The sequence below is a fragment of the Massilia atriviolacea genome (genome assembly GCF_003953935.1).
Lineage (GTDB): Bacteria > Pseudomonadota > Gammaproteobacteria > Burkholderiales > Burkholderiaceae_D > Telluria_A > Telluria_A atriviolacea.
The window spans coordinates 172,707-230,377 of the sequence record NZ_RXLQ01000011.1 but is presented as its reverse complement, the minus strand read 5'-3'; the positions used below and the strand labels follow the sequence as shown (position 1 = coordinate 230,377).

The 57,671-nt window shown below is 66.7% G+C and carries 49 protein-coding genes and 1 riboswitch (2 of these 50 cut by a window edge); of the genes, 32 read left to right on the top strand and 17 right to left on the bottom strand.

What is annotated here, in order from left to right; translation table 11 throughout:
- The 3 genes in view from EJB06_RS21075 to EJB06_RS21065 are tightly spaced (at most 6 nt apart) and all read right to left on the bottom strand, a layout consistent with a single transcriptional unit that may run on beyond the window.
- On the bottom strand, positions 1-1,741 hold the 5' portion of the coding sequence (locus EJB06_RS21075) for a transglutaminase TgpA family protein (protein ID WP_126075982.1). 293 nt of this gene lie to the left of the window's left edge; the window shows 1,741 of its 2,034 coding nt (coding positions 1-1,741); it begins with the start codon at positions 1,739-1,741; the stop codon falls past the left edge of the window.
- Positions 1,738-2,754: a DUF58 domain-containing protein gene (locus EJB06_RS21070; protein WP_126075981.1), complete on the bottom strand. Its 1,017-nt coding sequence runs from the start codon at positions 2,752-2,754 to the stop codon at positions 1,738-1,740. Before EJB06_RS21070 ends, EJB06_RS21075 begins: the two co-directional genes overlap by 4 nt.
- 6 nt (positions 2,755-2,760) lie before the next feature.
- Positions 2,761-3,681 (bottom strand): AAA family ATPase, encoded by a 921-nt coding sequence (locus EJB06_RS21065; protein WP_126075980.1) that lies wholly within the window; start codon positions 3,679-3,681, stop codon positions 2,761-2,763.
- Between the two features lie 177 nt (positions 3,682-3,858).
- Here EJB06_RS21065 and EJB06_RS21060 point away from each other — a divergent pair, with 177 nt between their 5' ends.
- Both EJB06_RS21060 and ylqF read left to right on the top strand, forming a co-directional pair.
- Positions 3,859-4,791 (top strand): histone deacetylase family protein, encoded by a 933-nt coding sequence (locus tag EJB06_RS21060; protein WP_126075979.1) that lies wholly within the window; start codon positions 3,859-3,861, stop codon positions 4,789-4,791.
- A 79-nt stretch (positions 4,792-4,870) separates the two neighbouring features.
- Positions 4,871-5,818 carry a ribosome biogenesis GTPase YlqF gene (gene ylqF, locus EJB06_RS21055; protein WP_126075978.1) on the top strand — a complete coding sequence of 316 codons (948 nt, stop codon included), beginning with the start codon at positions 4,871-4,873 and terminating at the stop codon, positions 5,816-5,818.
- A 41-nt stretch (positions 5,819-5,859) separates the two neighbouring features.
- Here ylqF and EJB06_RS21050 read toward each other — a convergent pair whose 3' ends face one another.
- On the bottom strand, positions 5,860-6,630 hold the full coding sequence (locus tag EJB06_RS21050) for a hypothetical protein (protein ID WP_126075977.1): 771 nt from the start codon (positions 6,628-6,630) through the stop codon (positions 5,860-5,862).
- Between the two features lie 173 nt (positions 6,631-6,803).
- On the opposite strand from EJB06_RS21050, the gene EJB06_RS21045 reads away from it, so the two are divergent.
- Positions 6,804-7,355 (top strand): hypothetical protein, encoded by a 552-nt coding sequence (locus EJB06_RS21045; protein ID WP_126075976.1) that lies wholly within the window; start codon positions 6,804-6,806, stop codon positions 7,353-7,355.
- A 185-nt stretch (positions 7,356-7,540) separates the two neighbouring features.
- On the top strand, positions 7,541-8,629 hold the full coding sequence (locus EJB06_RS21040; protein WP_164557983.1) for an expansin EXLX1 family cellulose-binding protein: 1,089 nt from the start codon (positions 7,541-7,543) through the stop codon (positions 8,627-8,629).
- Positions 8,630-8,646: 17 nt separating this feature from the next.
- Here EJB06_RS21040 and EJB06_RS21035 read toward each other — a convergent pair whose 3' ends face one another.
- From EJB06_RS21035 to EJB06_RS21025, 3 genes are read right to left on the bottom strand one after another with little or no spacing between them, the layout of a single operon-like run.
- Complete coding sequence (locus EJB06_RS21035) at positions 8,647-9,465, bottom strand: DODA-type extradiol aromatic ring-opening family dioxygenase (protein ID WP_126075975.1); 819 nt, start codon at positions 9,463-9,465, stop codon at positions 8,647-8,649.
- Positions 9,466-9,521: 56 nt separating this feature from the next.
- Positions 9,522-10,394 (bottom strand): hypothetical protein, encoded by an 873-nt coding sequence (locus tag EJB06_RS21030; RefSeq protein WP_126075974.1) that lies wholly within the window; start codon positions 10,392-10,394, stop codon positions 9,522-9,524.
- Positions 10,394-12,469: a M1 family metallopeptidase gene (locus tag EJB06_RS21025; RefSeq protein WP_126075973.1), complete on the bottom strand. Its 2,076-nt coding sequence runs from the start codon at positions 12,467-12,469 to the stop codon at positions 10,394-10,396. The genes EJB06_RS21030 and EJB06_RS21025 overlap by 1 nt, the downstream gene beginning before the upstream one ends.
- A 130-nt stretch (positions 12,470-12,599) precedes the next feature.
- Positions 12,600-12,745: riboswitch (cobalamin riboswitch) on the top strand.
- 78 nt (positions 12,746-12,823) lie between these two features.
- Here EJB06_RS21025 and EJB06_RS21020 point away from each other — a divergent pair.
- The 4 genes from EJB06_RS21020 (at position 12,824) to EJB06_RS21005 (ending at position 16,911) form a co-directional block, all read left to right on the top strand.
- On the top strand, positions 12,824-14,809 hold the full coding sequence (locus EJB06_RS21020) for a TonB-dependent receptor (protein WP_126075972.1): 1,986 nt from the start codon (positions 12,824-12,826) through the stop codon (positions 14,807-14,809).
- Positions 14,809-15,747, top strand: a complete 939-nt coding sequence (locus EJB06_RS21015; RefSeq protein WP_126075971.1) for a cobalamin-binding protein — start codon at positions 14,809-14,811, stop codon at positions 15,745-15,747. The genes EJB06_RS21020 and EJB06_RS21015 overlap by 1 nt, the downstream gene beginning before the upstream one ends.
- A 142-nt stretch (positions 15,748-15,889) precedes the next feature.
- Positions 15,890-16,600, top strand: coding sequence for a thiol:disulfide interchange protein DsbA/DsbL (locus EJB06_RS21010; protein ID WP_126075970.1), 711 nt, complete (start codon positions 15,890-15,892; stop codon positions 16,598-16,600).
- The gene (locus EJB06_RS21005; RefSeq protein ID WP_126075969.1) at positions 16,597-16,911 is read left to right on the top strand and encodes a hypothetical protein; all 315 of its coding nucleotides are present in this window, start codon (positions 16,597-16,599) and stop codon (positions 16,909-16,911) included. Before EJB06_RS21010 ends, EJB06_RS21005 begins: the two co-directional genes overlap by 4 nt.
- A 39-nt stretch (positions 16,912-16,950) precedes the next feature.
- Here the strand turns inward: EJB06_RS21005 and EJB06_RS21000 are convergent, their stop codons facing one another.
- Positions 16,951-18,249: an ATP-binding protein gene (locus EJB06_RS21000; protein ID WP_126075968.1), complete on the bottom strand. Its 1,299-nt coding sequence runs from the start codon at positions 18,247-18,249 to the stop codon at positions 16,951-16,953.
- 232 nt (positions 18,250-18,481) lie between these two features.
- On the opposite strand from EJB06_RS21000, the gene EJB06_RS32250 reads away from it, so the two are divergent.
- From EJB06_RS32250 to EJB06_RS20970, 5 genes are all read left to right on the top strand, one after another.
- A complete protein-coding gene (locus EJB06_RS32250; RefSeq protein WP_198420881.1) occupies positions 18,482-19,792 on the top strand; it encodes a hypothetical protein in 1,311 nt (436 codons plus the stop codon).
- 56 nt (positions 19,793-19,848) lie between these two features.
- On the top strand, positions 19,849-20,736 hold the full coding sequence (locus tag EJB06_RS20985) for a MipA/OmpV family protein (RefSeq protein WP_126075965.1): 888 nt from the start codon (positions 19,849-19,851) through the stop codon (positions 20,734-20,736).
- A 2-nt stretch (positions 20,737-20,738) separates the two neighbouring features.
- Complete coding sequence (locus EJB06_RS20980; RefSeq protein ID WP_229427189.1) at positions 20,739-21,428, top strand: hypothetical protein; 690 nt, start codon at positions 20,739-20,741, stop codon at positions 21,426-21,428.
- Between the two features lie 335 nt (positions 21,429-21,763).
- The gene (locus EJB06_RS20975) at positions 21,764-22,666 is read left to right on the top strand and encodes a MipA/OmpV family protein (protein WP_126075964.1); all 903 of its coding nucleotides are present in this window, start codon (positions 21,764-21,766) and stop codon (positions 22,664-22,666) included.
- 2 nt (positions 22,667-22,668) lie between these two features.
- The gene (locus EJB06_RS20970) at positions 22,669-23,370 is read left to right on the top strand and encodes a hypothetical protein (protein ID WP_229427188.1); all 702 of its coding nucleotides are present in this window, start codon (positions 22,669-22,671) and stop codon (positions 23,368-23,370) included.
- 176 nt (positions 23,371-23,546) lie between these two features.
- On the opposite strand, the gene EJB06_RS32245 is transcribed toward EJB06_RS20970, so the two are convergent.
- Positions 23,547-23,759, bottom strand: a complete 213-nt coding sequence (locus EJB06_RS32245) for a hypothetical protein (RefSeq protein ID WP_198420880.1) — start codon at positions 23,757-23,759, stop codon at positions 23,547-23,549.
- A gap of 4 nt (positions 23,760-23,763) precedes the next feature.
- On the opposite strand from EJB06_RS32245, the gene EJB06_RS20960 reads away from it, so the two are divergent.
- Complete coding sequence (locus tag EJB06_RS20960; protein WP_126075962.1) at positions 23,764-24,828, top strand: hypothetical protein; 1,065 nt, start codon at positions 23,764-23,766, stop codon at positions 24,826-24,828.
- 191 nt (positions 24,829-25,019) lie between these two features.
- Positions 25,020-26,231, top strand: a complete 1,212-nt coding sequence (locus EJB06_RS20955) for a hypothetical protein (RefSeq protein ID WP_126075961.1) — start codon at positions 25,020-25,022, stop codon at positions 26,229-26,231.
- Between the two features lie 48 nt (positions 26,232-26,279).
- Here the strand turns inward: EJB06_RS20955 and EJB06_RS20950 are convergent, their stop codons facing one another.
- The 4 genes from EJB06_RS20950 to xseA form a co-directional block, all read right to left on the bottom strand.
- Positions 26,280-26,966, bottom strand: a complete 687-nt coding sequence (locus EJB06_RS20950) for a response regulator (RefSeq protein ID WP_126075960.1) — start codon at positions 26,964-26,966, stop codon at positions 26,280-26,282.
- 111 nt (positions 26,967-27,077) lie between these two features.
- Positions 27,078-27,587 carry a hypothetical protein gene (locus EJB06_RS20945; protein ID WP_126075959.1) on the bottom strand — a complete coding sequence of 170 codons (510 nt, stop codon included), beginning with the start codon at positions 27,585-27,587 and terminating at the stop codon, positions 27,078-27,080.
- A gap of 686 nt (positions 27,588-28,273) precedes the next feature.
- Positions 28,274-28,852 (bottom strand): superoxide dismutase [Fe], encoded by a 579-nt coding sequence (sodB, locus tag EJB06_RS20940; RefSeq protein WP_126075958.1) that lies wholly within the window; start codon positions 28,850-28,852, stop codon positions 28,274-28,276.
- A 114-nt stretch (positions 28,853-28,966) separates the two neighbouring features.
- Positions 28,967-30,328, bottom strand: coding sequence for an exodeoxyribonuclease VII large subunit (xseA, locus tag EJB06_RS20935; protein ID WP_126075957.1), 1,362 nt, complete (start codon positions 30,326-30,328; stop codon positions 28,967-28,969).
- A gap of 1,017 nt (positions 30,329-31,345) precedes the next feature.
- Between xseA and EJB06_RS20930 the strand changes: the two genes are divergently transcribed.
- From EJB06_RS20930 to EJB06_RS20890, 9 genes are all read left to right on the top strand, one after another.
- A complete protein-coding gene (locus tag EJB06_RS20930) occupies positions 31,346-31,951 on the top strand; it encodes a MotA/TolQ/ExbB proton channel family protein (RefSeq protein WP_126075956.1) in 606 nt (201 codons plus the stop codon).
- Positions 31,951-32,400, top strand: a complete 450-nt coding sequence (locus tag EJB06_RS20925) for an ExbD/TolR family protein (RefSeq protein ID WP_126076009.1) — start codon at positions 31,951-31,953, stop codon at positions 32,398-32,400. Before EJB06_RS20930 ends, EJB06_RS20925 begins: the two co-directional genes overlap by 1 nt.
- A gap of 34 nt (positions 32,401-32,434) precedes the next feature.
- Positions 32,435-33,469: a tetraacyldisaccharide 4'-kinase gene (gene lpxK, locus EJB06_RS20920; RefSeq protein WP_126075955.1), complete on the top strand. Its 1,035-nt coding sequence runs from the start codon at positions 32,435-32,437 to the stop codon at positions 33,467-33,469.
- Positions 33,450-33,620 (top strand): Trm112 family protein, encoded by a 171-nt coding sequence (locus EJB06_RS20915; protein ID WP_126075954.1) that lies wholly within the window; start codon positions 33,450-33,452, stop codon positions 33,618-33,620. The genes lpxK and EJB06_RS20915 overlap by 20 nt, the downstream gene beginning before the upstream one ends.
- Positions 33,621-33,623: 3 nt before the next feature.
- Entirely contained in the window at positions 33,624-34,376 is a 753-nt protein-coding gene (gene kdsB, locus EJB06_RS20910) for a 3-deoxy-manno-octulosonate cytidylyltransferase (protein ID WP_126075953.1), read from the top strand.
- A gap of 186 nt (positions 34,377-34,562) precedes the next feature.
- Entirely contained in the window at positions 34,563-35,219 is a 657-nt protein-coding gene (gene adk / locus EJB06_RS20905) for an adenylate kinase (RefSeq protein ID WP_126075952.1), read from the top strand.
- Between the two features lie 311 nt (positions 35,220-35,530).
- The gene (locus tag EJB06_RS20900) at positions 35,531-37,675 is read left to right on the top strand and encodes a sodium-translocating pyrophosphatase (RefSeq protein WP_229427187.1); all 2,145 of its coding nucleotides are present in this window, start codon (positions 35,531-35,533) and stop codon (positions 37,673-37,675) included.
- A 115-nt stretch (positions 37,676-37,790) separates the two neighbouring features.
- Positions 37,791-39,143 carry a hypothetical protein gene (locus EJB06_RS20895; protein WP_126075951.1) on the top strand — a complete coding sequence of 451 codons (1,353 nt, stop codon included), beginning with the start codon at positions 37,791-37,793 and terminating at the stop codon, positions 39,141-39,143.
- Positions 39,144-39,376: 233 nt separating this feature from the next.
- Positions 39,377-40,123, top strand: a complete 747-nt coding sequence (locus EJB06_RS20890) for a PEP-CTERM sorting domain-containing protein (protein WP_126075950.1) — start codon at positions 39,377-39,379, stop codon at positions 40,121-40,123.
- Between the two features lie 136 nt (positions 40,124-40,259).
- Here EJB06_RS20890 and EJB06_RS20885 read toward each other — a convergent pair whose 3' ends face one another.
- The 4 genes from EJB06_RS20885 to EJB06_RS20870 form a co-directional block, all read right to left on the bottom strand.
- The gene (locus EJB06_RS20885; protein WP_126075949.1) at positions 40,260-41,558 is read right to left on the bottom strand and encodes an acetyl-CoA hydrolase/transferase family protein; all 1,299 of its coding nucleotides are present in this window, start codon (positions 41,556-41,558) and stop codon (positions 40,260-40,262) included.
- Positions 41,559-41,642: 84 nt separating this feature from the next.
- Entirely contained in the window at positions 41,643-42,338 is a 696-nt protein-coding gene (locus EJB06_RS20880; protein ID WP_126075948.1) for a DUF1266 domain-containing protein, read from the bottom strand.
- Positions 42,335-43,429, bottom strand: coding sequence for a hypothetical protein (locus EJB06_RS20875; RefSeq protein ID WP_126075947.1), 1,095 nt, complete (start codon positions 43,427-43,429; stop codon positions 42,335-42,337). Before EJB06_RS20875 ends, EJB06_RS20880 begins: the two co-directional genes overlap by 4 nt.
- Positions 43,429-45,687, bottom strand: coding sequence for a hypothetical protein (locus tag EJB06_RS20870; protein ID WP_126075946.1), 2,259 nt, complete (start codon positions 45,685-45,687; stop codon positions 43,429-43,431). Before EJB06_RS20870 ends, EJB06_RS20875 begins: the two co-directional genes overlap by 1 nt.
- 195 nt (positions 45,688-45,882) lie before the next feature.
- Between EJB06_RS20870 and EJB06_RS20865 the strand changes: the two genes are divergently transcribed.
- The 8 genes from EJB06_RS20865 to EJB06_RS20830 all read left to right on the top strand — a co-directional run.
- Positions 45,883-46,308, top strand: a complete 426-nt coding sequence (locus EJB06_RS20865; protein ID WP_126075945.1) for a hypothetical protein — start codon at positions 45,883-45,885, stop codon at positions 46,306-46,308.
- Positions 46,309-46,407: 99 nt separating this feature from the next.
- A complete protein-coding gene (locus tag EJB06_RS20860) occupies positions 46,408-47,166 on the top strand; it encodes a 3-hydroxyacyl-CoA dehydrogenase (RefSeq protein WP_126075944.1) in 759 nt (252 codons plus the stop codon).
- A 75-nt stretch (positions 47,167-47,241) separates the two neighbouring features.
- Positions 47,242-49,017 (top strand): gamma-glutamyltransferase, encoded by a 1,776-nt coding sequence (gene ggt, locus EJB06_RS20855; protein WP_126075943.1) that lies wholly within the window; start codon positions 47,242-47,244, stop codon positions 49,015-49,017.
- 84 nt (positions 49,018-49,101) lie between these two features.
- Positions 49,102-50,271 carry a patatin-like phospholipase family protein gene (locus EJB06_RS20850; protein ID WP_126075942.1) on the top strand — a complete coding sequence of 390 codons (1,170 nt, stop codon included), beginning with the start codon at positions 49,102-49,104 and terminating at the stop codon, positions 50,269-50,271.
- A 35-nt stretch (positions 50,272-50,306) separates the two neighbouring features.
- Entirely contained in the window at positions 50,307-51,029 is a 723-nt protein-coding gene (locus EJB06_RS20845; protein ID WP_164557982.1) for a response regulator, read from the top strand.
- 23 nt (positions 51,030-51,052) lie between these two features.
- Positions 51,053-55,975, top strand: coding sequence for a two-component regulator propeller domain-containing protein (locus tag EJB06_RS20840; protein WP_229427186.1), 4,923 nt, complete (start codon positions 51,053-51,055; stop codon positions 55,973-55,975).
- Between the two features lie 94 nt (positions 55,976-56,069).
- Positions 56,070-56,789, top strand: a complete 720-nt coding sequence (locus EJB06_RS20835) for a response regulator (RefSeq protein ID WP_126075939.1) — start codon at positions 56,070-56,072, stop codon at positions 56,787-56,789.
- An 87-nt stretch (positions 56,790-56,876) separates the two neighbouring features.
- Positions 56,877-57,671, top strand: partial view of an AMP-binding protein gene (locus EJB06_RS20830; protein WP_126075938.1) — the start only. 834 nt of this gene lie beyond the right edge of the window; 795 of the gene's 1,629 nt are visible here — the first part of the coding sequence; its start codon is at positions 56,877-56,879; its stop codon lies off the right edge, out of view.

The window sequence follows — 57,671 nt, the reverse complement described above, 5'->3', positions numbered from 1 at the left end:
CGGCCAGGATGGCCAGGGTGCGCCAGTGCGCCAGGTTGAGCTTGAGGCTGTCCAGGAAGCCGCTCTGGCGCTCCGGCGTGTAGTTCAGCACCCACTGGTTCCAGCCGTGGTTGATGGCGGCCATGCGAAAGCGGAACTGTTCGAGCAATGCATTGCGTTCGCCGCTGAAGTTGAGCAGCCCGCCCAGGCCGCCCAGGGCCGGCGCGTTCCTGTTCAGTGCGCTCGACAGGCCGCGCTGCACCCGTTCCGGGGCCACGGCGGCGGTCGGATCGACCCGCACCCAGCCGCGTCCGGCGATCCAGACTTCGGTCCAGGCGTGCGCTTCGGCCTGGGTCACCGCCAGGAAGCCGCCGACCGGATTGAATTCGCCGCCCTGGTAGCCGGTGACCACGCGCGCCGGCAGCCCGGCGGCGCGCATCAGCACCACGAAGGCGCTCGCGTAATGCTCGCAGAAACCGGCGCGCGTCGCGAACAGGAATTCATCGACCGAATCGCGCCCCAGCAGCGGCGGCTGCAGGGTGTAGGAAAACGGTTCCCTGGTGAACCTGTTCAGCACTTCCCGCACCAGCAGTTCGGGATCGTCGAACGCCTGGCGCAGGCGGGCGCCGGCCTCGATCGTCCTCGGGTTGAAGCCGGGCGGCAGGGCCAGCCAGCGCGCGCGTCCCGGCAGTTCGGGACGGTTGTCGAGTTCGTAGTCGATGTGTGAGCTCATGTCGTAGCGCACGCGCTTGCCGAGCGCTGCGCTGGCCGTCATTTCCAGTTCGGCCGACATCTGCGCCCGCTGCTCGTCCAGGCGCACCAGGCGGTCCGGCAGGTCGAGCGTGAACAGCCAGTTGTTCGACGACGGCTCCAGCGTCACTTCGTAGCGGATCGCCGGCCCGCGCACCGTCAGGGCGATCTGGGCCGCCGGGCGGCGCCGCATCGGGGTCCAGGTGCGCCCGTCGAATTCGCCCAGCACCACGCCGCGCCAGTACAGTTGCGGCTTGCTCGGCGGCGGGTCGACGAAGCGCACCTGGAACACCGGCTCGTCCGATTGCGCCAGGTTCGCCATATTCCCCGGCGCCATGCTGTTCGACAAACCCATGCGCGCGCCCTGGGCGTCGCTCGGCATGCCCCACAGCGGTCCCTGGACCCGCGGGAACAGGAAAAACACCACCACCGCCAGCGGCGCCGCCAGCAGGAATACGCGCGCCGCCATCCACAGGCGCCGTCCCAGCGGCGGCACCGCGCCGGTGAACTGGAACGACAGCTGCGCCGTCAACAGCGTCACCACCGAGGCGACCATCATCAAGGCCGTGAAGATGCTCTGCGAATAAAAGAAGTTGGTCAGCACCAGGAAGATCGACAGGAAGATCACCACGAACAGGTCGCGCCGCGCGTGCATCTCCAGCATCTTGAAGGCCACCAGCAGCACCAGCATGGCTACCCCGGCATCGCGCCCGAACAGGGTGCGGTAGCTCATGAAGACGCCCGCCATGGCCGCCAGCGACAGCGGCAGCAGCAGCAGGGCGGACGGCATGCGCGTGCCGCGCAGGGTGGCCGTGGCGCGCCACAGCAGGGTCAGGCCGCACAGGGCGGAGACCCACGGCGGCAGGTGGGCGGCGTGCGGCGCCAGCACCATCAGGGCCGCAACCAGCAGCAGCAGGGTGTCGGCCTTGTCGCGCGGCAGTTGCGCCAGCAGGCGTCCCAGGCGCGGGCGGGGGGCGGATGCGGCTCGGGCGCCGCCTTTGGCCAGGCTCATGCCGTTTTCTCCAGGCCGTACAGGGCCAGCGCGCGCAGGCAGGCCGCCTGGTGCGCCTCGCCGCAGGAGGCTTCGACATCGAGGGCGCCGATGCGGAAGGCGTAGGGCAGGGCGCGCTGTTCGGCGTCCAGCACCCAGCGCGTCATGCGCGAGAGCCGCAGTTCCAGGTTCATGAAGGAGGGCAGGGCGTGGAAGTCGAGCACCAGTTCGTCGATCGCGCCGCCTTCGAAATGCTTGGTCACCAGCTGGCCGCCGTCGGCCGGATCGAGCCGCGCGATCTGGCGCCAGGCCATGTGGCGCAGCGGGTCGCCCGGCTGGTAGCTGCGGATGCCGGCAAAGTCGTCATGCCCGGCGTGGCCGTGGCCGTCGGCGCTCTCGACGCCCGATATCGGCAGCGCCGGCCCGTTCTCTTCGGGGAAGGGATAGACCAGGGCCGACAGGTCCGGCTGCCAGTAGCTCCAGGCGCGCAGCAAGCCGAGCGGAAAACGCGTGGACAGGCGAATCCGCGGCGCCGCCAGCCAGCCGCGTTCCAGGCTGGGCGCCGACAGCACCACCGCGCCGCTGCCGCCGGCGGCCACGTCGAGCGCGTGGCGCGCCTCGCCGGCTTCGATGAAGTCGATCCACAGCGCGTAGCGGTCGAGCCGGGTGCGGTTGACCACGTGCAGTTCGAACTGCGCCACCTCGCCGGCAAACACCGCTTGCGCGCGGCCCGGGCGCAGGGTCAGGTGCGCCATGTTCTTGTAGGTCATGACGATGTCGACGATGGCGCAGGTGCCCATGGTGAAGGTCAGCGCAAAGCCGAGCCCGAGCGAGTAGTTGATCGAGCCGATCAGCAGGATCAGGATCAGCAGCGCGAAGCCCATGCCGGCCCCGGTGGGCAGGATGAACACGCGGCGCTGGGCCAGGTAGGTTTCGCCGGGATCGACCCCGCGCTTCTGGAACAGCCAGTTGTCGGCCCTGGCGCGGAGCGCGGCGGGAATCAGGCGGCCGATCAGGGAGGCGGAGGCGGCCATGCTGCCTTACACCGGCACGGATTTTTGCAGTTGCAGGACCAGGTCGCGGCTGGCCAGCGCCACGCCGTGCGCCGATTTCAGGGGGCGCAGGCGGTGCGCGCAGACCGGCACCAGCACCGCCTGGATATCTTCCGGCACCACGTGGTCGCGTCCTTCCATGGCGGCCCAGGCGCGCGCGGCCTGCAGCAGCGCGATCGAGGCGCGCGGCGACAGGCCCTCGGCGAACATGCCGTTCTGGCGCGAGGCCTGCGCCAGCGCCTGCACGTAATCGATCAGCGAGGCCGAGGCGTGGATCTCGCGCAGCGCCTTTTGCGCCACCGCCAGTTCGGCCGGCTGCATGGCCGCCGGCAGCGTCTTGAGCATGCTGCGCCGGTCTTCGCCCATCAGCAGCGCGCGTTCGGCGGCGGCGTCGGGATAGCCCAGCGACAGGCACATCAAAAAGCGGTCGAGCTGCGACTCGGGCAAGGCGAAGGTGCCCACCTGGTGCAGCGGATTTTGCGTGGCGATGACGAAAAACGGCGCGGGCAGGGCGCGCGTGACGCCGTCGGCGGTCACCTGGCGCTCTTCCATCGCTTCCAGCAGGCCCGACTGGGTCTTGGGCGTGGCGCGGTTGATTTCGTCGGCCAGCAGCACCTGGGTGAAGATCGGCCCCGGATGGAACACGAAGCCATTCTTTTCGCGCTCGTACACCGAGATCCCGGCCACGTCGGCCGGCAGCAGGTCGCTGGTGAACTGGACGCGGTTGAACTTCAGGCCCAGCGAGATCGCCAGCGCGTGCGCCAGCGTGGTCTTGCCGACGCCGGGCACGTCTTCGATCAGCAGGTGGCCGTTGGCGAGCAGGCAGGTCAGGGCCTGGCGCACCTGCAAATCCTTGCCGACGACGATCTGGGTGACCTGGCGGGCGACGGCGTGCATCTTTTTGAACATGGTGTCGGTCTTTACAATGTGCTGTGGGGTGGTCGCGCGCACCGGCGTGGGGCACGGCATGGTAGATTAGCGCCTTCGGCACCAACTACTGCGTCATCACGACCCGTTTCTCAGGATTCTATGCGAGAACGGCGTTTCCGGTGCAACATTGATGACGCCGCTACTGAAATCACGCACATGAGCACAGCCATTTACAGTCACCCCGATTGCCGCCGCCACGACATGGGCGAATGGCATCCGGAGTCGCCGGCGCGCCTGCAGGCCATCGAGGACCAGCTGATCCTGGCCCGCATCGATGGCCTGGTAGAGCGGCGCGAGGCGCCGCTGGCCGAAATTCCCGCCATCGGCCGCAACCACACGCGCGAAGCGATTGCGCTGGTGCGCGACAATACCCCCACGCAGGAGGGCGATGTGTATCCGCTCGACGGCGACACCTCGCTCTGTTCGCACAGCTACCAGGCCGCGCTGCGCGCCGCCGGCGCCGCGCTGGCCGCCACCGACGCCGTCATCGCCGGCAGCATCGACAACGCCTTCTGCGCGATCCGCCCGCCCGGCCACCATGCGCTGCCGACCGAGCCGATGGGCTTCTGCCTGTTTAACAACGTCGCCATCGCGGCGCGCCACGCGCTCGACTCGCACGGCCTGGAACGGGTGGCGATCATCGACTTCGACGTCCATCACGGCAACGGCACCGCCGTCTCCTTCCACGACGATCCGCGCGTGCTGATGGCCAGCTTTTACCAGCATCCGTTTTATCCTTACTGCGATCCGGAGCCGCAGACCGCCACCAGCGTGAACATCCCGGTGCCCGCGCGCAGCGGCGGCGACGTGGTGCGCAAGCTCATTACCGAGCACTGGCTGCCGGCCCTGCACGACTTCAAGCCCGAGATGATCTTCATTTCGGCCGGCTTCGACGCCCACCGCGAGGACGACGTCGGCGGCATGGGCCTGGTCGAAGCCGATTACGCCTGGATCACGCGCGAAGTGATGACCGTGGCGCGCCTGTACGCGCAGGGGCGCATCGTCAGCTGCCTGGAAGGCGGCTACAACCTGTCGGCGCTGGGGCGCAGCGTGGCGGCGCACGTCAAGGTATTGGCCGATCTGGCGTAGCCGGCAATTCGCGCAATTAGGGTGCGCCGGGCCGGGGCCGGTAAAATAGCGCCTTAAACGAGAATTCCGAAAGCACAGCATGTCGATACAATGGTACCCGGGCCACATGAACGCCGCCCGCAAGAAGGCGGCCGAACAGATGGAGAACACCGATCTGGTGATCGAGGTGCTCGACGCGCGCCTGCCCGAGGCGAGCTGCAACCCCATGGTCGAGGAACTGCGCCTGTTCCGCCAGCGCCCCTGCCTCAAGATCCTCAACAAGGTCGACCTGGCCGATCCGGCCGCCACCGCCGCCTGGAGCGCCTACTACAACGCCCAGGAAGGCGTGAGCGCCTACGCCATGACCACCAAGAAGCCGGGCGACGTCGCCAGGATCCCGGACCTGTGCCAGTCGCTGGCGCCGCATCGCGGCGTGCCGACCAAGCCGCTGCGCATCATGATCATGGGAATTCCCAACGTCGGCAAATCGACCCTCATGAACGCGCTGCTGAAAAAGAAAGTGGCCAAGGTGGGCGACGAGCCGGCCGTCACCAAGATGCAGCAGAAGCTTTACCTCGGCAAGAACACCATCCTGGTCGACACCCCCGGCATGCTGTGGCCGAAGATCGCCCTGGCCAGCGACGGCCTGATGCTCGCCGCCAGCCACGCGATCGGCTCGAACGCGCTGATCGAAGACGAGGTGGCGGTGTTCCTGGCCGAAGAACTGCTGGCGCGCTATCCGGCGCTGCTGACGGCGCGCTACGGCTTCAAGACCGAGGGCATGGACGGCATCGCCGTGGTCGAAGGCGTGGCGGCGCGGCGCGGCTACCGCCAGAAGGGCGGCGACCTCGACTTCGAAAAAGCCTCGCACATCTTCCTGCAGGACTACCGCACCGGCGCGCTCGGGCGCATCAGCCTGGAAACGCCCGAAACGCGCGCCGTGCGCCTGGCCCGGCATCAGGCCGAGATGGCGGAAAAGGCGGCCAGGGCAGCGGCAATCGCCGCCGAAAAAGCCGCCAATGCGGCGCGCGGCAAGCGCGGGAGCTGAGGCCGTCCACGGCGCGGCTGGCGCCGGGTTGAAGATCGCGCTTAAGGGATGGGATATTTTGCCTGCTCGACAGGAACCAGACTCTTCACATCGAAGACGACGGCGCGGCCGTTTGCGCTTGTTCCGATGTTATCGCCACGATCCAGGTCGTTGAGGAACAGTCCGTGTTCGGAGAGGTCGGTCAATATCGCGCGCGCAGCGATCGTATGATCGCCGTTTGGCGCGGAGGTGCTGGCCAAGGTCTCGGCCCTGGCTGTACGTGTTTCATCATCCCAGTCATGTTGAGCGACAAAATTGTCCATGTTTGCCCCACTTGTCTCGAGCTGTGTATAAGACGCTTTTTCTTTTTCGTATATTCCCGACCGATATAATTTCAGGATTTCGGTGGCTCCGGCTGCCATCACGTTTATTTTCCCATCGCCCGACGCCGAAAGTTCTCCATCGAATTGCCGGACATATGACTCTAATTTGTCATATTTCTTCTGTTCTATTGGATCCGGTATCTCTGCGCGCGTAATCGTTTTAATTTTCTCATCTACCGAGTCGAATAACATATGGTCATAGGCCAGCGTGGATAGTCTGGCGCTCGCGGCCTGGTGGGCCGCTTCTGTCGCTGCCGCTGTCGCTGCCGCTGTCGCTGCGGCATGCTGCCGTCTGACCAGTGTTTGTGCCGTGGAGTTTCCCGCACGCGCGTGGGTCGGCGACGAAGGACGCGCGCTGCTCGTTTCAGCCGGCGGCCGCGGTACTGGCGGGTTGCCGGGCTCAGGTGGCGGCGTTACGGAAGCGGCATTGCGTGTGGACTGGATGTGCATATTGTTTCCTTGGATTTTGTCGTTGTTCCGATAAGTGACAATCGAGGCCCCTCGGTTCCATCCATTCCCGCGGCGTCGATTATGTAAAGACAGACCGATTATTGGCGCGATGCCGATGAATACTTGCTATTCATTAAACTGTTATACTTCGTGCCATTTTTAATGGAGCTTATATGAATCAGTCGCGTCCTCCGATTGCCTATACCGATACGAAGTCTTTTGGCTACTGGGCCATCGGGCTGGGCGCCGCAGTCGGTGTCATCGGCGTTTTTTCTTTCGTCAAGCAGATGAGTATCGGGCTCGGTGCCGTCATGGTCTTCTGCGCGCTGTATATGTTCGCCGCGGCGTATTTTCATTTCACGATGAACGGCAAGCGCACCACCCTGACCGTCAGCGATGAGGGCGTCGCTTTTGAAGACGGCTTGTTCGTTCCATTCAGCCAGGTCGATAAAATCTGGGCTGGCGATCCTTTTCCGACCCTGCCCGGCGATATTCTCAACATCGTGCTGCACCTGAAACCCGACGCGCCGGTAAAACAGGCCGGACGCGGATGGAAAGCCTTCTTTTTCCTGACCTATTTCGGCGGCAATATCAGCATGATCGGGAAAAAGAAAATGATCAGCTTCATGACGCCCGGTATTCGCCCGGTGGATGGTCGAAAAGTGGACCAGGACGATATCGTGGAAGACCTGCTCGAGCGTTTCGACGACTTCCAGAACCGCTGAGCCGAACGCATCGGATTGACTTTTGTTCAACTATCAAGCCTAATGCATGGGTCGTGCAAACGATTTCAGCAGCGGCTGATGGTTCACCGAGCCGGTCCCGACTTGCGGACTCCCGCTTCACGAACGCGTCGCTTGCCCGCGCCAGCCCTGGCGGAAACCGATTAGTTAACCGAAATGGAGTCCGAATGCGATTCGCGCTGCGTCCCACCTTCATCTGTCGAACCATCGCCGCCAGCCTGGTCGCCGGCGCCGCCCAGGCGGCAACGCCGGTATCGCTGTCCTACGTCGTCAACAATCCATGGACAGGCGGTTACTGCGCCATCGTCAAGGTGTCCAATCCGAATGCGGAGGCGGTGCAGTGGAGCGGCACCATGCCGGTGCGCGGCACGGTGACGTCGCTGTGGAATGCGGTGGGCAAGCAGTCCGGCGGGGCGATCGTCTTCACGGGCGGACTCGATTGGAACAAGACCATCGCCGGCAAGTCGACGATGGAGGCGGCAGGCTTTTGCGCGACCGATGCGCTGATCCCAACGCCGACGCCGACGCCAACCCCGACGCCGACGCCAACCCCGACGCCAACGCCGACGCCAACCCCGACGCCCACCCCGACGCCAACCCCGACGCCGACGCCGACGCCGACGCCGACGCCGACGCCGACGCCAACGCCGACGCCGGGAGCGCTATCGCCCACCTACAACGGCGAAGGCACGTTCTACGGCGCGACAGGCGAGGGCAATTGCAGCTACGACGCCAGTCCCGGCAACCTGATGGTCGCCGCCATGAACCAGAAGGATTACGCCAACAGCGCCGCCTGCGGCCAGTACGTGCTTGTCACCGGCCCCAAAGGCAAGGTCACGGTGAAGATCACCGACCGCTGCCCCGAATGCAAACCGGGCGACATCGACCTGAGCGAGCAAGCTTTCGTCAAGGTGGCCGACAAGATCGCGGGCAGGGTGCCGATCAGCTGGTACGTGGTGGCCGGCGACACCACCGGCACGGTCAGCTACCGCTACAAGGAAGGCAGCACCATCTACTGGCAGGGCATCCAGGTGCTCAACCACCGCCTTCCGGTCACGAAGCTGGAGATCCGCCCGAACGGCAGCGCCAACTGGATCGACGTCAAGCGCGAGCAATACAATTACTTCGTCTACCCGAGCGCGATCGCACCCGGCCCGATGCAGGTTCGCATCACCGGCCTTGGCGGCGCAACGCTGATGCAGACGCTCCCCGAGCCGCAGGGCGGCCTGGTCGTCAAAGGCAGCAACCAGTTCTGACGCGGGCGGTGGCGCCGTTACGGCGCCACCGGCTCTCCGAAGCGGAAACTCGATACGGCCAGGTGGCCGAAAAATGCATCTTCGTGGTACACGCAGGCCGCATCTTCCGATTCGGCCGCGCCCAGCGCCACCATCAGCGGCAGCAGGTGTTCTTCGCGCGGATGGGCGTTGCGCGCATACGGCGCCTGGCCCCAGTGCAGCAGCGCCGTGGTGCGTTCCGACGGCGGCAGCTTGAGGACCATCTGCAGCCAGTCGTCGAACTGGTGCGACGCCAGCCTGCCTTCGGGGCCGAACTGGCGCAGGTTATGGTAGCTCAGGCCGCTGCCGATAATCAGCACGCCCTCGTCGCGCAGCGGCGCCAGCGCGCGCCCGATCTTCACGTGCGTGAGCGGATCGAAGCCGTGTTGCAGCGATAGCTGCACCACCGGCACATCGGCCTGCGGATAGACCGGATACAGCATCGAAAACGTGCCGTGGTCGTAGCCGCGCTGCGGGTCGAGCGACACCGCATGGCCGGCGGCAGAGAGCAGGCCGGCGGCGCGCTGCGCCAGTTGCGGCGAACCGGGCGCGGGGTACTTGACCTGGTAGGTATGCGCCGGAAAGCCGCCGTAATCGTAGATCATGGGCGGCTGCGCGCTCGACGAGAGCATCAGCCCCTTTTCTTCCCAGTGGCCGGAAATGACCAGCACCGCAGCCGGCTTGACGTCGCCGATCTGGCGCCGGATATCGACCAGCGACGCTTCCAGCACGGCGTAGGTGTCGCCGTACTGTTCCTTCATGAACGGCCACGGACCACCGCCGTGGGAGACAAAGTAGGTGGGCAGGCGATGACTCATGGCGGGACTCCGGACGGTAGCTTATCCATTCAATATAGGGGCGCGCAGGGGCTTTATCAAGCCGCGCGCGCGAGCTCCATCAACGCGAACAGGCGCGCGCTGCGCATCCAGCCGATGGTCGCCACCGCAGCCTGCGCGAGCAGCAGCGCCCCCGCAAAGCCGATTGCATCCACACCCGCCGTATTGGCGCGCGCCAGCGACAGCAGGGCGGCCAGCCCGAGGCCGGCGATGCCGATGCCGGCGTAGCTGCCCAGCGCCGCCAGCGGATGCCGCGCCAGCAGCGCGCAGCCCGACAGCCAGGCCGACCAGGCGCAGCGTTGGCCCGGGTCGGACGCCAGGAAGGCGCGCCCGGCGTCGAGCGAGGCCGCCACTAGTCCCATCAGCAGCACAAGGAGCGCCGGCGCGAGCGCCATCGGCAGCGCGGCCTCGCTCGCCGCTGCGGCAGTGGTGGCATAGGCGGCTGCCGCCCCGATGGCGGCGTGACCGGCCATGAAGGCCACGCCCAGCGGCAGCGCGCCCAGGGCCAGCATGCGCAGCATGGGCCAATAGTAAGCGGCGCCGCCGCGCATCAGCGCCGCGAAGCCGGGCGCCCGCGGCGCGCGCGCCGCCGTCGCCGCCATCCCCGAGAGCATGGGCGATATGAGCAGCGTGGCAAGCAGCGCCACCGCACCGGCCACGGTGAAGGTCGTTTGCTGGCGCTCGTGGACGGCCAGCAGGTCGCTGACGGCGGTCATGTCGAGCGCGCGCGCCAGCGCTTGCGCATGCACCGAATGATCGAGGTTGGCCGACAGCAGCTGCCAGGCCGGCAGCGCCAGGACCAGGGTCGGCGCCAGCATCCACAAGGTCCACAGCAGCAGCAGGCGCCATTGCAGGGCGGCCAGCGCCGCACGCGGCGCGAAAGCCATCGAAAAGGCGGGCGTCTGGTTCATCACACGGTCGCAATCAGGGAAAAGAGGATGTTGAAAAACGCGGCCAGGTCGGCGCTCCAGCGGCGCGCGGCGCGCCCGTCCGCGTCCAGGGTGCGGCTGTCATCGAGTTTGCTGGCGTCCAGGTAATGGCGGCGCTGCGGATCGAGTTCGGCCGATAGCGCGCGGGCCGGCCTGACCCAGCTGAATGTGCGCGCCTTCTGCCGGTCGTCCCAGACCACCGTCTCGCTGCTGCCGTCGGCAAACTTCACGAGCAGGCTTTGCGCAACCGCCGCGCCGCGCCGTTCCAGGGTGACGCTGGTGCGCCAGGCGCCGGGCTTGCCCGCCGCATCCGGCTCGCTCGACAAGCGCGCAATGCGGTCGTCGACGCTGGCGGTGGCGTACACCTGCTGCGCGAATGCGGCATGCACGGCCTCGCGCTGGCCGCTCACTTCCGCCAGCGTTTCGCGCAGGTCGGCGATGCTGGGGTGGCGGAACTTCCAGCGCTTGTAGTATTCCTTGAAGGCGCGTCCGGTCGCTTCCTTGCCGATGCGCGCCTCCAGGTCGCGCAGCATGGTGGCGCTGCGCACGTACACCGGGCCGATGCCCTTCGGCCGCATGTGGGCGTTCTGGCCGAGCGGATCGGCCGCTGCGCCGGGCGCGGCGTCGTGGCGCGCGAGGTCGAAGCCCTCGAAGCCCGGCGCCATCCCCAGCGCCGCCAGCAGCGGCGTGCCGAGATACGCCTTGCGCCCGGTGTCGCGCAGCATGCGCTGGTTCCAGTATTCGTTCAGGCCTTCGTCGAGCATCGGTTCTTCGACTTCGTTGGAGGCCAGGATGCCGTAAAAATAGCCATGCCCCACCTCATGGATGGTGACCAGGTCGAGCTCGAAGGCGTCGGCCGTCTTCGGCGCCACTTTCTCATGCCCGCTGACGGTGATGAAGGTCGGGTATTCCATGCCGCCCGCGGTGTCGGCATTGAGCGGCGGGACCACGATGGTCAGGGTCTTGTACGGATAGGCCCCTAGCGTCTTCGAAAAATAGCTCAGCGCGTCGGTGGCCGCTTTCAGGGCCGGGGCGGCGCTGGCCGCGCGGTCGGGCGGGAACAGCACCGACAGCTGTACCTGCGGGCTGCCCGGCGCGCTCCAGGTGCCGCGCAATGGCGGCGCGCTGCGACTGTCGGCGGTCCAGGCGAAATCGTGGACGTCGCCCTGCACGTAGTGGTGGGTCAGCATGGCGCCGCGTTCGACGGGCGGGCCTTGCAGTTCGCCGGTGGCGCCCACCGTATAGTCCTTGGGCGCGGTGAGCCTGACGTCGAAGCGGCCGAAGTCGGCGTAGAACTCGGTATCGTGGTGGTACTCGTGCACGTTCCAGCGCGGCCGCGTCGCCCCGCGCTCGCCGGGCAGCTCCAGCACCCCGATCTTGGGGAACCACTGGCCCACCAGGTGAAAACTGCCGGCATGGCCGGTGCTGGCGACCACGCGCGGCAACTGGGTCAGGAAGGCAATGTCGATGCTGGTGGAGGCGCCCGCCGCCACCGGGGCCGGCAGGTCGAAGCGCACCACCGTCTGGTCGGTGGCGGGGCCGCCGTCCGGCTGCACGAAGGACCAGGGCACCCTGGCCCCGCCCTGGGTCACGCTGCGCAGCGCGATGTGGCCCCATTCGCCGGGCTTGACGCGCGCGTGGTAGCCGGCCGCGCGCTGCTCCGTGAAGTAGGTGCTGCCGGCATCCTTGAAGGCGTTCATGTACAGGTGCAGGTAGACGCTGCGCACGGTCTGCTGGCTGCGGTTGCGCCAGGTGAGTGTCTGCCGGCCGTCGACCGTGTGCGCCACCGGGTCGAGCGTCGCCTCGATCCGGTAGTCGACCACGCGGTCCGACAGGGTCGCTTCGCTGCCGCTGCGCGGCCCGCCCCAGGCGCCCGGCGCGCTCGGCACGCCGACCGCGCTGGCCGACGCCAGGGCGAAGCCGATATCGACCTCGGTCACCGGTTCCGGAATCGGCGTGATGGTGATGTCGGCCTGCGCCAGCAGCTCGGCGCCGGCAATGGCGGCAGCGGCCAGCAGCAGCGCCTTGAGGGCCATGGTTCGGGTACGCGCTTGCATGCATTCTCCTGCGCCTGCGGCGCTGACGATGGGGTATTGACAGAGGGTGGCGCCGACCGGGGCCGGCGCCCGGCGAGGCGCACAGCATGCCACAAGCCCGGCCGGCGCGCAGTCCGGATGGCCACTCCGATTATAATGGCGCAGTTTTGGTGCCCGCCCGCGTCTTCACGCCGGCAGTTAAACGGGAAACACATGGTGTGCTGCCCCCGCAACGGTACTGCATGCGCGCCACGGCGCCGTGCGAGCCCGGATACCGGCCAAGACAGGTGGACCGAATGCCGCATGGCGCGCATCGGTCCGTGCAATCCGGCTTGCGGGGACGCAGGCCAGGACTCCTTTTCTGAAGACGACATCATGATTTTTGCTGTATCGCCGCGCCGCGCGCTCTGCGCCAGGCCGCTCGCGCTGGTTTCCGCCCTGTCCCTGTGTTTCGCCTCCGGCGCCGCGCTGGCCGCCCAGGCCCTTCCCGAGGTAACCGTCACCGGCGCCCGTTTCGCCAGCGACCCGGCGCTCGCGCCCATCGGCGCCACCGTCATCACGGCCGACGAGATCCGCCGCGCCGGCGCGGCCGACGTCAACCAGGCCATCCGCAAGATCGGCGGCGTGTACGGCCGCCAGAGCCTGGACGGCTCGCCCGACTTCAGCCTCGACCTGCGCGGCTTCGGCACCAACAGCAGCCAGAACATGGTCGTCACGCTCGACGGCGTGCGCATGTCCGAGAGTGAATTGAGCAATGCGGCCCTGTCGTCGATTCCCATCGAGACGGTCGAGCGCATCGACATCATCCGCGGCGGCGCCAGCGTGTTGTACGGCGAAGGCGCCACCGGCGGCGTGATCCACATCGTCACGCGCCGTCCGGCAGCGAACGGCCGGCGCGGCATGCTGCGCGCCGAAGCCGGCCAGTTCGGCCTGCGCGACCTGCGCGCCGCCCTGGCCCAGTCGTGGAACGGCTTCGCCCTGGACGCCTCGGTCGGCAGCGCCCGCACCGACAACTACCGCGACCACAACGGCTTCGAGCTCGATACCTTCAGCGGCGGCGCCCAGTGGGCCTACCAGGGCGGCCGCGCCGGCCTGCGTATCGAGCGCGCGCGCCAGGAATCCGAGCTGCCGGGCGCCCTGGGCGCGCGCCAGTTCGGCGAGAATCCGCGCCAGGCCAATACGCCGGACGATATCGGCGCGCTCGATTCGGACCGCCTGACCGCGTTTGCCGAGCAGCGCGTCGGCGCGTTCGACCTGGCCGCCGAGCTGTCGCGCCGCGAGCGCACGGCCCGTTCGACCTATTTCTACAACATGGACGGCGCGCGCGTGGCGTCGAAGTCGACCTACGAGAGCGTGCAGACGCAGTTCTCGCCGCGCCTGCGCCATCTGGCCCAAATGGGCGGCATGCTCAACGAGCTGGTGGCCGGCGTCGACCTGGTGAAGTGGACGCGCGTGACCGATTCCGATTATTCGAACGCCGACGCCGCGCAAAAGTCGAAGGCGCTGTATGTGCGCGATGAACTCAAGTTCGGCGGCGAACGCCAGGCCCGCGTGGCCGCCGGGGCGCGCCGCGAGCGCTTCGAGAAGGACGCCACCGATGCCCGCGCCTTCGCCACGCCGTACGACAGCGAACAGACCCTGAATGCCTGGGAAGTGCAGGGCAGCGTCGACGTCATGCAGGCCGTGAACCTGTACGCCAAGGCCGGGCGCAGCTACCGCGTGGCCAACGTCGACGAAAACGGCTACCGTTCCTCGCCCGGCGTGCTGGCGCCGCAAACCTCGCGCGACCTGGAGCTGGGCCTGGTCTACGGCAATCCGGCGCTGGGCGCGAGCGCGCGCCTGTTCCGCCACCAGCTGCGCAACGAGATTTTCTTCGACCCGAGCGCCAACGGCGGCTTCGGCGCCAACACCAACCTCGATCCGACCCAGCGCAAGGGCGTGGAAGTCGAAGCCCATGCCAGCATCGCGCGCGACTGGCGCGTGAGCGGCAACTGGCAGCATGTGCGGGCGCGCTTCACGGACGGGCGCAATGCCGGCAGCGAGATGGTGCTGGTGCCGAAGAACACGGTCTCGGCGCGCCTGGCCTGGGTGCCGGGCAACGGCCACAGCGCCGACATCGGCGCCCAGTGGGCGGGCAAGCAGCGCTTCGGCGCCGACTTCGCCAACACCTGCGGCGTGCGCATCTCGTCGGCCACCACCGTCGACGCGCGCTATGCGTACCAGACGGGCGCGTGGGAATTCGCGGTGGCCGGCCTGAACCTGGCCGACAAGCGCTACACCAGCAACGCCTACGGCTGCAACAGCGGCATCTATCCGAGCGACGGGCGCCAGATCAAGGTGTCGGCGCGCTACGACTTCTGATGCGCCTTCGCCTCGCCCGGGCCGCGCTGGCCGCGCTGGCCGCGCTGACTGTGTGGTCCGGCCTTGCCGGCGCCGCCCCGGTGACGGTGGTGGACGACGCCGGGCGGCGCGTGGCGCTGGCGCGGCCGGCGCAGCGCGTCGTCTCGATGGCGCCGCACGTCACCGAGCTGCTGTTCGCGGCCGGCGGCGGCGCGCGCATCGTCGGGGCGATGAGCTACAGCGATTATCCGCCCGCCGCAAAGGCCATCCCGCTGGTCGGCGACAACAGCCAGATCGACATCGAACGGGTGCTGGCGCTGAAACCCGACCTGCTGGTGGTCTGGCAGAGCGGCAACACGGCGCGCCAGCTGGAGCAGTTGCGCCAGCTCGGCATTCCGATGTTCTACAGCGAACCGGCGCGCATGAGCCAGGTGGCCGACAGCATCCTGCGTCTCGGCCGGCTGCTCGGCACCGAAGCGAGCGCGCGCGCGGCGTCCGCCGCGTTCAGCGCCGATATCGCGGCCCTGGGCGCGCGCTACGGCAAGCGGCCCGCGGTCAAGGTGTTCNGCGCGCGCTACGGCAAGCGGCCCGCGGTCAAGGTGTTCTACCAGGTGTGGGACAAGCCGCTCTACACCCTCAACGGCCAGCAGGTGGCCAGCGAGGCGATGCGCCTGTGCGGCGGCGAGAATATCTTCGCCGCGCTGCCGGTCAAGGCGCCCTCGGTCGGCATCGAGGCCGTGTTGCAGGCCAACCCGGAAGCGATCGTCGGCAGCGTGCCGTACGGGCCGCTCGATGCCGGCCTGTCCATGTGGGCGCCCTACACGACCCTGCTGGCGGTGCGTAATGGCAATTTGATCACGCTCGATGGCGAATTGCTGACCCGGCCCGGACCGCGCCTGGTGCAGGGCGCCGCCATCCTGTGCGAAAAACTCGAACTGGCGCGTCAACGGCGCCGCTAGGCGCGCGTTTACCGGCCATGGCGTGGGATAAGCCGGGACGGCATTTGCAACGCAATGTAAAATGCGGTTCCTTGGCCTGAGAGCTGCCGCAAAAAGTGGTAATCTCGCGATCGTCGTCTCAACTTAAACATGAAGGATATTTATGCGTTTCCTGCGTATTGCTCTCGCCGTCGCCAGTCTGGTCGCCACCACGGCGATCGCGTCGCCCACCGATCCCAAGAACGGCGCCGAATTTGTTACGCTGTCGAGCCCGCAGCCGACCAAGACCGTCGGTAAGAAAGTGGAAGTCATCGAATTTTTCATGTACCACTGCCCGGCTTGCAATGCGCTGGAACCGCACCTGGCCGACTGGGTCAAAAAGCAGGGCGACAATATCGTGTTCCGCCGCGTGCACTTCCCGGTGACCGGCCCCAGCGATCCGGAGGCGCATCTGCACCTGACCCTCGAAGCGATGGGCAAGTCGGAAGAAATGAATCCCAAAGTGTTCCGTGCCTTCCACGTCGAGCGCCTGCGCCTGAACAAGGACGACGCGATCCTCGACTGGGTGCCGAAGCAGGGCATCGACAAGGCCAAGTTCCTGGAATACTGGAACTCCTTCGGCGTGCTGACCAAGCTCAAGGGTGCTCAGCAAGTCATGAGCAACTACAAGATCGACGGCGCGCCGACCCTGGTCATCGACGGCAAGTACCTGACCTCGCCGGCGGCCATCGGCGGCGCCAATCCGGGCCTGAACAATGCGAATGTCTATCCGGCGGTCCAGCAAGTGCTCGATGCACTGGTGACCAAGGCCCAGAACGAGAAGGCTAGCGCCGCCGCCCCTGCGAAAACGGTTGCCAAACCTGCCGGAAAATGAGCGATCCTGAAGAAAAACTCCTGAAGATCTACGACGGTTCGCGGCCGGTCGAGGAGGATTTGTTCGAGCGTAACTGGATCAACCAGCTGGCGTGGAGCCTGGTGGTGCTGATGTGCAGCGTGGCGGTGTGGTTTGCGATTGCCATCGTCAATGCCGAGAACCAGCGTCACGCCTTGATGACCAAGCAATGCGCCGATCCCGTCTTCAAGGGCGAGATCGATACGCGCTGCCTGCAGGTGGTCAGCTCGCGCGAGCACTGGTGGCAGCATCTCTGGTATGGGATCACCCACCTGAGGCCGGAACAGAAGTAGTTCGGGCGCCGGCGCTGCTAGTCGACCAGCGCCGGCGGCTCAGGCGGGCAAGGCGATCACAAAGCGCGCCCCGCCCATCGCCGACTGCTCCACCGCGATCGTGCCGCCATGCAGCGCCACGGCCTTCTGCGCGATCGACAATCCCAGCCCGAAGCCGCCGGTACTGCGGTCGCGGCTGCGGTCGAGCCGGTAGAACGGTTCGAACACCTTGCCGCGTTCCGCCTCTGGAATGCCGGGCCCGTCATCTTCGACCACGATTTCCACCCCGTCCGTGCGCCGCGCCGACAGGGCGATATGGCCGTTGCCGTATTTTTGCGCATTGCGCAGCAGGTTCCCGACCGCCCGCACCAGCAGGCGGCGGTCGCCGCTCATGCTGCCCAAGGCGCTGTCGAGGCGGATCTCGGGCTGGGCCGCCAGCGGGTCGAGCGCGTCCACGCAGCCCAGCAGCGCCGGGGCCAGTTCGAAGTCGGCCTGCTGCAGCGCCTGGCGGCTGTCGAGCCGGATCATGCTCAGCAACTCGTTCACCAGGCCGTTGAGCTCGGCGACATCGCCTTCCATCGCCACGATGCGCTGTTCCAGCGCCGGGTCGTCCGCTGCCGAGCGCAGCAGCTCCAGCGCGAATTCCAGGCGCGCGATCGGCGTGCGCAATTCGTGTGAAACGGAATGGAGCAGGTTTTTCTGGGCGTCGAGCAAGCCTTCGATGCGCCCGGCCATGTGGTTGAAGCGCTCGGCCAGCGGATAAATGCTGGCGCGCGGCTTGAACTCGGCGCGCGCGGCCAGCTTGCCGGCGCCGACCTCGTCGGCCACGCGCGAGAGCGCCTGCAGCCCCAGCCAGTGCGAGCGCGACCACAGCGCGGCCGGCACCAGCAGGAACAGCGCCACGATCACATAGCGCACCGCCTCCATTTCCAGCGCCAGGCCGACATCGATCGGCAATCCATGCGCGTGGATGACGTCTTCGGCGCTGCCGACATAGCTTTGACCGTGCAGGTCGACCCGGCGGTAGAAGGCCTTGTTGGCGGCGTCGAGCACCAGTTCGCCACGGTCGAGGGCGGCGTGCTGCTTGGCCGGGAGCGCGGCGCGCGCGCTGGCGAGCGGCATCAGGTCGAGCTTGACGGCCGTCACATCGCGCACCTTGTTCAGGCGCACCAGCCATTCGTCGGTGGGGGCTCTGTCGATGTACTGTTCGAGCAGGAAAATCTGGGCTGCCGCCTGGCGCCGCGCGATGTCGTCCAGCGGGTCGCCGAACAGGCGGCTGATGGCGACGTAGATGAAGAAGGTCGCGACCGTGATCGATAGCATCACCAGCACGAAGAAGCGGAAAAAGATGCGGTTCACGCGCGCTTCCCGCCACAACGGTGTTCAATAACTGTTGCCATAGCTGTCGCTTCTCCTTGCGCAGCATTGTATAAGAGCGGCGCGCATCGCGGTATTACAAATAAGTGACAAATGGGGGACAGATGTTGGCGGAATTGGGGTGCGCATGTCGTTATCATGTCCTTACTCGCATTCGGTCTGCCTGCCGCGTTGGTGGCGGCGGGTCTCGCTTACATCTTCGAAAGGATTCGCCATGTCTGTTTTGATTCGCGTTTTATCCTGTCTCCCGCTGGCCGGCGCCGTTGCGCTCGGCGGCTGCGGCGGCGGCGGCGACAGCACGCCCGTCCCACCGCAGACCCAGCCGGATATCGTGGTAACCCCGACCCCGACCCCGACCCCGACCCCGACCCCGACGCCAACGCCGACCCCGACGCCGACGCCAACGCCGACGCCAACGCCAACGCCGACCCCGGAACCGGTGAGCGTGATGACGCCGTTCATCAAGCGTGCCCAGGTCGCCCAGTGCGCCACGAACAGCAACCGCCTGTACACGATCGACAAAAAATATGTGCTGTGGGATCGCGCGGGCGACTGCCCCGACAACAGCATGAGCATGGAACTGTATGCCCTCGCGTCCCAGGCAAAAGTGTGCAGCCTCGCCAGCACCATCGCCGGCCCCAAGAAGGAATGCGCCGACCAGGCCCTGGCCCCGATGTTCGATACCATCGTCGCACGCGCGAACGACCCCGGCTTGGGCCTGGGCGCCGCGCATGTGGTTGAAGAAGTCAAATTCCTCCCAGCAAATGGACTCAGCGTGGATTTCAAGACCATCGCCAGCGACCGCTTCTCCGGCGTCGCCACCGCGCGCAACGTGGTCGTGCGCGACCAGGCCGCCTTCGACGCCCTCTGGGCCGAGCACAGCGCCATCCGCATCCCGGCCCCGGCCGCGCCCAAGGTCGATTTCAAGACCGAGATGGTGATTGCCTTGTTCGGCGGCAATGATTCTGCCTGCGCCAGCTTCGGCGTGCGCCGCGCCGTCGCGGTCGACGACCGCCTGGTGGTGTATTACGAGCGCAAGGATCCGGATCCGGCCATGGCGTGCATCGCCGTGGTGGCCAATCCGATGCAGATGATCGTGGTCCCGCGCGTCGACGCGGCTGTCGATTTCGTCAAGATCACGACCCAGGACGTGCCGTTCACCGACGTGTTCAGTACGCCTTACGCGGTCAACTGGACGCCGCGCAACGTGGTCATCAAGGATGCCGCCACCTTCGCCACCATCTGGCGCGACACCGGCACCTCGCAGATCGCGCCGGCCGTCGATTTCAACAAGGAGATGCTGGTGGCCGTGTTCGGCCCGCACGGCGCGAACGGTTGCGAAAACACCAAAATCGAGAGCATCTACCGCGACGGCGGCAAGCTCCAGGTGTCCAGCGTGAACTGGAGGCAAGGTCCGTCGAGCACGGAGATCTGCCCGGCGTCGCTGTCGAAGCCGGTGCACCTGGTCAAGCTGGCGCGCTCGGACGAGACTGTCGCGTTTTCGACCCAAACGCGGGAAAAATAAAGGCTGTTTCCGCTTCCCTGGCGGCGCGCGCGTGCCGCCAGGACCGGACCCCCTGTATGAAAATACTCCTGACCCTCCTGCTCGGCGCGGCTTGCGCCCCGCTCCATGCCCGCACCCCGGCCGTCAATCCGATGCCGGACGGCAGCCGCGACATGTATGTCGGGCTCGGCTTCGTCTCGGCCCCGGCCTACGATGGCGCGCGCCGCCCGCGCCGCATGGCGGTGCCGGTGCTGCAGGGCGAATGGAGTAATGGTGTCTTTATTTCCGGCATGAATGCCGGGATTCATCTGTCGGACCAGCCTTCGCTCGAATTCGGGCCGCTGCTGGCGGTCCAGGCGCGGCGCAGCGAAGCGGGCACCGGGGCGGCGCTGGGCGGCGCCTCGCTCAATTCCATGATGGTCAATACCTCGTCGCTGGCGCCGGAGGGCGAGTCCCCCGACCAGCCCGGCAAGAACACGCGCAGCGCCGGTCCCAACCGCCTCTCCGGCATGGATGTGGTGAGCGCGCGCCTGCAGGCCGGCGGCTTCGTGAACGTCTATCTCACTCCCCATGTGCGCCTGACCAACAACGTGCTGGCCGGCGCCGGCAAGGGCTCCGACGGCGTCATCTGGAACCTCGGCATCCAGCGCGTGATGACCCAGTTCTCGCCGCATCACCGGATCGCGCTGGCGGCCGGCATCAGCGTAGTCAACCGCAGTTACAACAACAGCTTTTTCGGCGTCACGCCGGACGAAGCCATCCGCAGCGGCAACCGCGCCTATGCGCCTGGCGCCGGCCTCAACGGCGCCAGCGCCGGGGTGCGCTGGCACTGGTCGCTGACGCCGTCCTGGTTGTTGATTAACAACGTGCAAGCAAGCCGCGTGCTGGGCGATGCACGCAAGAGTCCGCTGGTGGAGCGTCCCAACGGCTTCGTCCTGTCCACCGCCCTCGCTTACCGGTTCTGATCATGAACGCGCCACGCCACCTCGCCCTGTCGCTCGCACTGCTGTGCGCCGCCGCCAGCGTCAACACGCGCGCCGCCGGGACCGAATGGCTCAGTTATCGCGATGCCTACCGCGCCATGATCGTGTTCGACAAATACGGCAGGCCCAAGAACCTTTTGCAAAACCAGATACAGCTGGTGCCGGTGCGCAAGGGCGCTCTGCCGGAACATATACAGCTGAGCTTGCAGCTCAAGGGCAGCACCGTGCGCCTGCCGCTCGACGCCATCGGGCGCGCGGTGTTTCCGCTGCTCAAGGCCGCGTTCGACGAGAACGCGCCGCTGCTGATCGAAGGCGGCGCCGGTCCGATCAATTTCCGCGCGCGCATCTCGATCGTGGCGCGCGCCGACGGCGTGTACGACAGCGCCGAACTGCGCGCCGCCTGCGCCCAGGCCCTCGATTACCAGCGCTACACGGGCGTGAGCGGGCGCGCCAGTGCCTGTGTCGGGGTGCGCTTCGTGTATCCGCGTGAAGGACCCGCGCCGCAACTGCGCCTGCGCGGCGAGGGCCCCTTGCCGGTGGCGCTGGGCGCCGCATTTCCCGGCGACGAGCATGGCGCCCACCGCATCGTCGACCTGCGTTTCGACGGGCAGGGCGGGGCCGGCCAGCTGCTCGCGGCCAGTCCGCCGCTGGCGATCGCGCCCCTGATCGAATAGGGTCACGGCGGCCTGCCCGGACGGCTGGACGATGTCGAATACACATTTACGACAATTGCCAGACATTTCGAGGCGGAAAGGAAAACCCTTAGCATCTAAGCTATGCGTATCGGGTTTTCCGTTCGCCCTCGATGCTCCGGTGTCGTGGGCTTTTTTTATACATAGTAGCGCACGATGGGGATGCAGCGGGCCGCGCGAGAGCGCCCGCCATCGTCCCATCGTGGGATGCCGCGGCGCGCTCGAAGGCGCATGCGGCCCTGGCCCAAACTCAGCAATTTCGGCGATGTTGGCGGCAGGCCGTAAAATGGCGGCTGATCATCTTTTCGGCGACATTCATGAGAACCCTTTTTGCCCTTGTCCTGGCCGGTGCAGTGCCCGCCGCCTGGGCCCAGACCCCCGCAAGCAATCCGATGCCGGATGGCAGCAGCGACATGTATGTCGGGCTGGGCGCCGTCTCGGCCCCACGCTACCAGGGGTCGGGCGAGCGTCGGGTCACTGCCTTGCCGCTCGTGCAAGTTCAGTGGAGCAATGGCGTGTTTGTCTCGGGCATGAGTGCGGGCATGCACCTGTCGTCCAACCCGGTGCTGGAATACGGCCCGCTGCTGACGCTGATGGCGCGCCGCAGCGAGGTGGGCGATGGGCACCAGCTGGGTATGCCGCTGGGCACGCTCGACACCAGCGGCAGCGCGACGCCGCCGACGGAGGGCCAGCCGTCGCGTCCGAGCGTGGCCCCGGATCCGGGGCCGGACACCGGCAAGCGCAGCGGCAATCCCCTGGCTGGCACCGAAGCCATCGGTGCGCGCCTGCAGGGCGGGGCGTTTTTCAACTATTATCTGACTCCGTCCTTGCGTTTGACCAATAATTTGCTGGCAGGCTCGGGGCGCGACCGCCATGGCGCCAGCTGGACCGTGGGTTTGCAGCACGTCACGCGCTCGCTCTCGCCGCACCACAGCGTGTCGCTGGGCGCCGACCTGACTGTCGTTAACCGCAGCTACAACCGGAGTTATTTCGGGGTAAGCTTGCTCGATAGCATAAACAGCGGCCACGCGCCCTACGCCCCGGGTGGCGGGGTGCGCGACGTGGCCGTCGGCGCGCGCTGGAACTGGGCGCTGTCGCCCGGCTGGATGGTCAGCAGCTCGCTGCGCGCTGCATGGCTGCAGGGCGACGCGCGGCGCAGCCCGCTGGTCGAACGCGCCGACCATATCACTGTGTCCACCGGACTTGCTTACCGATTCTGATCATGCGATTTGTACGCCACGTTTCCGCCCTGTTGGCCTTGCTGTTTACGGCAGGCGGCACGACGGCCAATGAAACGGGCGGGGAGTGGCTCAGCTATCGCGATGCCTACCGCGCGATGGTGGTGTTCGAAAAATACGGCAGGCCCAAGAATTTCCTGCAAAACCATTTCCAGGTGATGTTGAAAGAGAAGGGCGTGCTGGGCGAGGATGTGCAACTGAGCCTGCTCGGCAAGGCCAGCAGCCTGAGCTTGCCGCTGGACCCGACCGGGCGCGCCGTGTTTCCGCTGTTGAAGGCCGCCTACGACGATAACGCCACCCTGAGCCTGACCCGCAATGTGGCCCAGTACGTGTTCCGCGCGCGCGTCTCGATCGTGGTGCGCTCCGACGGCGTGTACGAAACGAGCGACCTGCGCGCCGCCTGCGAGCAAGCGCTGACTTACCTGCGCCACGTGGATGCGTCGGCGCGCACCCTGCGCTGCAGCGGCGTGCGCCTGAGCTACCAGCGCAAGAGCGCCGACCCGGTGGTCAGGTTGCGCAACGGCAGCGGCGACGTGGCCCTGCTGGCGGTGGCGGACGGCGCCACCTTCCGCGACGACAACAATGAAGGTTTCCGGGTCGTCAATTATCGCTTCGGCGACCATGCCGACAAGGCCCAGCTGGTGACCCAGAGTGCGCCGCTGGCCATCGCGCCCCTGCTCGAATAGGCGCGGGCGGGCGCGCCGTCCGTCCCAGGCGCCAGCGAATTCGCTTCCGTGCGGAATGGACAGCTGCCGGGGAAGTGTTTATTATCCGCTGAAGCAATATTTAAAATTAATTAATGTTTCCGCGTGCGCAGCGTGTCAGTTCGCCCGTGTTACTCAGAGGTTTCCATGACCCGACTTCACCTTGCCTTGCCGCTGGCCGGCATGCTGTTGCTGGCCGCCTGCGGTGGCGGCAGCGACTCCACGCCAACCCCGACGCCGACGCCGACGCCGACGCCGACGCCGACGCCGACGCCGACGCCGACGCCGACGCCGACGCCGACGCCGACGCCGACGCCAACGCCAACGCCAACGCCGACGCCGACGCCGACGCCGCCTGTCGTCGCTGGCATCGACATGACCCCCTTCATCGAGCGGGCGCGGGAAAATGAGTGTGCCGAATATGTCAACCGTTTGTACGTGATCGATGGAAAGTATGTGACGTCCGAAACCTATGGGCGTTGCTTTGGCCGTGCCCGTCGAAACACCTTATATGCGGCAACGTCCACCGCCGTACTCTGTTCGGACTACCCGACATTCGCTGAAAAAGCGTCCGACTGCGCCGATCCGTCGGCGTTTCCCTTGTTTTTTTCCATGTTCGGCTGGTCGGGTGAGCGTTTCAGCGGGCAGCGGCAGGAGGTGTTTTTCCTGCCCAAGGACGGCAGCCGCATGGCCCTGGAGCCGCTAACCAAGGACACCATGTCCGGTATCCAGGCGCCACGCCAGCAGGTGATTCGCGACGCCGCCACCTTCGCCGTGGTGTGGGCCGAACACAACGCAGGCAGGCCCGCGCCGGCTCCGCTGCCGACGGTGAGGTTCGACAACGAGATGGTGCTTGCCCTGTTCGGCGGCGCCGGCGGCGGCTGCCGCAGCGTGGGCTTGCGTTCGGTGCGGGTCAGTGGCGGCAAACTGGTGGCCGCCTACGCCCAAGGCGATTTTTCAGCGCGCGGCACGGCCTGCCCGGCCATTGCGAATGCGCCGATGGAGATGGTGGTGCTCGACCGCCAGGATGCCCCGGTCGTGTTCGAAGCTGTGGTGCCGGACGATGTACCGTTCACCGAGGTGCCGATCCGGGCCGAGCGGACTGGCGTCGCCAAACAACTGGTCATCAAGGATGCCCAGGCCCTGACCGCGCTATGGAAGGAATTGCCGGAAACGGTGCCCATGCCGACGGTCGACTTCAGCAAGCAGATGGCGGTGGCGGTATTCCTCCGCGATCAGAGCGACAGCAGGTTCTTCGTCGACATCGGCCATATCGAACGTCTCAACGGCAAGCTGCGCGTGACGGTCCACGTGGGCCTCGCGGGCCGCTACAACCAGGCGATCCCGCATACTGGCGGGGTCTTCCCGACAACCATGGTGCTGCTGGACAGATCCGACGAACCGGTCGAGTTCGTGGAGCAACTGGTGAGAACGAGATAAGTCATACGCAGCGCGCTGCCGGCGGCGCCACCGCCGGCAGCGCTTTCTCCCGTTCTCCCTCAAATTTGCCTGCTTCGGGAATGGACGGCAGCGGAACAACTGTTTAATATGTGCTTCTGGCAATATTCATCATTTATTAATATTTCCATCTGTCCAGCAAGCCCCCGTTTCCGTGTTCCTGAGAGAGTTCCATGACCCGTCTTCACCTTGTACTGCCCCTGGCAGGCGCCCTGATGCTCGCTGCCTGCGGCGGCAGCGATTCGACGCCCGACACCACGCCTGCGCCAACCCCGACACCGACGCCGCCCGACGCGACCGGCGTGGTCACGATGCCCTTCGTCCAGCGTGCGCAGGAAAATACCTGCGGCCAATATTTCAACCGCGTGTTCGTAATCGACCGCAAATACGTCTTCACCGCCGTGAAGGGCGGCTGCGCCAAACCGGCGCAATATACGCTGCATGGCGCCACCCCCGACGTCGTCATTTGCTCGAACGAGCGGGCGCCGGTGCTGCGGGCGGAAGACTGTAGCGATCCCGCCATGTTTCCCGTGTTCAAGCGCATGACCGAGGTACAGCAGGCGGGGCCCGATTTCGTCGACGGCCGCAGCTTGCAGGAAGTGTCCTTCCTGCCCAAGGATGGCAGTCTGCTGCCGCTGTCGCCACTCGCCCGCGACACCGTGTCCTCCATCAAGGAGCCGCGCCAGGTGCTGGTCCGCGACGAAGCCACGCTGGCCGCGCTGTGGGCCGAGCATAACGCCGGCCGGGACCGGGTGTCGTTCATGCCGAAGGTGGTGTTCAAGAATGAGATGGTGATCGCCCTGTTCGGCGGAGCCGGCGGGCGCTGCCATAGTGTCGGCCTGCGCTCGCTGCGCGTCAGCGGCGGCAAGCTGGTGGCCGCGTACACGCAGGGCGACGCCGGCTCGTCCGGCAAGATCTGCGCCGGACAGCCGGGAACGCCGGTCGAACTGGTTGCGGTCCAGCGCAGCGACGCCCCTGTCGTGTTCGAAGCCGTGACGCCTGACAATGTGGCGTTCAGCAGGATCGAGGTCGAGCGGCGCACGCAGACCCGTCCGGCCCACCAGGTCGTGATCAAGGATGCCCAGGCCCTGGCGGCCTTGTGGAAAGAGCAGCAACAGCCGGCGCCGCTGCCGAGCGTGGACTTCAGCAAGCAGATGGTGCTGGCCTCCTTCCTCGGCGAGAAAACCGACTCCTCGTTCGGCATCGAGATCGGCAGTATCGAGCGCACCGGCGGCAAGTTGCGCGTGACCACGATCGAGCGCGTCTTGAACCGCCACACCCAGGGCGACCCGGCGCCGTCGTCGGTCACTCCGGCCAGCCTGGTGCTGCTGGAGCGCTCCGACGAACCGGTCGAGTTCGTGGCGCAGCAGCTGCAATTCCGCTAAACCCGGCGCTGCGCGTTGCCGCTTACGGCAGCGCGCAACAGCGCGGCCTCAGCCCCAGGCCGAAGGCGAAAACAGGTAGCCTTCGCCCCACACGGTCTTGATCTTTTCGGAATCGACGTCGTCGAACTTGCGGCGCAGCTTGGAGATGCAGTTATCGATGCTGCGGTCGAGCCCGTCGAACTCGATGCCGCGCATTTTCTTCAGCAGGGCGTCGCGCGAGAGCACGCGCCCGGCCGATTCGGCCAGGACCAGCAGCAGCTTGTATTCGGTGTTGCTGAGCAGGCAATGCTCGCCGCGCCAGGTGACGACGCGGTCGCTGGCGATGATCGACAGGGCGCCGAATTCGAGCGCCGCCGGATCGGTGCCGGCCTTGCCCTGGGCGCGCCGCAGCAGGGCGCGCAGGCGCGCCAGCAGCACGCGCGGCTGGACCGGCTTGTTGACGAAATCGTCCGCGCCCTGTTCCAGCACCGATACTTCGTCGTAGGAATCCTCGCGCGCGGTGAGTATCAGGATCGGGGTTTCGCTCAGTTCGCGAATCTGGCGGCACACCACCATCCCGTCCAGGCCCGGCAGCATCAGGTCGAGAATGACCACATCCGGGGCGAGCGCCTTGAAACGCTCGAGCGCGGCATCGCCGCGCGTGACCAGCTCGACCGTGAATTCGTACCCGCTCAGGTACTCCGTCACCAATTGCGCCAGGCGCGCATCGTCCTCTACCAGCATGACTCGAAACATGGTTTTTCTCCTAGCCAGCTATTGTATAAGAGCGGCTACGAAAAAAGGCAGTTGCAGGCCGATGCGGACAATTTGCTACACTTTGATGACACTCTGGTGCGCCGACCGCGGCTATTGCTGGGGAACGCAGACTTCCAGCACTTTTTCGATGCGGGCGTTGAGGACGGTGCGCGCGGCCGGCGCTTCCAGCACCCGGTTGGTGACCAGTTTTTCGCCCGCCGAACTGGTGCGGAACTGCTCGAAATCCACCATTTCATCTTCGGTGAAGCGCGGCAGCGCTTCCGGCAGCGGCTCGCCGGCGGCGGCGAACACGCCCAGGTAACCGTGCTTGGCGAATTTCTTGCCGACCGACTTGGCCAGGAAGGATTGGGTGCGCATTAATTCCTTGCCGTCGAGATTGGAGGCCAGCAATTCCTTGAATACCTCGTCGAAACTGGCAGGATCGAGTCCCTGCACGCATTTCAGCTGTTCCGGCGTGACCTTGCCCTGCCTGGCGCCGGCTTTCATCGACAATTGCACGCCGAGCAGGGCCGGTTTCGAGAAGACGGCGGCGGTGGCCGCATTGACCGCCTGGGCCTGTGCCGCGCCGCTCAGCATCACGGCGGCGGGCAGGGACAGCATGGCGATGCAACGTCCAGACAATGCAGGAAAACCCGGGCTTAAACGACGCGTCCGTAACAAGCAGGCTGTGTGTGGGGAATTCATGTCACCGTCCATTCTTCTCAAGTCACTTTCCTATCAAAAAGCGTTTACGCCATGGTCGACAATACGCCGTGTTGCCGAACATTATGACTGATTCACAGACATTTGTGTGCATGAAAAGCAACACTCATAAACAGTGTGAAAATTCGATGATCGGATAGAATTACCTGAGATCAATCGGCGATTCGCGAATTCCGGCGAATGAAAAGCTTGTCTTGTATCCGCAATGCAATCGGTCATTAAATTCCGCGCGGACACTATTTAATCGAAGTGTTGCTTCTTGGAGATCTTGGTGGTGGTCCATCACCGCCATGGTGAATCCGGGGTCCATCCTGGTGCGTTCGAGGATGCCGGAACGCTCCGGACGCACCAAAACGCGGCATGCGCAACGCATAACTGTTCGACACAGGCGCGCGCGTCATCGACCGCGCTATCGTCATCGCTCAGATCGGCTCGATCGCTTCGCGATGCGCATCCCGGCCCGGGTCCCGGCCGCTTCGCTGTTGAAGCGCTTCGCCGCCGTTGCGAAGTTTGCGCTACATCGCTGCGCCAGCTGCGGGCAAAAAAAAACAGCCCGGCGGGCTGTTTTTTCAGGGTCGGGTCGGTCAGGCCGCGTTTTGCGCGACGAAGTCCCAGTTGACCAGGCCCCAGAAGGTTTCGACATACTTGGCGCGGGCGTTGCGGTAGTCGATGTAGTAAGCGTGCTCCCAGACGTCGCAGGTCAGCAGCGGCTTGTCGCCGGTGGTCAGCGGGCAGCCGGCGTTCGAGGTGTTGACGATGTCGACGCCGCCGTCGGCTTTTTGCACCAGCCAGGTCCAGCCGGAACCGAAGTTGCCGACGCAGGACTTGGTGAATTCTTCCTTGAATTTGTCGAACGAACCCCACTTGGCGTCGATCGCATCGGCCACTTTGCCGCTTGGCGCGCCGCCGCCGTTCGGCTTCATGCCGTTCCAGTAGAAGGTGTGGTTCCACACCTGGGCTGCGTTGTTGAACACGCCGCCGGAGGATTTCTTGATGATCTCTTCGAGCGACAGGTTCTCGAACTCGGTGCCCTTGATCAGGTTGTTCAGGTTGGTCACATAGGTTTGGTGATGCTTGCCGTAGTGGTACTCCAGCGTTTCTTTCGAAATGTGGGGAGCCAGGGCGTCCATTTCATACGGCAGTGGCGGCAGTGTGTGTTCCATGTTGTGTCCTTTTTGTTTGGAAAAGCGTCAATGAGTCTGAACCGGTGCTTATTGTAATTCGGATGGCGGTTCGTTGCTTATTTGCTTCGCGCAGGCAAGCTGCCTTGCACCCGCTTAGTCGAGGCGGGCCTGGACGCCGGCCACGCCGAGCTCGGCAGTGCCCTCGGCCAGGCGCACCGTGAGCGTCTGCCTGGCCTGGATCTGCGCCGGCGAACGCAGCACGGCGCCGCTGGCGTCGCGCACGATGGCATAGCCGCGTTCCAGCGTGCGCTGCGGATTGAGCAATTCGAGCTGGGCCGCCAGCGCGCCCAGCGCATCGCGCTTCTGGCCCAGCTGGTTGGCCAGGGCGGTCGCGCAGCGGCGCTGCTGCGACGCCATTTCGTTGCGCAGCAGGCGCACATCGGGCCGCTGGCCGGCCCAGCGCGCGCGCCATTGCGCCAGCACATAGCCCTGGCGCTGCACCGGCGCGCGCACCGCATGCGTGAGCGCAGTCGACAAGGCCGCCAGTTCCAGGCGCTGGTGGCCGATCCGCGCCGACGGGCTGAGCAGGCGCCGTTGCCAGTTGTCCAGGCCCTGGTGCGCCTCGTTCAGGCTGTGGCGCATGGCGCGCCGCAGGTCGGCGGCATCGGCCTGCAGCGAGGCGATCCAGTCGGCGCGCGGGGTGGCCGCCAGTTCGGCGGCGGCGGTCGGGGTGGCCGCGCGCAGGTCGGCGGCAAAATCGGCGATGGTGACATCGGTCTCGTGGCCGACCCCGGCAATGACCGGCATGCTGCAATCGGCAATCGCGCGGGCCACGACTTCTTCGTTGAAACTCCACAGGTCCTCGATCGAGCCGCCGCCCCGGCACACCAGCAGCACATCGACGTCGGCGCGGCGCGAGGCCGTCTGGATCGCATTGGCTATCTTGTCGCCGGCGCCCTGGCCCTGCACCGGGGCCGGGTAGAGCACGATGCGCACGTGCGGGGCGCGCCGCCTGAGCGCGGTCAGGATGTCGCGCAGCGCCGCCGCCTGCGGGCTGGTGACGATGCCGACGCTGCGCGTGAACATCGGCAGGGGACGCTTGCGCTCCTGGTCGAACAGGCCCTGGGCGCCGAGTTTGTCTTTCAGGCGCAGGAAGGCTTCGTACAGGGCGCCGACGCCGGCGCGCCGGATCGCTTCCACATTGATCTGGTAGTCGCCGCGCGCGCCGTACAGGGTCACCAGGGCGCGCACCTCGACCTTGTCGCCTTCGCGCGGGAGGAAGCCGGCGTACTGGGCGCGGCCGCGAAACATCACCGCGCGCACCTGGGCCGCATCGTCCTTGAGCGTGAAATACCAGTGGCCGGAACTGGCTTTGGTGAAATTGGAGATTTCACCGCCGATCCAGGTCAGCGGAAACGAGCGCTCCAGCAGGCGCGCCACCTGGGCGTTGAGGGCGCTGACGGTCATTACCGGCGGCGCGGCGGGCGGGAGGTCTTGGTCGAAATCGGTGAGCATGGGATACGTTCCGGAATAACTGTCCACAAAAATTTGAAGCGGTCATGCTTATGTCACATATCGCGCAAAACAACAAGAGTTTTTTCTAAGTCGATGATTTTAAAAGAAAAAGCCGAGGTGCCGGTTTTCAGTGCAATGCCCGAAAACCCTGTTAAATCAAGCACTTTGCCAGTCCCGGCGGGAGTTGCTCACAAAGTTATCCACAGAAACTGTGCGGAAGTTTTGCAGTGCCGACAGTCGAGGACCTGCCTTAAACTTGCGCAGCGGGGTGCGATTCTTTTGTAATCAAGGGCTTACAGGCTTGTAAAGGGGATTGCACACAATCTTGTCCACAGAAGTTGTGCAGAACTGCCCGCTTTATCCACCGCAAGCCGCTGCGGGCGACCCTGCCTGCGCTTTAAGCACGACCGTTTTTATCCATGAAATCAAGAGCTTAACATCGCCTTGGGCGGCTTGCTCACAATCTTGTCCACAAAAGATGTGCAGAACACCGGGACTTGTCCACCGCACCGCCGACAGGCACGAATGGGCGCCCACGCGGGAGTTTTGGGCGCCCGAAACGCGCTTTATCCCCCTATGCATCATAATTGAGCACAGTCATTTTCTTCAATGAAAGCAAGGACTTGCGGCGTAGTGGGCGGCGTTGCGCACAATCTTATCCACAAAAGATGTGCAGAAGATGGGCGCGCCAGCCTGCCTTATTTTTGCGCTCAAATCTTTTTTCCTTTCGAATCAGGCACTTGACTGCCCACCCCCGGTATTGCTAACAATCTTATCCACAGTTTTTGTTCAGAACCTCGCGTCAATTTTTAATTTTCCACATGCTTAGTTTTTACGCATGACAAACTTTCCCTTTAAAATCAAGCACATCGCGATGCTTGTGGCCGCTTGCGCACAATCTTATCCACAGAAGGTGTGCAGAAGTGGACTTGCCGAGTGACGGGCAACACGTTACATTGCCGGGGTTCGTTCTTATCAAGAATTAATCACGCATCCCCATTCACTCAGGAGTTTGTTTTGCTGCCCATTATTCAAGCTGCAGGTTGGCCAATCTGGCCGTTGCTGATCGCCTCACTCGTCGCGTTGGCGTTGATCGTCGAGCGCATTATTTATCTGCGCCGCGCCAAGATCCTGCCGCCGCAGCTGCTTGATGAAGTGGTGCGTGTCTATCACAACGGCAAGATCACCAAGGACGTGGTCGAGTCGCTGGAAAAGAATTCCCCGCTCGGCGCCGTGCTCGCCGCCGCCCTGCGCAATGTCGACGCCCCGCGCGACGTGATGAAGGAATCGATCGAAGAAGCCGGGCGCGGCGTGGCCCACGTGCTGGAACGCTTCCTGACCACGATCGGCACCATCGCCTCGCTGGCCCCGCTGATGGGTCTGTTCGGCACGGTGGTCGGCATGATCGAGATTTTCGGTTCGACCAACGCCACCGGCACCAACCCGGCCCAGCTGGCCCACGGGATTTCGGTGGCGCTGTATAACACCGCCTTCGGTATCGCCATCGCCATGCCGGCCCTGATCGCCTATCGCCACTTCCGCGCCCTGGTCGACAGCTTCATCATCGACATGGAATTGCAGGCAGTCAAATTCGTCGACATCGTGCACGGTGCCCGCAAATGATGAACTTTCGCCGCGGCCAGAAACGTGAAGATCCCGAGATCAACCTGATCCCCTTCATCGATGTGCTGCTGGTGGTGCTGATTTTCCTGATGGTCACGACCACCTACAGCAAGTTCACCGAGCTGAAGATCACCTTGCCGACCGCCGACGCCGAAAAGGCGCTGGAAAAGCCGTTCGAACTGAACGTTACGGTCGATGCCAAGGGCAACTACACGATCAATAACCAGCCGGTGTCGTTCAGCAACGTGGCCAACCTGGCGTCCGACCTGAAAGCGGCGGCTGCCGCCGGCAACAACGGCCAGGCGGCCACCGGCGAGAAGAGCCCGGTGGTGGTCATCAACGCCGACCAGTTCGCGATGCACCAGATGGTCATCAACGTGATGGAAGCGGCGCGCATGGCAGGCTACGACAAGCTGACCTTCGCCGCCCAGACCGGCCAGAAGAACTAAGCAGCGCAGGCGAAGCGATTCCCCTGCCTTTCGCATGTCTTCCAACGCCTCCCTCGAAACGACCCTCACGCGCGCCTGGCTGCGGCGCGGCGCGCTCGCTTGCGCGCTGTGGCCGCTGTCCCTGCTGTTTCGCGCGCTCAGCTCCCTGCGCGCGCTGCTGTTCCGCGCGGGCGTGCTGAAGTCGACCCGCTTGCCGGTGCCGGTCATCGTGGTCGGCAATATTTTTATCGGCGGCACCGGCAAGACGCCGCTGACGATCTGGCTGGCCGAGGCCTTGCGCGACGCCGGCTTCCAGCCGGGGATCATTTCGCGCGGGCATGGCGGCAGCGACGGCGCCGCGCGCGCGGTCGGGCCGGACTCCAGCGCGCGCGAGGTCGGCGACGAACCGCTCCTGATCGCGCGCCGCACCGGCTGCCCGGTGGTGGTGGGGCGCGACCGTGGCGCGGCCGGGCGCGCCTTGCTGGCCGCCCACCCGCGGGTCGACGTGATCCTCACCGACGACGGCCTGCAGCATTACGCCTTGCAGCGCGATATCGAAATCATGCTGTTCGACGGACGCGGCGTCGGCAACGGCTGGCTGCTGCCGGCCGGCCCCCTGCGCGAGGTTCCCTCGCGCAGGCGCGACTTCACCGTCGTCAACGCGCCCGAACTGACGCCCGCCTTGCGCGCGGCGGTCGGCGGCGCGCCGTTCCGCATGCGCCTTGACGGCGCGTTCGCCGAACCCTTGCTGCGTCCCGGCCAGCGCGTGCCCCTGGCCAGCCTGGCCGGCCGCCGCCTGGTGGCCGCCTGCGGCATCGGCAATCCGCAGCGCTTCTTCACCCTGCTGCGCGGCGCCGGCCTGGACGTGGCGGAACTGCCGCTGCCGGACCATCACGATTTCCTCGACCGGCCGTTTGCCGCCGTCGACGCGGACATCATCCTGATCACGGAGAAGGATGCAGTAAAATGTGCGCAAATTGAAAATCTCAGAAACGACCCGAGACTGTGGGTCGTACCGGTGACGGCGCAGCTCGATGCCGCGCTGGCCGAACAAATTGTGGAGAAATGTCGTGGATGCTCGACTGCTTGATATCCTGGTCTGCCCTGTATGCAAGGGCCCGCTCGAACTGGACAAAAAGGCCCAGGAACTGATCTGCCGCGGCGACCGCCTGGCGTTTCCGATCCGCGACGGCATTCCCATCATGTGGGCCGACCAGGCGCGCAAGATCGACGCGCTGTAAGCGATGGGCTTCATCGTCATCATCCCGGCGCGCATGGCGTCGACCCGCCTGCCCGACAAACCGCTGGCCGACCTGGGCGGCAAGCCGATGGTGGTGCGCGTGGCCGAGCGCGCCGCCGCGTCGGGCGCCGCGCGCATCATCGTCGCCACCGACCATGAGGCCATCGCCGCCGCCTGCGGCGCGCATGGGGTGGAAGTGTGCATGACGCGCGCCGATCATCCGTCCGGCACCGACCGCATCGCCGAAGTGGCGCGCACGCTCAATCTGGCGCCCGATGCGGTGGTGGTCAACCTGCAAGGCGACGAGCCGCTGATCGATCCGGCGCTGCTGGCCGCCAGCGCGGCCCTGGTCGGCGCGCACGTGCCGATGGCCACCTGCGCCCACCCGCTGCACGAGGCTGCCGACGCTTTCAATCCGAACGTGGTCAAGGTGGTGCTCGACAAGCTTGGCCGCGCCATGTATTTTTCGCGCGCCGCCATTCCGTGGCACCGCGACGGCTTCGCGCAATCGAAGGACAGCCTGCCGGCCTCGTATGTTGCGTTGCGCCATATCGGCCTGTACGCGTACACCAACGCCTTCCTGCAAACCTATCCCACCCTGGAACCTGCGCCGCTCGAAGCGGTCGAAGCACTCGAGCAGTTGCGCGTGCTGTGGCACGGTTTCCCCATCGCCGTGCATGTCACGAGCAGCGCACCGGCGGCCGGGGTCGACACCCCAGAGGATCTTGAACGCGTGCGCCGGCATTACCCACATTAGCTTTGTTACAGCGCAGCATGCGTGCCGGTTCTCAGCGGGACCGACGCATAGCTTGCGCCAGATCAAGCAAAAAAATGGCGATTACGCCCTCGGATTGGCGTTTTCCGCGACTTTTGTGGTAAGTTTCGTACCAAGGTAGTCAAGTATGCATCGCCACCAATTTTAAAATCTGTTTTAGGAATTTTCATGCGTCTGATTCTGTTAGGAGCTCCTGGAGCCGGCAAAGGCACCCAAGCTAACTTCATCAAGGAAAAATATAATATTCCGCAAATCTCCACCGGCGACATGCTGCGTGCGGCGATCAAGGCCGGCACCGAGCTGGGCCTTGCGGCTAAAAAAGTGATGGATGCGGGCGGTTTGGTGTCGGACGACATCATGATCGGCCTGGTCAAGAATCGCCTCACCGAATCCGACTGCCAGAACGGTTACCTGTTCGACGGCTTCCCGCGCACCATCGCGCAGGCCGACGCCATGAAGGAAGCGGGCATCGACGTCGACTACGTTCTCGAGATCAACGTGCCCGACGAATTCATCGTCGAGCGCATGAGCGGCCGCCGTTCCCATCCGGGTTCGGGCCGCGTGTACCACATCACGAACAATCCGCCAAAAGTGGACAACGTGGACGATATCACCGGCGAACCGCTGATCCAGCGCGACGACGACAAGGAAGACATCGTCAAGCAGCGCCTGTCGGTCTACCATAACCAGACCGAAGTGCTGCTGGGCTACTACAATCAGTGGGCGCAATCGGGCTTGCCTGGCGCACCGAAGTACCGCCGCATCTCAGGCATCGGCCCTGTGGAGCAAATCCGCGAGGCGGCCTTCGCGGCACTGTCGGAATAAATGTAGCGAGAACACAAGAGCGGACTTCGGTCCGCTTTTTTGATGGCCGCGCCCTGCGGCCATCGACGCAGCACCAGTTTGTCCTGCCCAGGCCGCCGTTGCGCGGCCGGCGTTCCCGGTTTTTTTTGGATTCAAGGTTTTGCAGTACGCAGTGAGCTTGGCCCATCTCTTTCGCGCAATGGGGGGCCTCGACAAACCGTAGCGAGCGGCGACAATGTCGCCGCGCAGCACGGTTTTTCGAGGTCCCCGGTGCCTGGAGCGGTCTTTCGAACGTGTTGTTGTGTTACTTGATAAAAAAGCGAGGGGACGATATGGCAGCAAGATTTCTTGTCTTTGCAGTTGTGTGCGGCGTCATTGCCGTGATTTATGGATTGGTGACGCGCAGCTGGATCCTGCGCCAGGACCCGGGCAACGCCCGCATGCAGGCCATCGCCCAGGCCATCCAGGAAGGCGCCGCCGCCTACCTCGGGCGCCAGTACCGCACCATCGGCATGGTCGGCGTGGTGCTGCTGATCGCCATCGGGGTCCTGCTCGACATCAATACCGCCATCGGTTTCCTGATCGGCGCCGTGCTTTCCGGCGCCTGCGGCTTCATCGGCATGAACGTGTCGGTGCGCGCCAATGTGCGCACGGCGCAGGCCGCCACAAAGGGCATGAACGAGGCGCTCGACGTCGCCTTCAAGGGCGGGGCGATCACCGGCATGCTGGTGGTCGGCCTGGGCCTGCTCGGCGTGACCCTGTTCTACTGGATGCTCACCGTCCAGGCGGCCGGCGGCAGCGCCACCCAGCATGACGTCATCAAGCCCCTGATCGGGCTGGCCTTCGGCGCCTCGCTCATTTCGATTTTCGCGCGCCTCGGCGGCGGCATCTTCACCAAGGGCGCCGACGTCGGCGCCGACCTGGTCGGCAAGGTCGAAGCCGGCATCCCCGAGGACGACCCGCGCAACCCGGCCGTGATCGCCGATAACGTCGGCGACAATGTCGGCGACTGCGCCGGCATGGCCGCCGACCTGTTCGAAACCTATGTCGTGACCCTGATCGCCACCATGCTGCTGGGCGCGCTGATGATGGCCACCCCGGGCGGCGAAGCGGTGATCTATCCGCTGCTGCTGGGGGCGGTGTCGATCATCGGCTCGATCGTCGGCTGCTCGCTGGTCAAGGCCAAACCGGGCAAGAAAATCATGTCGGCCCTGTACACCGGGCTGTGGTGGGCCGCCGGGCTGTCGCTGATCGGCTTTGCCGGCGTGACCTGGATGGTCTGGGGCGACGACGCCATGCGCATGAAGATGATGGGCTGCGCGCTGGTCGGCATCGTCCTCACCGGCCTGATGGTCTACATCACCGAGTACTACACCGGCACCGACTTCAAGCCCGTCAAGCACATCGCCGAAGCGTCCACCACCGGCCACGGCACCAACATCATCGCCGGCCTCGGCGTGTCGATGAAGTCGACCGCCTATCCGGTGCTGGCCGTGTGCGCGGCCATCCTGGCCTCCTACCAGATGGCGCAGCTGTACGGCATCGCGATTGCCGCCACCTCCATGCTGTCGATGGCCGGCATCGTGGTCGCGCTCGACGCCTACGGCCCGATTACCGACAACGCCGGCGGCATCGCCGAAATGTCGGGCATGCCCGAATCGGTGCGCGCCATCACCGACCCGCTCGATGCGGTCGGCAACACCACCAAGGCCGTCACCAAGGGTTACGCCATCGGCTCGGCCGGGCTGGCCGCGCTGGTGCTGTTCGCCGACTATACCCACGCGCTGGAGTCGGTCGGCAAGCAGGTCTCGTTCGACCTGTCGAACCCGATGGTGATCGTCGGCCTGTTCATCGGCGGCCTGATTCCCTACCTGTTCGGCGCGATGGCGATGGAAGCGGTGGGGCGCGCCGCCGGCGCCGTGGTGGTCGAGGTGCGGCGCCAGTTCCGCGACATCAAGGGCATCATGGACGGCACCGGCAAGCCCGAATACGACAAGGCGGTCGACATGCTGACCGCCTCGGCCATCCGCGAAATGATCCTGCCCTCCCTGCTGCCGGTGGTGGTGCCGGTGGTGGTCGGCATGCTGCTGGGGCCGGCCGCGCTGGGCGGGCTGCTGATGGGCACCATCATCACCGGCCTGTTCGTGGCCATTTCCATGACCACCGGCGGCGGCGCCTGGGACAACGCCAAGAAATACATCGAGGATGGCCATTTCGGCGGCAAGGGCTCGGAAGCGCACAAGGCCGCCGTCACCGGCGACACCGTGGGCGACCCGTACAAGGACACCGCCGGCCCGGCCGTCAATCCGCTGATCAAGATCATCAACATCGTGGCGCTGCTGCTGGTGCCGCTGCTGCCGGTCTCGGGCTGGATCGCGGTCACCGTGCCGCCGGCCCATCCGCCGGTCGACACCGTGGTGCCGGGACCGGTGGCCCAGGCCGTGCCGGCGACGCTGGCCGCCGCGCCCGCCCGATGAGTGCGTGGGCAGTGTAAAGATGTAATCCATCGGCGACAATTTGTTACTGGTGTCAAACTTATAAACGTCGTAATGTTCATTCTTTATCAATATTTTGATATGGGGGAACGACGTGATGAAGAACCTGACAACCGGTTTCATGCGCGGTAGTGCGCTGGCCAGCGGCTTGCTCTGCCTGGCCGGCATCACCGCCTGCGGCGGCGGCGACAGCACGCCACCGGCCAGGCAGCCCGACGCCGTGGCCGCACAGCAGCAGGCGACGGCAGCGGCCATCACCACCCAGCCCAAGGCGCAAGCGGTGCCCGCCGGCCAGCCGGCCACGTTGTCGGTAGTGGCCAGCGGCTCCGGCACGCTCAGCTACCAGTGGTGGCGCAACGGCGCGGCCATCCCGGGCGCCACCGGCGCCAGCTACACCACCGCGGCGCTCACGCTGGCCGACAGCGGCGACGTGCTCAGCGTAATCGTCCGTAACGAGGCCGGCAGCGCCACCAGCAACGCCGTGGCCTTGCAGGTCGACGGCATCGGCGCGCGCGTGCTGGCCGGCGGCGCGATCGATCCCGCCCGCGCCCAGCTCGACGGCGTCGGCAAGCAGGCCTACTTCCTGTCCGCCGGCGCGCTGGGCGGCGATGGCAGCGGCAACCTGCTGCTGGCCGATACCCAGAGCAAATCGGTCCGCAAGATCACCCCGGCGGGCGTGGTCAGCACGGCTGTCGCCGGCGCGGCCGCCTCGGCGCCGCTGCAATTCCCGCGCGATGTCGCGGGCGGGCCGAACGGCGTCATCTATGTCACCGACAGCAACAACGCGACGACCTCCATGTTCGTGCGCAAGATCGGCGCCGACGGTGCGCTCACTACGCTCGACCTGGGCGCCACGCAAGGCGATCCGGCCGGTCCCGGCATCGCGCCGCCGGTGTTTACCGCGATCGCCAGCGACACTGCCGGCAACCTGTACGTCGCCAGCGAAGTCACGCGTCCCGGCGAGCCGGCCTGCAGCTCCTGTTTCAAGCGCGCCATCGTGCGCAAGGTCGCCCCGGACGGCAAGGTGACGACCGTGTTCGAGACCACCGGTCCGCACTCGGTTGCGCCCGCGATCGCCGACCTGGCGGTCGACAGGAACGGCAACCTGTTCGTGCTGGACCGCGGCATCAGCAAGGTCGATGCCAGGGGCGTCGCGACCACCTTGCTCGGTACCGACCAGGCCTTCGTCAACGCCATTGCCGTCGACGCCGGCGGCAATCTGTACTTTGCCACCGAGCCGTTCAGCGGCCGCCAGAGCCCGTGGCCGCTGCACGCCATCGGCAAGATCGCGCCGGACGGCAAGGTGACAGTGGCGGCCGATCCGAACGGCAGCGATGCGCGCTTCAAGACCGAGGCCTGGATCACCAAACCCGCCGGCCTGGTGACCGACGCCGCCGGCGCGCTGTACGTGAGCGGCAATGGCCGCGTGCTCAAGCTGGTCCTGCCGTAAAGCGGGGCAGGCCGTCCAGCCGCCCGGCTGGACGGCCAGGCGGCGCCGCTGGCGCGAAGCTGATGCTTCCGCGCCACGCTTGTAAAAAAATCAATTTCAAAATGATATTTATTTTGCAGGTTCAACGTACTATTTCTGTTCGTCGTCCTTGACGCTCAGGCATGCCTGCGCCCGGGATGCACCGTCCCGGCCGAATCGCAGGCCGCTTGCCGCAGTGATCACAAGGATGACTGATGAACATGATGACCCGGCTGCTCATGGTGGCAGCGCTCGCTCTTATCTCTGTTGCCGCCGCCGCGCACACGCCGGCGCGTATCGATACCGCCGCCTTTTCCATCGTGAACCCGTGGAGCGCGTCGGCCGAGGTGCTGCTTTCCGACGCCGATGGCGTGACCCGGATCGGCCTGGCCTCCGCCGCCAGCGACCTGTCCGCCGCCACGTCCTCCTACCAGCAAGGCAGTTTTTACGGCGGCCTGTTCGAAGTCACCGTGCACGCCGGCTACCGCGTGACCGGCTTCGCGTTTTCCGGCATCTTCGAAGGGATGCTCGAGGTGCCGCCCAATCCCGACGGCTCGCCGGGCGACGGCGTGGCGTACAATTCGGGCTACGTCGAGTTCAGCGCCGGCTCGCGCCCGTACGGCGTCCTTTACAGCGAGCATGCGCAGCGCATCGACATGCTCGACGGCGCGGTCCCGTTCAGCATGGCGAGCGGACCGCTGGCGCTGAGCAGCGACTTCAATCTGTCGCTGCAAGGGCTGATCATGGTCTCGGCCTATCCGACCGTCACGCCGGAGCATCCGGAAGGCATCGATTCCTTCGCCAGCATGCGCCTGGCCAATCCCATGTTTACCATCTACACCACGGCGGTGCCGGAACCGGCCAGCTACGCCATGCTGCTGGCCGGGATGGCCGTGCTGGAAACGCGGCGCCGCCGGCTTGAGCGGTGTCGCTGCAGTGCGGCAAAGTCCGGCGCCGCGTAAAAGACGTCGTCGATTTGAGCAATCCGGCCATGCTCAGCGGCAGCGGCAGCGGCGCGCTCGCGTTCGTGGGAGCGGCGGGCGCCACCACGCTGGCCGGCTCGGGCAATTCCTTTGTGGCGCCGGTGCGCCTTCTGCGCTACAGCACGCACATCCGGTTCGCTTGCGCGCGCAGCGACGCCCGGAAGTCCGGATGGGCGATCGCGATCAGCGCCTGCGCGCGCTGCTTGGCCGACTTGCCGCGCAACTGCGCCACGCCATACTCGGTCACCACGTAGTTGATGTCGTTCTTGCTGGTGGTGGCGTGCGTGCCCGGCGTGAGCGTGGGCACGATGCGCGAAATCGTGTTGTCCTTGGCGGTCGAGGGCAGCACGATGAACGATTTGCCCCCGCGCGAACGGTTCCCCGCCCGCACGAAGTCGACCTGGCCCCCGGTGCCGGAATAGGGCAGGTGGGCGATGCTCTCCGAGCCGCACTGGCCCAGCAGGTCGATCTGCAAGGTCGCGTTGATCGTCATCAGCTTGTCGTTTTGCGCCGCCAGGTAAGGGTCGTTGGTGAAGTTCGACGGGTGCATCTCGATCATCGGATTATGGTGCAGGAAGTTGTACAGCTTTTGCGAGCCGAGCGCGAAGGTCGCCACCATTTTGCCCGGCATGAAGGTCTTCCTGCGGTTGGTGACCGCGCCCGCTTCGAGCAGGGTCAGGATGCCGTCGCCGATCATTTCGGTGTGGATGCCCAGGTCGTGCTTGGAGGTCAGCTGCATCACCACCGCGTCCGGGATGCCGCCGTAGCCGATCTGCAGGGTCGAGCCGTCGTCGATCATGTCGGCCACATACTTGCCGATCGCTTCCTGCACCGGGCCGATCTTCGGCAAGCCCACTTCCAGGATGGGATCGGCGCTTTCGACCAGCGCCGTCACCTGCGACACGTGCACGTGGCACTGGCCGTGCGCGAACGGCACGTTGGGATTGACTTCGAGGACAATCGCGCGCGCCTTCGCCAGCGCCGCCATGGTGTAGTCGACCGCCAGGCTGAGGGAAAACCAGCCCTGCCCGTTCATGGGCGAGGCCATGGCGAACACCACATCGGACGGAATCAGGCCCTGCTCGAACAGGCCGGGCAACTCGGAAAAGTAATTCGGGATGAAGTCGCACCAGCCGCCCTGGCCGGACGCGCGCGAGGCGCCGCCGAAAAACAGCGCGGCGTGGCGCACGTGGCGGGCCGTGTCCTGGTCGAAGTAGCCGAACTTGCGCATGGCCAGGATCTGCGCCACTTTCACGTCGTGGAATTGCTGGCGCTGGTCTGACAAGGCGGTGAGCAGGGCGGGCGGCTCGCCCACGCCGGTCGGCACGACGATCATGTCGCCGTCCTGCACGAGGCGCATGGCCTCGGCGGGCGTGCAAAGCTTTTGCTGGTAAAGCTGGTGCGGGGTTGGCATGGCTGTCTCCTTTTTTATGCGTGAATAGTAACGCAGGAAACTGACCGAGCGCTTACTGCAAGCGCGCGCGGCGGGCCCACCGGCTCATGCGGCCGGCGGCGCGAACAGGACAGGGCCGTGCCACGGCATGCTGCGCCACGGGTGGCCGCGGCTGCCCAGCCACTGCGCCAGCCTGGCCTCGTCGAAGGCCGCCCCGAGGCTGTCGGCGCGCGCGCCGACGATCCATTGCTGGCGCCCGCGCGCGAGCGCCGCGCCGAACTCCTGCCAGCTGCCGAAGCAGTCCCTGGCGCGCTGCGCATTCTGGTACAGCACCTCCCATTGCAGCGCCGGATCGAGCCAGCCGAGCAGGGTCGCGGCGCGCACTGCGAAGGCCACGCGCGCCGAGGCGAAGGCCAGCGCCGCGCGCGCATCGTCGTCGGGCCGCAGGCGGTCGAGGTCGATGCGGTACCAGTGCTGGCGCAGCAGCTCGGGCAGCGCGCTGCGGATGGCGTCGTCCTGGGCGCTGGCGCGCAGGCCGAGGATGTGCAGCAGGCTGGCGCGCAGGGCCTGCGCCTGCTGCGGCGACAGGCCGCGCGCCTTCGGATCGGCGTAGGCGCCGATCGCGCGCGCGCTGGCAATCGGGTGCGCCAGGGCCAGCGCCCAGTTCTGGCGCGCGTCGAACTTGTAGCGCAGCTTATGGTTGCCCGGTTTTTCAGGCCTGGTGTCGGCCGGGCGCCCGGAGAAGCGCTTGACCATGCCGTGGATCAGCCAGGCCAATACCACGATGGCGGCAAAGCTCATGGCGCCCCCTTGAGCGCATGCGCCACCGCCGGGTGCAGCGGCATGCCCTGCAACTGCTCCGGCGCGCGCGCGGCGGCGATCCACTGGGCCAGCACCGAGGGCGCCCGCAGGCGCCGGAACAGGGCCGGGAAGTGCTGGGCCACGAACAGCTGGTCGGCATCGTGATGCGCCTCTTCCACCATCGCCCAGCCCGAGGGCAGGCGCACCATGCCCATGCTCAGGGCGTCGGGCGGGGTGTGCATGTCGCTCTCGACGCTGCGCAGGAAGGCCAGCAGCTCGCCGTGAAAGCGCTCCACCGGCGGCCGGTTCAGCTTGCCCTTGATCTGGTCGAAGCGCAGCCGGCCGCCTTCCGCCACATGGGCGCTGATGGTGATGTGCGCGTGGCCGTTGCGGCCCCGGTAGCTGAACAGGCGCATCTGGCCGGCCTCGCAGGCCGCCGCGTAATGCTCGCCGTAGCCGCCGCGCAGGGCGCGCCGGTCGCTGAACTGGCCCAGGCAATGGCGCATCACCTGGCTTTCGAACGCCATTTCGCCGCGCAGCAGGGGGCTCGCCGGCAGCAGTTCGAGCACCGCGCCGGCCTCGCCCTGCCAGCGCGTGGCCACCGCCGCCGGCTGGTGTTCGCGCCAGCCGGCCGCGCTCTTCGCTTCGAAGGCCGCGTGTTCGGCGCTCCACAGCGCCAGCGCCTGGCGGCAGTTGATGCGCTGCAACTTGCCTTCGAGCGCCGTGCCCTGGCGCGCACAGAGCAATTCGACCAGCTTCGCTTCGATCGCCAGCAGCTCGGGGCCGTCGGGCGCCAGCCACCACATGGCCTCGCCCCCGTCCTTTCCCAGGCGCGCCGTCACCCATGCCGGCACGGCGGCCGGCGCGAACAGGGTGCGCGCCTGCGCGCCGGAGGCGACGCGCAGCAGGGCCGGTTCGGGCGCTTCCAGGTTGCCGACGGCGTAGCGGAAAAAGTGATTGGCCAGCCACTCGGCCACGTCCGGCGCGTCGCCGCGCTGCACGCTGCGGCGGGCGATGGCCTGCTTGAGGGCCGGCGCGTTGACGATGTCGCGCGCGCCGTAGGCGCTTTTTCCGGCCTGCGTTGCCACCATTACCAGACTTTCCACCAGGGCTGGGCCGCGCGCTGCAGGCGCTTGCATTCGTCGATGGCCTCGAGCAGGGCCTTGCGCTGCGTTTCGTGCCAGGACTCGCCTTCCTTGACGTGGCGCAGGCCGTCGCGGTACAGCGTTTGCGCGCGTTCGAACTGGCCGGCGCTGCGCAGCGCATTGCCGGCCATGCGGCTGGTGTACGGCGAGGCGGCGCCCGGCACCGACGGCAGCACGCCTTCCAGGCGCAGCATGGCGTCGTCCGGCTGCGTGTGCGCCATGTAGTACAGCACCGATACCAGCGCGCGTATCTGCGCATTCTGGTATTCGGCGCGCTCGTCCTGTTCCACGCCGCTCCACCACTCGTCCAGGCGCTGCAGCCAGATGGCGATGTCGGTGTCGCGCCCGAGCCGGTGCAGCGCGGCGGCCACGTCGTCGATGTAGTCGGTCGGATCGTGGCGGCTGTAGCCGTGGTCGGCCGAGTAGTGCCACAGCTGCTCGGCGCTGTCGACCAGGGCGCTGTCGTTGCCGTCGCTGCGGTGCGAACTCATGATGCCCTGGTAGTGTTCCGAAAACGGGCTGGCGGCGATGCCCTTGTGGTGCAGGGCGATCGCGCCGGCGTTATCGGATTTGTCGTAGCGGTAGCGGATCGCCAGGTTATTGCACAGCATCGAGTACATGTGCGCGTGGCCGTCGCGCGCGCTGCCGGCGCCGTTCATGACGAAGGCTTCGAAGCGCGCCAGCCCCATCTCGTAATAGCGTGCGGCCAGGGCGCCGACCTGCGCTTTGGGTATGTCGGCGCCCTCGGGCAGTTTCTCGGCCAGATGGTAGCCGAGGTTCACCCCGAGGTTGTAGCAGCTGCCGCCGCTGTTGGCCGGCAGGAACGGCATCTCCAGCGCCGCCTGCACGCCGTGCACGCGCATGCGCGCGACCCACAGCTTGAACAGCAGGTCGGCATTGGCCAGCGTCAGGTCGCGCGCCGCCGTTTCGAGCAGGGGCAGGGCGCGCCGGTAGTCGCCGGCCGATGCGATCAGGTAGTGGGCTTCCACGGCGTCGGCCGCCGCGTGCCCCGGCGCCTGCGCGCGCGCCAGCGCCAGGTGGCGCTGCAGGTACGCCGCTTCGGCTTCGTCGCCGCGCACGAAGGCGGTGTCCTCGGCGATGCCGCCGAAGGCCAGTGCCAGTTCCCAGTAAGGATGGCCGGCCAGGCCCGTTTCCAGCGCGCGCTGCGCGGCGGCCACCCCATGTTGGGCCGACCCTTCGCGTTCGTGGAACACCGATTCGAAGGCCAGGCGCGCCGCCTCCTCGTGGCGGCCCGCTTCCAGCAGCCAGTCGAGCATGGTGGCGCTGTAGCGGTCGTCGTCGTCGCCCATGATCATCACGCGCGCCAGCGGCATCAGCGCCAGCGCCGCCTCGAGCGCGCCTTGCCGGTGCAGGGTCAGCGCTTCGAGCCGCGCGATGCGCACGTCGAGGTCGCGCCGGGCGAAGAACACGGTGCCTTCGGGGATGCGCGCGCGCACCTGGCGCAGCACGCCGGCGATGGCTTCCGGGACGATCCGCACCACCCCGTGGCCGATGCGCAGCCAGTCGTTATGGTCGACATCCTGGCCGGCGCCCGCGCTGGCCAGGCTGTCGATGGCGCGCACGGCCGCTTCCCTGGCCTCGGCGTCGCGCCCTTCGAGGGCGAAGCTCTGGGCCAGGCGCACCGCCATCAGGGCATCGTCCCAGGCGCGATACGGTGCGCGCTCGGGCGCGCCGCGTTGCAGGGCGTTGCGCGCTTCGACGCCGCGCCGCGACTGGGCATGCGCGCCCGCCGCCACCGCCTGCTCGTCGAGATACTCCCAGGCCTTGTCGTAGCGCAGGGCGCCCGGCAGCGCGGTCAGCGCCGCCAGCGCGGCGTCGAGCGCGGGATGCAGGGCGGCGTCGTCGCGCTGCGCCGAGAGCGGCTCCAGGCGCCAGAAGGCCAGGTTCAGTTGCGCGTCGGGCTGTTCGGCGCCAGGCAGGGCGGCTGCCGCCTCGCGGCCGTCGCCGTCGATCACGCGCAGTGCCGCCGCCGGATCGCCCGCCCGCAGCCACAACCTGAACAGGCGGCGCACGCCGCCCAGGGTATCGGCGCGGAACTGCTGGCTGTCCATCGACGTTTTCAGGCCCGACCTGATCAGTTCCGGGTCCAGTTCGGCCTCCAGCTGTTGTTCGATGGCGGCTTCTGTCTGGTCGAGATAGGCGTCGAGCTGGCTGGCGCTGAGAGGGGCGGCGAGGGTTGTCATGTGTGCTGTAGCGTGGCGATGGTCGGGCGTGAACCCTGAATTATCGTCTTAACAATACTTTTGGTCAACAAAAAAGTTGCTTCGAAATACATGGATGGTGCCTCTTTGGCCATTGTCAATACGTGTTCTGGCAGGCGCGATGCGGGTAAAAATGGTAGGCTGGCCATCTCCATCAACCTGCAGCGAGGTGGCATCGTGATCGTGCTCAAAATTGCCGTGCTCCTGATGGCGTCGCTCGCCGCCGGCGATGCGGTGGCGCGCAGGGATGCCGCGCCGGCGCCGCCCGCGGTCCGGGCGGAGCCTGCCAAACCCGTTCCGCCCAAAAAACCGCCTCCCAAACGGCGCGCGGTGCACCAGATCGTCGACAGCATGCCTGCCTACGGCCCGCGCCTGAACGCGCCGCCGCCGATGCCGCCGCCGGTTCCGCTGAGCCCGCAGCCGGCGCCATCGGCGATCGTGCCGTCGACCGTGGCGCCGCCGCCGGCCGCGATCAGCCGCTGCGACGCCGGCGGCTGCACCGACGTCAACGGCACCCGCTACAACGGCGCGGCGGGCAATACCGTGATCGGCCCGCAAGGGCGCACCTGCGCCAACCATGGCGGCACGATCCAGTGTTTTTAATGCAGCAAGACTGGTGTTTTCTGCGGAAAGTTCGCTACAATCCGGTTAGTTGACGTTTACGTAAACGTCAAAAAGAACCGATAAGAGGAAGAGGACACCATGCAAATTCAGGACAATGTATTCATCATCACGGGCGGCGCATCGGGCCTGGGCGCGGCGACGGCGCGCATGATCGCCGGAGCCGGCGGCAAAGTGGTGCTGGCCGACGTGCAGGTCGAGGCGGGCGAAGCGCTGGCCGCCGAACTGAAGGGCGCCTTCGTCAAGTGCGACGTCACCTCCGAAGCCGACGGCCAGGCCGTGGTCGCGGCAGCCGTCGCCATGGGCACCCTGCGCGGCCTGGTCAACTGCGCCGGCGTCGCGCCCGCGGTCAAGACCGTGGGCAAGGACGGCCCGCATCCGCTGGACGTGTTCCAGCGCACCGTGAACATCAACCTGGTCGGCACCTTCAATATGGCGCGCCTGGCGGCCGACGCCATGGGCAAGACCGAGGCGCTGGACTCGGGCGAGCGCGGCATCATCATCAATACCGCGTCGGTGGCGGCCTTCGACGGCCAGATCGGCCAGGCGGCCTACGGTTCGTCCAAGGCGGCGGTGGCCGGCATGACCCTGCCGATGGCGCGCGACCTGGCCCGCAGCGGCGTGCGCGTGATGACCATCGCCCCCGGCATTTTCGAAACCCCGATGCTGATGGGGATGCCGGAAGAAGTGCGCGGCGCGCTGGGCAATATGGTCCCGTTCCCGCAGCGCCTCGGCCGTCCCGCCGAATACGCGCACCTGGCCCGTGCCATCATCGAAAACACCATGCTCAACGGCGAAACCATCCGCCTGGACGGTGCGATCCGCATGCAACCGAAGTAAAACATTTACTGTAGGATAGCGGGATCGGACGCGCGGCTCTCGTGTAGGAGTCGCGCGTTTCTCATTGGAGAATCCATGCTCAGCTTGAAGTACCTTCCATTCGCGCTGCTCGTCCTGAGCGCGCCCGTACTGGCCCAGGACGCCGCCGTGCGCCCGGCCGACGCCCCCGAAATCCACACCGGCTACGCCGACAAGGCCGGCTGGGCCGCCAAAAAATTCATGGTCGCCGCCGCCAATCCGCTGGCGGTCGATGCCGGCTACCGGATCCTGCGCCAGGGCGGCAGCGCCATCGACGCGGCGATTGCCACCCAGCTGATGCTGACCCTGGTGGAACCGCAATCGTCCGGCATCGGCGGCGGCGCCTTCCTCCTGCATTACGACGGCAAGAACGTGCAAGCCTTCGACGGCCGCGAAACCGCGCCCGCCGCCGCCGACGAGCACCTGTTCCAGAACAAGGACGGCACGCCGGTCTCGCGCGCCACCGGCGTGGTGGGCGGGCGGTCGGTGGGCGCGCCGGGCGTGCTGCGCATGCTGGAGATGGCGCACCGCCAGCACGGCAAGCTGCCGTGGAAGAGCCTGTTCGCGCCGGCGATCGCCATGGCCGACAAGGGTTTCCCGGTCAGCCAGCGCCTGAACGGCATGCTGATGTTCGACAAGCACCTGCGCAAGGACCCGGCGGCCGGCGCCTATTTCTACGACAAGGCAGGCACTCCCTGGCCGGTCGGCCACGTGCTGCGCAATCCGGCGCTGGCCGCCACCCTGCGCGAGATCGCCGCCGGCGGCGCCGACGCCTTCTACCAGGGCCGCATCGCGCAAGAGATCGCGGCCAAGGTGGCGGCCCATCCGACCAATCCGGGCCTGCTGACGGCGGCCGACATCGCCGGCTACCGGCCCAGGCTGCGCGTGCCGGTGTGCAGCGACTACCGCGCCTACACCGTGTGCGGCATGCCGCCGCCGTCGTCGGGCGGCATCGCGGTGGCGCAGATGCTGGGCATGCTCGAGACAAAGGACATGCGCGCCTACGCGCCGGTCGACGGCGTGCTGGGGGCCGATGCGGTGCACCTGTTTACCGAGGCGGGGCGCCTGGCCTACGCCGACCGCAACCGCTACGCGGCCGACACCGACTTCGTGCCGCTGCCGGGACGCGGCATTCCTAGCCTGATCGACAAGACCTATCTGCGCCAGCGCGCCGCCCTGATCGGCGACAAGTCGATGGGCACCGCCCAGGCCGGCACGCCGCCCGGCATGGAAGTGGCGTGGGGGCTCGACAATGCCATCGAAACCGCCTCCACCTCGCACTTCGTGGTGGTGGACGGCCAAGGCGCCGGCCTGTCGATGACGACCACGGTGGAAGACGCGTTCGGCTCGCGCCAGATGGTCGGCGGCTTCATCCTGAACAACCAGCTCACCGATTTTTCGTTCGACTCGGCCGATGCCTCGGGTCCGGTGGCGAACCGGGTGCAGGCCGGCAAGCGCCCGCGCAGCGCCATGTCGCCCACGGTGGTGTTCGAGCGCCAGAGCGGCAAACTGGTGCTGGCGGTCGGTTCGCCCGGCGGGCCGGCCATCATCAATTACGTGGCCAAGACCCTGGTCGGCACCCTGGACTGGGGCCTGAACGTGCAGCAGGCCATCAGCCTGCCGAACTTCGGCAGCCGCAACGGGCCGACCGAGCTGGAAAGCGGCCGTTTCAGCCCGGCCGTGCAGGATGCGCTCAAGGCGCGCGGGCATGCCCTGCGCAGCTACGAGATGACCTCCGGCCTGCATGGCGTGCAGCGCATCCTGATCCACGGCGAGCCGTGGTGGTTCGGCGGGGCCGATCCGCGCCGCGAAGGCGTGGCCAAGGGCGACTGACCCGGGCCGCATGCTGATTTTGTAAAAAGTGTACAAGCCATAAGTTTCTTCCGCAAGGCGGGCAGACCCTGATACGCTTGGCGGATGGAAACGGAACCAAAAACGGGCTTGATACTCACCGGCGGCGGCGCGCGCGCCGCCTACCAGGTGGGGGTACTGCAGGCGATCTCGCAGATCCTGTGGGAGGCCGGCTGGCGCCCCGCGCGCAATCCCTTCGATATCATCTGCGGCACCTCGGCCGGGGCGATCAACGCCGTGGCCCTGGCCTGCCGCGCCGATAACTTCGGCGAGGGCGTGCAAAAGCTGCTCGACGTGTGGGAGAACTTCCGCGTCGAACAGGTCTACCGCGCCGACTCGCTGGGCGTGCTGCGTTCCGGCGCGCGCTGGCTCTCGCTGCTCTCGTTCGGCTGGCTGCTGCGCAAATGGCGCGCCGCGCCGCCCGCCTCGCTGCTCGACAACACGCCGCTGGTGGGCCTGCTGCACCGCATGCTCGACCTGCCGCGCCTCGATGCCGCCATGTCGGACGGCCTGCTGCACGCGCTGGCGGTGACCGCCTCGTCCTACACCGCCGGCAACCACATCACCTTTTACCAGACCGCCGCCGACATCGCGCCGTGGGTGCGCATGCAGCGCATCGCCCTGCAGGACCAGATCGGGGTCGAGCACCTGCTGGCGTCGTCGGCGATTCCCTTCATCTTCCCGGCCGTGCCGCTGTACCTGGGCAGCCACCGCGAATTCTGCGGCGACGGCTCGATGCGCCAGCTCGCGCCCATCTCGCCGGCCATCCACCTGGGCGCGTCCAGGGTGCTGGTGGTGGGCGCCGGGCGCCTGAGCGAACCGACGCGCGACACGCCAGGCCAGGCGCGCTATCCGAGCCTGGCGCAGATCGCCGGCCACGCCATGTCCTCGATTTTCCTCGACAGCCTGGCGGTCGACATCGAACGCCTGAACCGGATCAACCTGACCCTGTCGATGCTGCCCGAGCAATACCGCAGCAAGATGCCGCTCAAGCCGGTGGAACTGCTGGTGATCGCGCCGTCCGAACGGCTCGACGTGATCGCCAGCCGCCACACGGCCAGCCTGCCGGCCCCGATCCGCACCATGCTCTCGGGGATCGGCGCGACCGAGGCGCGCGGCTCGGCGCTGGCCTCGTACCTGCTGTTCGAATCGAGCTACACCTGTGAACTGATCCAGCTCGGCCAGCGCGACACGCATGCGCGGCGCGCCGATGTGCTGGCCTTTTTTGGCTCCTGAGCCTTGTGACGCGGCCCACCGCCATGGAGAACATCATGAAAGCCCTGATTGTCGACGACGATGTCGTCTCGCGCATCGCGCTGATGGACCTGCTGTCGGTGTACGGCATTTTCGACCTGGTCGAAGCCGAGGACGGCGTCGCCGCCTGGGACATGCTGGCGCACGGCCTGCACCCGGTGATCGTGTTCTGCGACGTGCGCATGCCGCGCATGTCCGGCATCGCCCTGCTGGAAAAAATGAAGGCCGAGCCGGCGCTCTCGCAGGTGCCCTTCGTGCTGGTCTCCTCGGCCTCGGACCGCGACACCGTGCTGCAGGCGGTGACCCTGGGCGCGGTCGGCTACATCCTGAAACCGCTGCACGCGGCCGAAGCGCGCGCCCACCTGGAGAAGATCTTCCGCATCACGCTCGACAAGCTGGCCGAGGACCCGGCCAGCACCATGCGCCGCCTGAACATCGGGCCGGACCGGCTGGCGGCCTACCTGAGCGCGTTCGCCGAGCAGTTGCTGGCCGGCCGTGCCGCCATCGTCGCCCTGCTCGAAGCCGGCGAGGGCGCCGACGCGCGCCTGCGCATCGATTCGGTGCACACCGGCTGCATGACCCTGGGCCTGTGGCATGTGGCCGCGCAGCTCGACAGCGCGCGCCGCGGCCTGCCCGACGCGCGCACCGTGGCCACGGTGCTGGGCGAAGTGAGCGAGTCGGTACGGCGCCAACTGAGCCGGCTGCGCGCCGGCGTCCCCGATGAAGGAGCGCTTGCCTGAACCCGATCCGCCGCCTGCGCGCCGTGTGCGCGCTGTTGTTCGCGCTGTGCTGCCTGCCGTTCGCGGCCAGCCAGGGCGCGCCCGCGCGCACCTTGCGCTTCGAGCACCTGAGCGTGGAACAGGGCCTGGCCCAGGAATCGGTGCTGGCCGTGGCCCAGGATGCCGAGGGCTTCATGTGGTTCGGCAGCCAGGCCGGCCTGTCGCGCTTCGACGGCTACCGCGTCACCACCTACCGCAACGTGGTCAGCGATTCGCGCAGCCTGGTCAACAACTGGGTGCGCGTGCTGCACGTGGACCACAGCGGGCGCCTGTGGATCGGGACCGACGGCGGCCTCGACCGCTACGACCCGGCCACCCAGACCTTCATCCATTACGCGCCCGACGAACCGGTCAAGCGCGGCAACGGCAACCGCCACGTGCGCGCCATCGCCGGCGACGGCCGCCAGGGCCTGTGGGTGGGCACCAGCGACGGCCTGCAGCACTTCGACATGGTCAGCGGCCGCTTCAAGGTCTGGCACCACGTGCCGGGCGACGAGGGCAGCCTGGCCGACGACCAGGTCAACGCGCTGGCGGTCGACGCCGGCGGGCGCGTGTGGGTCGGCACCTCGTCCGGCGTGGACAGCCTGGCGATCGGCGCGCGCGCCTTCGAACACCATCCGGCATCCGGCACCGATCACAAGCACAATATGGTGCAGGCGCTGCTGGTCGACGCCGACCAGACCCTGTGGATCGGCAGCCTGGGCGGGCTGGAGACCTGGAAGATCGGCAGCCCCGCCTCGCAGCGGCGCCGCCTGGGGGCGCCCGACGGCCTGCGGTCGGGCTACATCACTACCCTGTACCAGGACCACGACCGCAACCTGTGGGTCGGCAGCCATACCGACGGCCTGTATCGCTGGCAGCCGGCCACGCGCCGCTTCGCCAACTACCGCCATCTGCCGGGCGACAAGCACAGTGTGGCCGACAACCAGATTTCGGCCATGTACCGCGACCGCGTCGGCACCTTCTGGGTCGGCACCTGGTACGCGGGCGTGAGCCGGGTCGACCTGAACAGCGGCGGCTTCGCGCGCATCGCGCGCCATGCCGAGATACCCGATACCCTGTCCGACAACAAGGTGCGCGCGATCGCCGCCGCGCCCGGGGGCGACCTGTGGATCGGCGCCAACAGCGGCTTGAACCGGCTCGACCCGGAGAGCGGCCAGGCGCGCCTGTACCGGCACGATCCGGACAACCCGAACAGCCTGGCCGGGATTCCGGCCAGCGCGCTGGCGCACGACAAGGACGACATGCTGTGGATCGGCAGCCATTCCGGGGTGGCGCGCTTCGACCCGGCCAGCGGCAATTTCACGCGCCAGGCCTTTTCCGAGGGCGACCCGGACGGCAACCACATACGCGGCATGCTGTCCGACCGCGCCGGCATCATGTGGATCGCCTCGCGCGGCGGCCTGCACCGGCTCGACCCGGCCACGCGCGCCGTCGTCACCTACCGCCACGACGCCGCCGACAGTTCCAGCCTGGCCGACAACGTGGTGCGCCCGCTGCTCGAAGACCGCCGCGGCCAGCTGTGGATCGGCACCTTCGACGGCCTCGACATGCTCGACCGCGCGACCGGCAAATTCCGCCACTTCCGCCACGACCCGGCCAACCCGGCCAGCCTCAGTCACGACGAAGTGCATTATCTGCACGAAGACAGGAAGGGCGCGCTGTGGGTCGGCACGGCGGCCGGCCTGAACAGGATGACGATCGATCCGGGCCCCGGCGGCGCGGTGACCTTCCGCCGCTACACGGTGGCCGACGGCCTGGCCGACGATGCGATTGCCGCCATCCTGGAAGACGAGGAGGGCAGGCTCTGGATCAGCACCAACACCGGCATTTCGCGCTTCGATCCCCTGACCGGCGCCTTCCGCAACTACAGCGCCGGCGACGGCACCATCGAAGGCGCCTACTTCGACGGCTCGGCCCTGCGCGCGCCGGACGGCACCATGTACTTCGGCGGCTTCAATGGCGTCACCGCCTTCAACCCCAGGGCCATCAGCGACAACCTGATCGCCCCGCGCGCGGTCATCACCGGCTTCCAGATCTTCAACCGGCCGGCCGCGCTGGCCCGTCCGGGCCTGTTCAAGGGACCGATCGAATCGACCCGCGCGGTCACCCTGGGCGCGGCCGATTCGGTGTTTTCGCTCGAATTCGCGGCCCTGCATTACGCCGCGCCGCAGCGCAACCTGTTCTCGTACCGGCTCGACGGCTTCGACCAGAACTGGGTCAGCACCGACGCCACGCGCCGCTTCGCCACCTACACCAACCTCGATCCAGGCACCTACACCTTCCGCGTGCGCGCCGCCAACAAGGACGGCGTGTGGAGCGACGACAGCGCCAGCATGGTCATCACCATCCTGCCGCCGCTATGGAAGACCTGGTGGTTCCGCACCCTGGCGGTGCTGCTGGTGCTGGGCAGCGCCTGGTGGGCCTACCGCGCGCGCCTGTCGGGACTGCGGCGCCAGAAGGACCTGCTGGAAACCCAGGTCGGCGCGCGCACGGTCGAAGTCGAGCAGCAGAACCGCCTGCTGGAACGGCAGAAGCGCGAACTCGAAGCGCAGCGCCTGGACGCCGACAACCAGCGCGCCGAGGCCGAGCAGCGCCGCTTCGACGCCGAACGCCAGAAGGAAGAGGTCGAGCGCCAGAAAGAGAACGTGGAGCTGGCGCACCGGAACATCTCGGTGCTGTCCGAAATCGGGCGCGAGCTGACCGCCACGCTCGACATGGAAACCATCATGGGCACCGTGTACCGCCACGTGCACCACCTGATGGATGCGCGCATCTTCGGCATCGGCTTCTATCGCGAGGATATCGGCGTGATCGAATTTCCGTTCGCGATGGACCAGGGCGTGCGCAGCGAATTCTATACGCGCCCGCTGGACGACCCGCACCAGTTCGCGGTGTGGTGCCTGAAGCACCGGCGCGAAGTGTTCATCAACGACCTCGATGCCGAATACGCGCGCTACCTGGACGCCGAGCAGAGCGCGGTGCCGATCCCGCCGCTGCGCGTGGACGGCACGCCGCGTTCGCTGCCGGTGGCGATGATGTATGTGCCGCTGATCGTCAAGGAGCGCATGATGGGGGTGCTGTGCGTGCAGAGCGTGGAGTACAACGCCTACCACCGCGTGCACCTGGACATGCTCAAGACGCTGGCCGCGCACGCGGCGGTGGCGCTCGACAATGCGCGCGCCTACCGCGAACTGGAAGAAACCCAGGCGCGCCTGGTCGAGCAGGAACGCCAGGTGCGTTTGCACACGGACGAACTGGCGCAGGCCAATCAGGCGCTCAAGGAAAACGACGAGCGCCTGCGCCTGGCCAAGCAGAAGGCGGAAGACGCGACGCGCCAGAAGTCGGAATTCCTGGCCAATATGAGCCATGAAATGCGCACCCCGCTGGCGGGCGTGATCGGCATGCTGGGTTTTGCGCTGCGCGACGGCCAGCTGCAGGAAAACACGCGCGAACAGATCCTGCGCGGCCAGGCCAACGCGCAGTCGCTGCTGACCATCATCAACGACCTGCTCGACTTTTCCAAGATCGAGGCCGGCAAGCTGACCATCGAGAACATCGATTTCGCGCTCACCGCCGCCGTCGAAAACGTGGTCAGCCTGTTCGAGGAGCAGGCCGCCGCCCAGAGCGTGGGCTTCGACGTGGCGCTGGCCGACGACTTGCCGCGCTTCGTGGTGGGCGACCCGACCCGCCTGCGCCAGGTGCTGGTCAACCTGGTCGGCAACGCCTTCAAGTTCACCAACAACGGCGCGGTGCGCCTTGCGGTCGAACGGATGGCGCCCGGCCCCGACAGTACGCCGGGCGTGAACACGATCCGCTTTTCGGTCAGCGACACCGGCATCGGCATCGCCCCGGATGCGCTCGAACGCCTGTTCCAGAAGTTCGAACAGGCCGACAGCACCACCACGCGCCGTTACGGCGGCACCGGCCTGGGACTGGCGATCTGCCGCCAGCTGGTGGAGCTGATGGGCGGAACCATCAGCGTCGACAGCCTGGAGGGCGTGGGCAGCACCTTCAGCGTGCTGCTGCCGCTGGCCGACGGCGTGGCCCCGCCGATGGTGCCGCACGTGCCGCGCGAGCCGCACAGCCATCGCCTGAAGGTCCTGTGCGCGGAAGACTTCCCGACCAACCAGATCATCATCCGCATGATGCTGGAAGACCTGGGGCACAAGGTCGACATCGCCGACAACGGCCTGCTGGCGGTGGCGGCATGCGCGCGCACGCGCTACGACCTGATCCTGATGGACGGGCGCATGCCCGAGATGGATGGCGCCTCCGCCACGCGCCTGATCCGCGCCGGCGGCCCGCCCGAGGCGCCGGTGCGCGACCAGGAACTGATGATCGTGGCCCTGACCGCCAACGCCAGCGAGGAAGACCGCAGCCGCTACCTGGCCTGCGGGATGGACGACTTCCTGACCAAGCCGATCGACGAAGCGGCGCTGCACCATCACCTCAGCCGCGCCATCGAACGCCAGCTCCAGCGCGGCATCAGCCTGGCGCCGATGCCGCAGCCGCGCGTGGAAAAGGCGCCGAGCACCTCGGAACTGGACGCCATGTTCGGCGTCGATACCGGCCCGGCGCCGCTGGCCGGACCGGCCGCGCACAACGCCGGACGCCGCGCCAGCGACCTGAAAGCGCGCATGCGCGCCGCCTTCGCCAGCGACCTGCCGGGCCGGCGCGCCGACCTGGAACAGGCCATCGTCATGCACGATGCCGAAACGGCGGGGCGCCTGCTGCACGGATTCAAGGGCAGCTCGTCCTACCTGGAGGCGACCGAACTGCATCAGCTCTCGGGCGAAATGGAAGAAGCGGCCGACGCCCGCCGCTGGGACGCGATCGCCGCGGCCATGCCGCGCCTGCGCGAATTGCTGTCCGCGTACGACAACGCGGGGCCCGCCAGGCGCTGACCCGCCATGCATATGCTGTAATATTGGCGTATATACTATTGGTTCAGGCTGGGAAGTGTGTTTTGTGGCGTTCGCGCGTACGGGAGGTGGCGAAATGAAGGTTCTGGTAGTGGATGACGACATCGTATCGCGCATGGTGCTGATGCACCTGATCGACTCCTGCGGCAAGTTCGAGATCCTCGAAGCGGAGGACGGCGCCGACGCCTGGGACCAGCTCGAAAACGGCCTGCGTCCGGCGATCTGCTTTTGCGACCTGCGCATGCCGCGCCTGTCCGGCATGGACCTGCTGCAGCGCGTGCGCGCCGACGGCGCCCTGGGCGCGATGCCCTTCGTGCTGGTGTCCTCGGCCACCGACCGCGACACGGTCGACCAGGCCAGCGGCCTTGGCGCCTCGGGTTATATCGTCAAGCCCTTCCAGGGCGATCAGGTGCGCGAGCACATGGCCGGCCTGACCGGCAGCGACCCGATCGCGGTGGCGCCGCGCGCCGAAAAAGTCCAGGCCACCCTGCTGCGCCTGGGGATCGGCGCCGACCGCCTGATGGTCTACCTGGGCGGGCTGCAGTCGCAGGTGGCCGTCGCCGGCACCGACATCGCGGAGCTGCTCGAACGCGGCGACCATAGCGCGGCCCACGTGCGCATCGAACGCCTGCACGCCGGCTGCCTCACGCTCGGCCTGAACGGCGCGGCCGAAACGCTCAAGTCGCTGCCGCCCGGCGCGCTCGACGCGGACCAGGTCAAGCTGGCGCTGGCCGAGGTGGTGCGCTCGGCGATGCACCAGAGCGTCGCGCTCAAGCGCAACGGCGAGCCTTCCTGAGGCCTGCGCGCGAAAGCGCTTGATGTTGTGATAGTTTAAGTCTAAAGTATCTGTCGAAGGATGACTGACACTTTTTTCGGGGCGACCATGACACATTCGAACGCATCGCCATTGAGCGCCTCGGCCTACCAGGACGGCTTTGCGCGCGAACACCTGCCGCCGCCGGGCCAGTGGCCCGCCTTCCTGTTCGACCTGCCCGAACTCCAGTATCCGTCGCAGCTGAACTGCGCCGCCGAACTGCTCGACGCCACCGTGCAGCGCGGGGCGGGCGAGCGCATCGCGGTCGTCGGCGAGCACGAAAGCTGGACCTACGCGCAGCTGCACGAACGGGTCGACCGCATCGCCCACGTGCTGCGCGCCGACCTCGGACTGGTCACCGGCAACCGCGTGCTGCTGCGCGGCGCGAACAACCCGATGATGGCCGCCTGCCTGCTGGCGGTGCTCAAGGCCGGCCTGATCGCGGTGCCCACCATGCCGCTGCTGCGCGCGCGCGAACTGACCGCCATCGTCGACAAGGCCAATGTCGACGCGGTGCTGTGCGCGGCCAGCCTGCGCGGCGAGATCGACGCCATCGCCGCCTTGCCGCGCCATGTGCTGACCTTCAACGATCCGGACAATCCCGCCGCGCTCGAGGCCATGATGGGGCGCCATCGGCTGCCGTTCGCCGCGCACGCCAGCGCCGCCGACGATGTATGCCTGATCAGTTTTACCTCGGGCACCACCGGCATCCCCAAGGGCACCATGCACTTCCACCGCGACGTGCTGGCCATTTGCGACTGCTTCCCGCGCCATACGCTGCAGGCGCGCGCGGACGATATTTTCATCGGCACGCCGCCGCTGGCCTTTACCTTCGGGCTGGGCGGCCTGCTGCTGTTCCCGATG

Coding starts and splice junctions, on each gene's coding strand:
- EJB06_RS32250 (WP_198420881.1), top strand. CDS start 18,482: ATGTCTGTTTTGATTCGCGTTTTATCCTGTCTCCCGCTGGCCGGCGCC.
- EJB06_RS32245 (WP_198420880.1), bottom strand. CDS start 23,759: ATGCCAGCGACGACAGGCGGCGTCGGCGTCGGCGTCGGCGTTGGCGTT.
- EJB06_RS21045 (WP_126075976.1), top strand. CDS start 6,804: ATGAATCAGTCGCGTCCTCCGATTGCCTATACCGATACGAAGTCTTTT.
- EJB06_RS20895 (WP_126075951.1), top strand. CDS start 37,791: ATGAAGAACCTGACAACCGGTTTCATGCGCGGTAGTGCGCTGGCCAGC.
- EJB06_RS21025 (WP_126075973.1), bottom strand. CDS start 12,469: ATGCAAGCGCGTACCCGAACCATGGCCCTCAAGGCGCTGCTGCTGGCC.
- EJB06_RS20985 (WP_126075965.1), top strand. CDS start 19,849: ATGAAAATACTCCTGACCCTCCTGCTCGGCGCGGCTTGCGCCCCGCTC.
- EJB06_RS21010 (WP_126075970.1), top strand. CDS start 15,890: ATGCGTTTCCTGCGTATTGCTCTCGCCGTCGCCAGTCTGGTCGCCACC.
- EJB06_RS20890 (WP_126075950.1), top strand. CDS start 39,377: ATGAACATGATGACCCGGCTGCTCATGGTGGCAGCGCTCGCTCTTATC.
- sodB (WP_126075958.1), bottom strand. CDS start 28,852: ATGGAACACACACTGCCGCCACTGCCGTATGAAATGGACGCCCTGGCT.
- EJB06_RS20960 (WP_126075962.1), top strand. CDS start 23,764: ATGACCCCCTTCATCGAGCGGGCGCGGGAAAATGAGTGTGCCGAATAT.
- ylqF (WP_126075978.1), top strand. CDS start 4,871: ATGTCGATACAATGGTACCCGGGCCACATGAACGCCGCCCGCAAGAAG.
- EJB06_RS21060 (WP_126075979.1), top strand. CDS start 3,859: ATGAGCACAGCCATTTACAGTCACCCCGATTGCCGCCGCCACGACATG.
- EJB06_RS21030 (WP_126075974.1), bottom strand. CDS start 10,394: ATGAACCAGACGCCCGCCTTTTCGATGGCTTTCGCGCCGCGTGCGGCG.
- EJB06_RS21020 (WP_126075972.1), top strand. CDS start 12,824: ATGATTTTTGCTGTATCGCCGCGCCGCGCGCTCTGCGCCAGGCCGCTC.
- EJB06_RS21070 (WP_126075981.1), bottom strand. CDS start 2,754: ATGGCCGCCTCCGCCTCCCTGATCGGCCGCCTGATTCCCGCCGCGCTC.
- ggt (WP_126075943.1), top strand. CDS start 47,242: ATGCTCAGCTTGAAGTACCTTCCATTCGCGCTGCTCGTCCTGAGCGCG.
- EJB06_RS20945 (WP_126075959.1), bottom strand. CDS start 27,587: ATGCTGTCCCTGCCCGCCGCCGTGATGCTGAGCGGCGCGGCACAGGCC.
- adk (WP_126075952.1), top strand. CDS start 34,563: ATGCGTCTGATTCTGTTAGGAGCTCCTGGAGCCGGCAAAGGCACCCAA.
- EJB06_RS20850 (WP_126075942.1), top strand. CDS start 49,102: ATGGAAACGGAACCAAAAACGGGCTTGATACTCACCGGCGGCGGCGCG.
- EJB06_RS20880 (WP_126075948.1), bottom strand. CDS start 42,338: ATGAGCTTTGCCGCCATCGTGGTATTGGCCTGGCTGATCCACGGCATG.
- xseA (WP_126075957.1), bottom strand. CDS start 30,328: ATGCTCACCGATTTCGACCAAGACCTCCCGCCCGCCGCGCCGCCGGTA.
- EJB06_RS20885 (WP_126075949.1), bottom strand. CDS start 41,558: ATGCCAACCCCGCACCAGCTTTACCAGCAAAAGCTTTGCACGCCCGCC.
- kdsB (WP_126075953.1), top strand. CDS start 33,624: ATGGGCTTCATCGTCATCATCCCGGCGCGCATGGCGTCGACCCGCCTG.
- EJB06_RS20860 (WP_126075944.1), top strand. CDS start 46,408: ATGCAAATTCAGGACAATGTATTCATCATCACGGGCGGCGCATCGGGC.
- EJB06_RS20835 (WP_126075939.1), top strand. CDS start 56,070: ATGAAGGTTCTGGTAGTGGATGACGACATCGTATCGCGCATGGTGCTG.
- EJB06_RS21040 (WP_164557983.1), top strand. CDS start 7,541: ATGCGATTCGCGCTGCGTCCCACCTTCATCTGTCGAACCATCGCCGCC.
- EJB06_RS20975 (WP_126075964.1), top strand. CDS start 21,764: ATGAGAACCCTTTTTGCCCTTGTCCTGGCCGGTGCAGTGCCCGCCGCC.
- lpxK (WP_126075955.1), top strand. CDS start 32,435: ATGTCTTCCAACGCCTCCCTCGAAACGACCCTCACGCGCGCCTGGCTG.
- EJB06_RS21035 (WP_126075975.1), bottom strand. CDS start 9,465: ATGAGTCATCGCCTGCCCACCTACTTTGTCTCCCACGGCGGTGGTCCG.
- EJB06_RS20980 (WP_229427189.1), top strand. CDS start 20,739: ATGAACGCGCCACGCCACCTCGCCCTGTCGCTCGCACTGCTGTGCGCC.
- EJB06_RS20970 (WP_229427188.1), top strand. CDS start 22,669: ATGCGATTTGTACGCCACGTTTCCGCCCTGTTGGCCTTGCTGTTTACG.
- EJB06_RS20900 (WP_229427187.1), top strand. CDS start 35,531: ATGGCAGCAAGATTTCTTGTCTTTGCAGTTGTGTGCGGCGTCATTGCC.
- EJB06_RS20845 (WP_164557982.1), top strand. CDS start 50,307: ATGAAAGCCCTGATTGTCGACGACGATGTCGTCTCGCGCATCGCGCTG.
- EJB06_RS21065 (WP_126075980.1), bottom strand. CDS start 3,681: ATGTTCAAAAAGATGCACGCCGTCGCCCGCCAGGTCACCCAGATCGTC.
- EJB06_RS21005 (WP_126075969.1), top strand. CDS start 16,597: ATGAGCGATCCTGAAGAAAAACTCCTGAAGATCTACGACGGTTCGCGG.
- EJB06_RS20950 (WP_126075960.1), bottom strand. CDS start 26,966: ATGTTTCGAGTCATGCTGGTAGAGGACGATGCGCGCCTGGCGCAATTG.
- EJB06_RS20925 (WP_126076009.1), top strand. CDS start 31,951: ATGAACTTTCGCCGCGGCCAGAAACGTGAAGATCCCGAGATCAACCTG.
- EJB06_RS21050 (WP_126075977.1), bottom strand. CDS start 6,630: ATGCACATCCAGTCCACACGCAATGCCGCTTCCGTAACGCCGCCACCT.
- EJB06_RS20875 (WP_126075947.1), bottom strand. CDS start 43,429: ATGGTGGCAACGCAGGCCGGAAAAAGCGCCTACGGCGCGCGCGACATC.
- EJB06_RS20955 (WP_126075961.1), top strand. CDS start 25,020: ATGACCCGTCTTCACCTTGTACTGCCCCTGGCAGGCGCCCTGATGCTC.
- EJB06_RS20870 (WP_126075946.1), bottom strand. CDS start 45,687: ATGACAACCCTCGCCGCCCCTCTCAGCGCCAGCCAGCTCGACGCCTAT.